The sequence below is a fragment of the Vreelandella populi genome (assembly GCF_003989825.1).
In the GTDB taxonomy this organism is placed as follows: Bacteria; Pseudomonadota; Gammaproteobacteria; order Pseudomonadales; family Halomonadaceae; genus Vreelandella; species Vreelandella populi.
Genome location: NZ_RZHE01000003.1, coordinates 229,005 through 285,942, shown reverse-complemented (window position 1 = coordinate 285,942; position 56,938 = coordinate 229,005). Strand labels below are relative to the sequence as shown.

At 54.1% G+C, this 56,938-nt stretch carries 58 protein-coding genes (2 of these 58 only partly in view); 39 read left to right on the top strand and 19 right to left on the bottom strand.

Features of this window, described 5'->3' with window-relative positions:
* A protein-coding gene (gene flgM / locus ELY25_RS03080) for a flagellar biosynthesis anti-sigma factor FlgM (RefSeq protein ID WP_126949816.1) crosses the window boundary here: on the bottom strand, window positions 1-212 show its 5' portion. 55 nt of this gene lie to the left of the window's left edge; 212 of the gene's 267 nt are visible here — the first part of the coding sequence; the start codon lies at window positions 210-212; its stop codon lies off the left edge, out of view.
* Window positions 213-297: 85 nt separating this feature from the next.
* Window positions 298-1,149, bottom strand: coding sequence for a flagellar basal body P-ring formation chaperone FlgA (gene flgA, locus ELY25_RS03075; RefSeq protein ID WP_236995629.1), 852 nt, complete (start codon window positions 1,147-1,149; stop codon window positions 298-300).
* Between the two features lie 49 nt (window positions 1,150-1,198).
* Here flgA and flgB point away from each other — a divergent pair, with 49 nt between their 5' ends.
* From flgB to flgL, 11 genes are all read left to right on the top strand, one after another.
* Window positions 1,199-1,630, top strand: a complete 432-nt coding sequence (gene flgB / locus ELY25_RS03070) for a flagellar basal body rod protein FlgB (RefSeq protein WP_126949815.1) — start codon at window positions 1,199-1,201, stop codon at window positions 1,628-1,630.
* A gap of 27 nt (window positions 1,631-1,657) precedes the next feature.
* Complete coding sequence (gene flgC / locus ELY25_RS03065; protein WP_126949814.1) at window positions 1,658-2,068, top strand: flagellar basal body rod protein FlgC; 411 nt, start codon at window positions 1,658-1,660, stop codon at window positions 2,066-2,068.
* Window positions 2,069-2,070: 2 nt separating this feature from the next.
* A complete protein-coding gene (locus tag ELY25_RS03060) occupies window positions 2,071-2,760 on the top strand; it encodes a flagellar hook assembly protein FlgD (protein ID WP_221885410.1) in 690 nt (229 codons plus the stop codon).
* 36 nt (window positions 2,761-2,796) lie between these two features.
* A complete protein-coding gene (gene flgE / locus ELY25_RS03055) occupies window positions 2,797-4,032 on the top strand; it encodes a flagellar hook protein FlgE (protein WP_126949812.1) in 1,236 nt (411 codons plus the stop codon).
* Window positions 4,033-4,063: 31 nt separating this feature from the next.
* The gene (locus tag ELY25_RS03050; RefSeq protein WP_126949811.1) at window positions 4,064-4,822 is read left to right on the top strand and encodes a flagellar basal body rod protein FlgF; all 759 of its coding nucleotides are present in this window, start codon (window positions 4,064-4,066) and stop codon (window positions 4,820-4,822) included.
* A 35-nt stretch (window positions 4,823-4,857) separates the two neighbouring features.
* Window positions 4,858-5,640, top strand: coding sequence for a flagellar basal-body rod protein FlgG (gene flgG / locus ELY25_RS03045; protein ID WP_126949810.1), 783 nt, complete (start codon window positions 4,858-4,860; stop codon window positions 5,638-5,640).
* Between the two features lie 23 nt (window positions 5,641-5,663).
* Complete coding sequence (locus ELY25_RS03040; RefSeq protein WP_126949809.1) at window positions 5,664-6,353, top strand: flagellar basal body L-ring protein FlgH; 690 nt, start codon at window positions 5,664-5,666, stop codon at window positions 6,351-6,353.
* A gap of 46 nt (window positions 6,354-6,399) precedes the next feature.
* On the top strand, window positions 6,400-7,530 hold the full coding sequence (locus tag ELY25_RS03035) for a flagellar basal body P-ring protein FlgI (protein ID WP_126949828.1): 1,131 nt from the start codon (window positions 6,400-6,402) through the stop codon (window positions 7,528-7,530).
* Window positions 7,530-8,555 carry a flagellar assembly peptidoglycan hydrolase FlgJ gene (gene flgJ, locus ELY25_RS03030; protein ID WP_126949808.1) on the top strand — a complete coding sequence of 342 codons (1,026 nt, stop codon included), beginning with the start codon at window positions 7,530-7,532 and terminating at the stop codon, window positions 8,553-8,555. Before ELY25_RS03035 ends, flgJ begins: the two co-directional genes overlap by 1 nt.
* Before the next feature lie 62 nt (window positions 8,556-8,617).
* Window positions 8,618-10,225 (top strand): flagellar hook-associated protein FlgK, encoded by a 1,608-nt coding sequence (flgK, locus tag ELY25_RS03025; protein ID WP_126949807.1) that lies wholly within the window; start codon window positions 8,618-8,620, stop codon window positions 10,223-10,225.
* A 17-nt stretch (window positions 10,226-10,242) separates the two neighbouring features.
* Window positions 10,243-11,508, top strand: coding sequence for a flagellar hook-associated protein FlgL (gene flgL / locus ELY25_RS03020; RefSeq protein WP_126949806.1), 1,266 nt, complete (start codon window positions 10,243-10,245; stop codon window positions 11,506-11,508).
* Between the two features lie 61 nt (window positions 11,509-11,569).
* On the opposite strand, the gene fliR is transcribed toward flgL, so the two are convergent.
* The 13 genes from fliR to fliF form a co-directional block, all read right to left on the bottom strand.
* Complete coding sequence (gene fliR / locus ELY25_RS03015) at window positions 11,570-12,361, bottom strand: flagellar biosynthetic protein FliR (protein WP_126949805.1); 792 nt, start codon at window positions 12,359-12,361, stop codon at window positions 11,570-11,572.
* A gap of 4 nt (window positions 12,362-12,365) precedes the next feature.
* Window positions 12,366-12,635 carry a flagellar biosynthesis protein FliQ gene (gene fliQ, locus ELY25_RS03010; RefSeq protein ID WP_126949804.1) on the bottom strand — a complete coding sequence of 90 codons (270 nt, stop codon included), beginning with the start codon at window positions 12,633-12,635 and terminating at the stop codon, window positions 12,366-12,368.
* A 12-nt stretch (window positions 12,636-12,647) separates the two neighbouring features.
* Complete coding sequence (gene fliP, locus ELY25_RS03005) at window positions 12,648-13,415, bottom strand: flagellar type III secretion system pore protein FliP (protein ID WP_126949803.1); 768 nt, start codon at window positions 13,413-13,415, stop codon at window positions 12,648-12,650.
* Between the two features lie 8 nt (window positions 13,416-13,423).
* Window positions 13,424-13,867, bottom strand: a complete 444-nt coding sequence (gene fliO / locus ELY25_RS03000) for a flagellar biosynthetic protein FliO (protein ID WP_126949802.1) — start codon at window positions 13,865-13,867, stop codon at window positions 13,424-13,426.
* Complete coding sequence (gene fliN, locus ELY25_RS02995; protein WP_126949801.1) at window positions 13,864-14,379, bottom strand: flagellar motor switch protein FliN; 516 nt, start codon at window positions 14,377-14,379, stop codon at window positions 13,864-13,866. Before fliN ends, fliO begins: the two co-directional genes overlap by 4 nt.
* On the bottom strand, window positions 14,376-15,431 hold the full coding sequence (fliM, locus tag ELY25_RS02990) for a flagellar motor switch protein FliM (RefSeq protein WP_126949800.1): 1,056 nt from the start codon (window positions 15,429-15,431) through the stop codon (window positions 14,376-14,378). The genes fliN and fliM overlap by 4 nt, the downstream gene beginning before the upstream one ends.
* Before the next feature lie 20 nt (window positions 15,432-15,451).
* The gene (fliL, locus tag ELY25_RS02985) at window positions 15,452-15,931 is read right to left on the bottom strand and encodes a flagellar basal body-associated protein FliL (RefSeq protein WP_126949799.1); all 480 of its coding nucleotides are present in this window, start codon (window positions 15,929-15,931) and stop codon (window positions 15,452-15,454) included.
* A 163-nt stretch (window positions 15,932-16,094) separates the two neighbouring features.
* On the bottom strand, window positions 16,095-17,426 hold the full coding sequence (locus ELY25_RS02980; RefSeq protein ID WP_185856277.1) for a flagellar hook-length control protein FliK: 1,332 nt from the start codon (window positions 17,424-17,426) through the stop codon (window positions 16,095-16,097).
* A gap of 19 nt (window positions 17,427-17,445) precedes the next feature.
* Complete coding sequence (fliJ, locus tag ELY25_RS02975) at window positions 17,446-17,898, bottom strand: flagellar export protein FliJ (protein WP_126949797.1); 453 nt, start codon at window positions 17,896-17,898, stop codon at window positions 17,446-17,448.
* A complete protein-coding gene (gene fliI / locus ELY25_RS02970; RefSeq protein ID WP_126949796.1) occupies window positions 17,895-19,289 on the bottom strand; it encodes a flagellar protein export ATPase FliI in 1,395 nt (464 codons plus the stop codon). The genes fliJ and fliI overlap by 4 nt, the downstream gene beginning before the upstream one ends.
* A gap of 11 nt (window positions 19,290-19,300) precedes the next feature.
* Window positions 19,301-20,062 carry a flagellar assembly protein FliH gene (locus ELY25_RS02965; RefSeq protein WP_126949795.1) on the bottom strand — a complete coding sequence of 254 codons (762 nt, stop codon included), beginning with the start codon at window positions 20,060-20,062 and terminating at the stop codon, window positions 19,301-19,303.
* On the bottom strand, window positions 20,055-21,062 hold the full coding sequence (gene fliG, locus ELY25_RS02960) for a flagellar motor switch protein FliG (protein ID WP_126949794.1): 1,008 nt from the start codon (window positions 21,060-21,062) through the stop codon (window positions 20,055-20,057). Before fliG ends, ELY25_RS02965 begins: the two co-directional genes overlap by 8 nt.
* Window positions 21,055-22,812, bottom strand: a complete 1,758-nt coding sequence (fliF, locus tag ELY25_RS02955; RefSeq protein ID WP_126949793.1) for a flagellar basal-body MS-ring/collar protein FliF — start codon at window positions 22,810-22,812, stop codon at window positions 21,055-21,057. The genes fliG and fliF overlap by 8 nt, the downstream gene beginning before the upstream one ends.
* Before the next feature lie 255 nt (window positions 22,813-23,067).
* On the opposite strand from fliF, the gene fliE reads away from it, so the two are divergent.
* The gene (gene fliE, locus ELY25_RS02950; RefSeq protein ID WP_126949792.1) at window positions 23,068-23,400 is read left to right on the top strand and encodes a flagellar hook-basal body complex protein FliE; all 333 of its coding nucleotides are present in this window, start codon (window positions 23,068-23,070) and stop codon (window positions 23,398-23,400) included.
* Window positions 23,401-23,485: 85 nt separating this feature from the next.
* Here fliE and ELY25_RS02945 read toward each other — a convergent pair whose 3' ends face one another.
* The gene (locus tag ELY25_RS02945; protein ID WP_126949791.1) at window positions 23,486-23,854 is read right to left on the bottom strand and encodes a flagellar protein FlaG; all 369 of its coding nucleotides are present in this window, start codon (window positions 23,852-23,854) and stop codon (window positions 23,486-23,488) included.
* A gap of 337 nt (window positions 23,855-24,191) precedes the next feature.
* On the opposite strand from ELY25_RS02945, the gene ELY25_RS02940 reads away from it, so the two are divergent.
* From ELY25_RS02940 to ELY25_RS02815, 26 genes are all read left to right on the top strand, one after another.
* Window positions 24,192-25,880, top strand: a complete 1,689-nt coding sequence (locus tag ELY25_RS02940; protein WP_126949790.1) for an HD domain-containing phosphohydrolase — start codon at window positions 24,192-24,194, stop codon at window positions 25,878-25,880.
* A gap of 173 nt (window positions 25,881-26,053) precedes the next feature.
* A complete protein-coding gene (fliS, locus tag ELY25_RS02935; protein WP_126949789.1) occupies window positions 26,054-26,470 on the top strand; it encodes a flagellar export chaperone FliS in 417 nt (138 codons plus the stop codon).
* 7 nt (window positions 26,471-26,477) lie between these two features.
* The gene (gene fliT / locus ELY25_RS02930) at window positions 26,478-26,870 is read left to right on the top strand and encodes a flagellar protein FliT (RefSeq protein WP_126949788.1); all 393 of its coding nucleotides are present in this window, start codon (window positions 26,478-26,480) and stop codon (window positions 26,868-26,870) included.
* Window positions 26,867-28,099 (top strand): flagellar hook-length control protein FliK, encoded by a 1,233-nt coding sequence (gene fliK / locus ELY25_RS02925; RefSeq protein ID WP_126949787.1) that lies wholly within the window; start codon window positions 26,867-26,869, stop codon window positions 28,097-28,099. Before fliT ends, fliK begins: the two co-directional genes overlap by 4 nt.
* Complete coding sequence (locus tag ELY25_RS02920; RefSeq protein WP_126949786.1) at window positions 28,083-28,376, top strand: EscU/YscU/HrcU family type III secretion system export apparatus switch protein; 294 nt, start codon at window positions 28,083-28,085, stop codon at window positions 28,374-28,376. Before fliK ends, ELY25_RS02920 begins: the two co-directional genes overlap by 17 nt.
* Window positions 28,377-28,481: 105 nt before the next feature.
* Window positions 28,482-28,814: a flagellar transcriptional regulator FlhD gene (flhD, locus tag ELY25_RS02915; RefSeq protein ID WP_126949785.1), complete on the top strand. Its 333-nt coding sequence runs from the start codon at window positions 28,482-28,484 to the stop codon at window positions 28,812-28,814.
* Window positions 28,811-29,368, top strand: a complete 558-nt coding sequence (gene flhC / locus ELY25_RS02910) for a flagellar transcriptional regulator FlhC (protein WP_126949784.1) — start codon at window positions 28,811-28,813, stop codon at window positions 29,366-29,368. Before flhD ends, flhC begins: the two co-directional genes overlap by 4 nt.
* Window positions 29,369-29,563: 195 nt before the next feature.
* Window positions 29,564-30,433 (top strand): flagellar motor stator protein MotA, encoded by an 870-nt coding sequence (gene motA, locus ELY25_RS02905; protein WP_126949783.1) that lies wholly within the window; start codon window positions 29,564-29,566, stop codon window positions 30,431-30,433.
* Window positions 30,430-31,353 (top strand): flagellar motor protein MotB, encoded by a 924-nt coding sequence (gene motB / locus ELY25_RS02900; protein ID WP_126949782.1) that lies wholly within the window; start codon window positions 30,430-30,432, stop codon window positions 31,351-31,353. The genes motA and motB overlap by 4 nt, the downstream gene beginning before the upstream one ends.
* A 43-nt stretch (window positions 31,354-31,396) precedes the next feature.
* On the top strand, window positions 31,397-33,460 hold the full coding sequence (gene cheA / locus ELY25_RS02895) for a chemotaxis protein CheA (protein WP_126949781.1): 2,064 nt from the start codon (window positions 31,397-31,399) through the stop codon (window positions 33,458-33,460).
* Window positions 33,457-33,954, top strand: coding sequence for a chemotaxis protein CheW (gene cheW / locus ELY25_RS02890; protein WP_126949780.1), 498 nt, complete (start codon window positions 33,457-33,459; stop codon window positions 33,952-33,954). Before cheA ends, cheW begins: the two co-directional genes overlap by 4 nt.
* A 125-nt stretch (window positions 33,955-34,079) precedes the next feature.
* Window positions 34,080-35,360, top strand: a complete 1,281-nt coding sequence (locus tag ELY25_RS02885; protein ID WP_126949827.1) for a methyl-accepting chemotaxis protein — start codon at window positions 34,080-34,082, stop codon at window positions 35,358-35,360.
* A 55-nt stretch (window positions 35,361-35,415) separates the two neighbouring features.
* Window positions 35,416-37,584 (top strand): methyl-accepting chemotaxis protein, encoded by a 2,169-nt coding sequence (locus ELY25_RS02880; RefSeq protein ID WP_126949779.1) that lies wholly within the window; start codon window positions 35,416-35,418, stop codon window positions 37,582-37,584.
* Window positions 37,581-38,447, top strand: a complete 867-nt coding sequence (locus tag ELY25_RS02875; protein ID WP_126949778.1) for a CheR family methyltransferase — start codon at window positions 37,581-37,583, stop codon at window positions 38,445-38,447. Before ELY25_RS02880 ends, ELY25_RS02875 begins: the two co-directional genes overlap by 4 nt.
* Before the next feature lie 95 nt (window positions 38,448-38,542).
* The gene (locus ELY25_RS02870) at window positions 38,543-39,604 is read left to right on the top strand and encodes a protein-glutamate methylesterase/protein-glutamine glutaminase (protein WP_126949777.1); all 1,062 of its coding nucleotides are present in this window, start codon (window positions 38,543-38,545) and stop codon (window positions 39,602-39,604) included.
* Between the two features lie 41 nt (window positions 39,605-39,645).
* Window positions 39,646-41,343: a methyl-accepting chemotaxis protein gene (locus ELY25_RS02865; RefSeq protein ID WP_126949776.1), complete on the top strand. Its 1,698-nt coding sequence runs from the start codon at window positions 39,646-39,648 to the stop codon at window positions 41,341-41,343.
* A 53-nt stretch (window positions 41,344-41,396) separates the two neighbouring features.
* Window positions 41,397-41,786 carry a chemotaxis response regulator CheY gene (cheY, locus tag ELY25_RS02860; protein WP_126949775.1) on the top strand — a complete coding sequence of 130 codons (390 nt, stop codon included), beginning with the start codon at window positions 41,397-41,399 and terminating at the stop codon, window positions 41,784-41,786.
* 42 nt (window positions 41,787-41,828) lie between these two features.
* The gene (gene cheZ / locus ELY25_RS02855) at window positions 41,829-42,524 is read left to right on the top strand and encodes a protein phosphatase CheZ (protein WP_126949774.1); all 696 of its coding nucleotides are present in this window, start codon (window positions 41,829-41,831) and stop codon (window positions 42,522-42,524) included.
* A gap of 117 nt (window positions 42,525-42,641) precedes the next feature.
* Window positions 42,642-43,811: a flagellar biosynthesis protein FlhB gene (gene flhB / locus ELY25_RS02850; protein ID WP_126949773.1), complete on the top strand. Its 1,170-nt coding sequence runs from the start codon at window positions 42,642-42,644 to the stop codon at window positions 43,809-43,811.
* A complete protein-coding gene (gene flhA / locus ELY25_RS02845) occupies window positions 43,808-45,895 on the top strand; it encodes a flagellar biosynthesis protein FlhA (protein ID WP_126949772.1) in 2,088 nt (695 codons plus the stop codon). The genes flhB and flhA overlap by 4 nt, the downstream gene beginning before the upstream one ends.
* A gap of 51 nt (window positions 45,896-45,946) precedes the next feature.
* Window positions 45,947-48,112 (top strand): flagellar biosynthesis GTPase FlhF, encoded by a 2,166-nt coding sequence (flhF, locus tag ELY25_RS02840; RefSeq protein WP_126949771.1) that lies wholly within the window; start codon window positions 45,947-45,949, stop codon window positions 48,110-48,112.
* Complete coding sequence (locus ELY25_RS02835; RefSeq protein ID WP_126949770.1) at window positions 48,109-48,669, top strand: hypothetical protein; 561 nt, start codon at window positions 48,109-48,111, stop codon at window positions 48,667-48,669. The genes flhF and ELY25_RS02835 overlap by 4 nt, the downstream gene beginning before the upstream one ends.
* A 69-nt stretch (window positions 48,670-48,738) precedes the next feature.
* Window positions 48,739-49,143, top strand: coding sequence for a flagellar protein FlhE (locus ELY25_RS02830; RefSeq protein WP_126949769.1), 405 nt, complete (start codon window positions 48,739-48,741; stop codon window positions 49,141-49,143).
* 26 nt (window positions 49,144-49,169) lie between these two features.
* The gene (locus ELY25_RS02825; RefSeq protein WP_126949768.1) at window positions 49,170-49,871 is read left to right on the top strand and encodes an RNA polymerase sigma factor FliA; all 702 of its coding nucleotides are present in this window, start codon (window positions 49,170-49,172) and stop codon (window positions 49,869-49,871) included.
* A gap of 40 nt (window positions 49,872-49,911) precedes the next feature.
* The gene (locus tag ELY25_RS02820; RefSeq protein WP_126949767.1) at window positions 49,912-50,730 is read left to right on the top strand and encodes a motility protein A; all 819 of its coding nucleotides are present in this window, start codon (window positions 49,912-49,914) and stop codon (window positions 50,728-50,730) included.
* A gap of 4 nt (window positions 50,731-50,734) precedes the next feature.
* Window positions 50,735-51,403, top strand: coding sequence for an OmpA/MotB family protein (locus ELY25_RS02815; protein ID WP_126949766.1), 669 nt, complete (start codon window positions 50,735-50,737; stop codon window positions 51,401-51,403).
* A 187-nt stretch (window positions 51,404-51,590) separates the two neighbouring features.
* Here ELY25_RS02815 and ELY25_RS02810 read toward each other — a convergent pair whose 3' ends face one another.
* From ELY25_RS02810 to uvrA, 3 genes are all read right to left on the bottom strand, one after another.
* Window positions 51,591-52,133, bottom strand: coding sequence for a hypothetical protein (locus tag ELY25_RS02810; protein WP_126949765.1), 543 nt, complete (start codon window positions 52,131-52,133; stop codon window positions 51,591-51,593).
* A 79-nt stretch (window positions 52,134-52,212) separates the two neighbouring features.
* Window positions 52,213-52,956, bottom strand: coding sequence for a Crp/Fnr family transcriptional regulator (locus ELY25_RS02805; protein WP_126949764.1), 744 nt, complete (start codon window positions 52,954-52,956; stop codon window positions 52,213-52,215).
* Window positions 52,957-53,129: 173 nt separating this feature from the next.
* Window positions 53,130-55,973, bottom strand: coding sequence for an excinuclease ABC subunit UvrA (gene uvrA / locus ELY25_RS02800; protein WP_126949763.1), 2,844 nt, complete (start codon window positions 55,971-55,973; stop codon window positions 53,130-53,132).
* A 170-nt stretch (window positions 55,974-56,143) separates the two neighbouring features.
* Between uvrA and ELY25_RS02795 the strand changes: the two genes are divergently transcribed.
* Window positions 56,144-56,938 carry the 5' portion of an MFS transporter gene (locus ELY25_RS02795; RefSeq protein ID WP_126949762.1) on the top strand. Its footprint extends 582 nt past the window's final position, so the window shows 795 of its 1,377 coding nt (coding positions 1-795); it begins with the start codon at window positions 56,144-56,146; its stop codon lies off the right edge, out of view.

Below are 56,938 nucleotides of genomic sequence, written 5' to 3'. Positions count from 1 at the left end.
TCCAGACGGCCTTCGCGGATAGCATCGCGTATTTCCTGAACTCTCGCCATATCAATATCGTGCGTTTCATCAAAGCGCGACTGGCTAAGTTGAGTGGATTCGCGCGAGGAGCTGCCCGATTCCACAGGTTTAATACCGCTCGCTTTTTGAGTTTCATCGCGCTGATGTGCTTGGCTCGCACGTAACAGCGAATTTACATTATCAATTTTCACGTTGGGTGCCTCACATGGTCAACGTCTGTGTATTCGGCGCAGTATTACAACTATCGGCCTGGGTGGCTAAAACTTTAGACCAGAATTAAAAATCCACCACTAAAATACCCTGCTCACTAACACGCGCCGTAACAATTTCACGTGTATCAAAGCGCACACGGATACGATCGTTCTGCCCCCCATTCTCGAGCGCTTCACCTTCTCTAGATACTCGAAACGAGCTGCCCTGGGCAATTACCGTAACACGTTGACCACGCTCCACAAGCGCAGGGGCTTGTAGCGAGTGGGTTTGAAACGTACTTCCGCTACGAATTGGGCGTTGAGCGACTTTGCCCACTATGTCCGCTTCATCAATTAACGCCTGTGAGGGTAGCGCACTTAAACTGCCACTTTGCTTCGTTAGCATATCGGGCGTAATGAGAGTACCCCGCTCAATATCTTGCTGAGCTACCCAGTAGCTGCCGATGACATCGATCTGCGCCTGGAGATAGCGCACCTGCTGGTGTGTTTCGCCACAGCGAACGCCAACTGAAACGCGGCCAAGCGGTGACTGGCCCGCATTAGGCAAAAAAGGCTCTGGTTGAACACAGGGTGGCAGGTGTGGCGAGGGCGGACGCAGGTCAATGATTACCTCTTCTCCCAGCGCCTGCGTCTGCTGATATAAAAACTGATGTACCTGCTGGAGCAGAGCGTCGTCGGCTTGTGCATTAGGAGAACAAAACAAACAAACGCCTAGTAGAAAGTAACGCTTGAGCACTGTCAGACAGTAGCGTGCGACGTGCAGCGGATATGGCATGGTGGAGGGCTCAAAAGGGGAAATAACGAAATCAGGCTGATAAGTGTAGCGAAAAAGACTTAAGGGAAACAGGCGAAATACTGGTGTAAATACTAGCTGTTCCATGCTTTGGCTGACAGCCGGACGCGTATTCTCCACCATCAATAAATTCCATTTTGTTTTTTTGCCTCTCAGCGAGTGAGTGTTCGGCATGATTGATCAACTAGAGTCTGCCTTTAACTTCCATCAGCGGGCGCTCGGCTTGCGACAAGCACGCCATGAAGTGTTGGCTGCCAATATTGCCAACGCTGATACGCCCAACTACAAGGCACGCGATATTGACTTCGCCAGTGAGCTGAAGAAAGCAGTTGAAGGTGGTGGTGCTCAGCAGGGTAGCCATGGCGGTTTAACGCTATCGCGCACTTCTGAACAGCATATGGCAGGCGCAGGACCAGCCTGGCGGGGCGTTGGAAATACGGATCTGCTATACCGGATTCCTGATCAGCCGAGCCTGGATGGCAATACTGTCGATATGGATCGTGAGCGCACTCAGTTTGCTGATAATGCCGTTCGTTACCAAGCGGCGCTGACGATCATGAATCGCCGTATCCAGGGTCTGAAAAACGCAATGCAGCCTGAATAAACTGGCTAACTGCGTAGGAGATAAATTATGTCGATGTTTTCAGCGTTTGATGTTGCCGGTTCTGCCATGAGCGCCCAATCGCAGCGTATGAACGTTACCGCCAGCAATATGGCCAACGCCGATAGTATTGCCGGGCCCGATGGCGAAACCTATCGCGCGAAACAAGTAATGTTTGAATCGCAGGCACAAAACACCCGCTATGGCGTGGGTGGCGTGAGAGTCTCGGAGATCGTAGAAGACGACTCGCCGCTACGTCTTGAATATATGCCGAATCACCCTGCCGCTGATGAAGACGGCTATGTGGCCAAGCCCAATGTAGAGCCTGTTCATGAAATGGTGAATATGATTTCTGCGTCTCGCTCCTATCAAGCGAACGTCGAGGTTTTCAATACTACCAAGCAAATGATGATACAGACGTTGTCGCTGGGTGAGGGGTAATTATGAACGTCGATACAAGTGTCCTGAATAGTGTCAACAGCGGTGGTTCAAATGGCCTATCGGCGCGGCAGTCAGACGAGTTGCGCGGCAGCTTTATGACCTTGCTGATTACCCAGCTACAGAATCAGGATCCGCTCAATCCCATGGAAAATGCGGAAATGACCTCTCAGCTGGCACAAATCAATACCGTGAGCGGGATTGAAGAGCTCAATACCACACTCAGTGGTATTACCCAGCAGATGGATGCGGCGAAAGCTCTGCAGGCAGCTGGTTTGATCGATAAAGCAGTATTGGTGCCTGGCAATAACGTGATGGTAAGCGTTAATGAGGAAAACGGCTCTTACGCAACGCCTTTTGGTATTGAGCTGGATTCAGCCGCTGAAAAAGTTGAAGTCACGGTTACCAGCAAGGCGGGTGAAGTGCTTTATACCAAGGATCTGGGCCCGGTGGCTGCAGGCGTTGAGTCCTTTAGCTGGGGCGGATTGACGAACGATGGTGCGGCAGTACCTGCAGGTGCCTATAACGTTAACTTTAAGGCCACGAATGCTGAAGGTGAACTGATGGAGTCCCGAGCGCTTAACTACGCGTTAGTGCAGGGAGTATCGCCTGGAACGGGTGGCAATGATGTTCGTCTGGATCTGGGGGCTATCTACGGTCAGGTAGCGCTCAACCAAATTAAACAAATTCTTTGATTATTCGCTAAATAACACCTTTTTCAGGGGAACATCATGAGCTTTTCACAAGCACTCAGTGGTCTGAACGCTCAGCGTGAGAAATTAGGCGCTATCGGTAACAATATTGCCAACTCGCAAACGGTTGGTTTTAAAAGCTCCAGTGTGCAGTTTGCCGACGTATATGCCCAATCGCGTATCGGCCTAGGGGTTCGTACTTCTGCCGTATTGCAGGATTTCAGTCAGGGTAACGTCGAGTCCTCATCGCGCAACATGGACCTTGCAATTGCGGGCGAAGGTTTCTTCCGCTTTCAGCAGCCAAATGGTGAAGTGGGCTACTCACGTAATGGACAGCTCACCATGACGTCAACCGGTAATCTGGTTAACGCCCAGGGCGCACAGATCATGGGCTATCCGGCTGATGCAGATGGAAACGTACAAGCGGGGGGGAATGTACAGCCCATGCAAGTACCCGCAGGCGACCTTCAGGCTAATGCAACCACTGAACTAGATATATCGTTAAACCTGGACTCTGGACAGCCTGTTATCGATCTTGCAGCTACACCGTTTGATGCAAACAACGCTAATACTTATAACTATTCTACCAATGCTACCGTGTTCGACTCTCAAGGGAATGCGCGTAACCTTTCGCTGTATTTCACTAAAACTGGTGATAATCAGTGGGCTGTTAATGGACGGATGGCAGGTGGGCCTGCGGGTGGTGGTACTTATGATATCGGTTTGGGCAACTTAGCCTTTAATCAAAACGGAACACTGAATGGTACTACGAATATTAACAATGCGGCTTTCACTGGTCCGGGTTCGGAATTTGGTGCCGGGAACCCGTTTGAAGCATTAGATATTGCAATAAGTTTTGATGGTTCAACGCAGTTTGCGAATGCTTCCACGGTTAATAACACTGTACAGAACGGCTATACATCTGGCTCATTGGTAGGCGTTACCATCCAAGACGATGGCACCATCATGCGCAATTATTCCAACGAGCAGTCTCGCGCTGCAGGCCAAATTGCCTTGGTGAGTTTCCGTAATCCAGAAGGATTGAACCCAGTAGGTGATAATCTTTGGACAGCTACGGCATCCTCCGGTCAAGAGTTGGTTAACGCACCGGGGACCGGACTGGTTGGCCTAATTCAGGCGGGGGCCACTGAAACCTCCAACGTGGATTTAGCCCAAGAGCTGGTCAGTATGATTATTGCCCAGCGCTCTTACCAAGCTAACTCACAAACGATCAGCACTCAGGATGAACTCCTGCAAACCATTATTAACCTTTAATAGTGGGTCATTTTTGTAAGGAGTAAGCTGAGTGGATCGAATGCTATATACCGCCATGAGCGGTGCTAAAAGCGCCATGGACCAACAGTCAGTGGTGACCAATAACCTGTCAAATGTGACCACTACCGGCTTTCGCGCCCAGCTGCAGGCCGCTCGTTCGGTGCCTGTTCAGGGCGATGCATTGCTGGCAACACGTACTTCAGTGGTTACCACGACGCCTGGCAGCGATTTTTCCCAGGGGCCGGTCGAGTTTACCGGCCGTGCGCTGGATGTAGCGATGCAAGGCAACGCCTGGATGGCGGTATTGGCAGACGATGGCTCCGAAACCTACACCAAGCGCGGTGATCTGCAGCTCGACAGCGATGGCGTGCTGCTTAACGTCGGACGCCCTGTCATGGGCGATGGTGGCCCGATCGCGGTGCCTCAGGGCGCTCAGGTATCCATTGGCGCTGATGGCACGATTAGTGCCATTCCCGAAGGTGAAGGCCCCGAAGCGCTGGTTGAAGTTGGCCGTATCAAGCTGGTAACGCCTGATGAGCTCGCGCTAACGCGCGGCGATGATGGCCTGTTTCGTGGCCCGCTTAATGAAGAAGGTGAGCCTGGCGCTTTGCCGGGCGACGAGAACGCTCGCCTGGTAAGTGGTGCGCTTGAAGGCAGCAACGTCAGTGCCGTGGATGCCATGGTCTCCATGATTGATGTTGCCCGACGCTACGACATGCAAATGAAAATGCTCAGCACCGCTGATGAAAACGCTCAGCGAGCCAACAGTATTCTCTCTATTCAGGGCTAAACCCTAGCCGCTTACCCAAGGGAACACGAATTCTCATGATTACTTCTTTGTGGACCGCCAAAACGGGGCTGGAAGCTCAGCAGACCAAGCTGGACGTTATCTCTAACAATCTGGCCAACGTTAGCACCAATGGATTTAAGCGCTCGCGCCCGGTATTTGAAGATCTGCTGTATCAGAACATGCGCCAGCCCGGCGCCCAGAACAATATCCAGGATCGTCTGCCTTCCGGCATGCAGGTAGGTACCGGTGTTCGTGCCGTTGCTACAGAGCGTCTGCATACTCAGGGTGGATTGGAGCAGACGGAAAACTCGCGCGACCTGGCTATCAACGGTGAGGGCTTCTTTCAGGTACTGCTGCCAGATGGCACTACAGGCTATACCCGGGATGGTAGCTTTCAGCTCAATGAAAATGGCCAGATGGTAACCGCTAACGGCTACCCGCTGGAGCCAGCCATTTTCGTACCCGAGAATGCTCTGGCCGTGACGATCGCCGAAGATGGCACAGTGAGCGTACGCCAGCCAGGCATCGCGCTGGACAATAACGTGGGTCAAATTACGCTGACCTCGTTCATCAATCCAGCTGGCTTGGAAAGCGTCGGTGGCAACCTTTATCTGGAGACGGGTGCTTCAGGTGCGCCAAATGAAAACATACCCGGTAACAATGGCGCTGGGCGCCTGTTTCAGGGCTATGTGGAAACGTCGAACGTGAACGTTGTGGAAGAGATGGTCAGCATGATCCAGACACAGCGGGCCTATGAAATTAATAGCCGGGCAGTGTCGACCAGTGACGAAATGCTGGCGCGACTGAGCCAGCTCTAAGCGCTTTTGAGGGCTATCGAGCCATGCGGGAATTGAACTATCTTGGCCGTCGGCTAGGCGTTATTGCTGTGCTGTTTTTTATACTGCTGGCCGCTGGCTGCGCGCAGATACCCCGTGCTTCCGTCGTGGGCGAGCAGGAGCAGATTGATATTGTGGACCGCCCGCCGCCCGTTCCCAATGGTTCGATCTACCAGGCGCGGCGTGGCTATCAGCCGCTGTTTGAAGACCGTCGACCCAGAGCGATGGGCGATATCTTGACCATTGTGCTGGATGAGCAGGTGAGCGCGAGTAAGAATGCGCGCTCTAATGCCAACCGTACCGGTAGCTCATCACTTGAGCTTGCGCAGCTACCCGACGTGCTCGATACACTGGCTGAGTATGGCTTCGATGTTTCCGGTGCGAGCGATTTTGCCGGTGGCGGGGGAGCACAGGCGAATAACTCCTTTACCGGCACGATTACCGTCTCGGTTCTAGAGGTCATGAATAACGGCAACTTGCGGGTAAGAGGGGAAAAGCAGATAGCCATCAACCAGGGAACGGAGTTTATTCGTTTTTCAGGTGTGGTGAACCCCCGGACGATAACGACACAGAATACGGTGCCGTCGACTCAAGTGGCAGATGCCCGTATTGAGTATGTCGGGGATGGTTACATCAATGAAGCGCAGCATATGGGTTGGCTACAGCGCTTTTTCTTAAATGTCTCGCCTTTCTAATGTTACCCAGAATGGCCAAACAGCACAGTGACCTAGAGTGATGGCAATGCGGCAAAACGGTTTTCGATCAATTAAAGTGCGGCTAACTCAACTAGGTACTGTGCTATTAATGTGCCTGCTCGCCTTGCCCGTTCATGCCGAGCGGATTCGCGAGTTGGCCAACTTTGCAGGCGTGCGGGATAACCAGCTGGTGGGTTACGGACTGGTAGTGGGCCTGGACAGCACAGGTGACCAGACGACTCAGGCACCCTTTACCGGCCAGAGTTTGACGAACATGCTGTCGCAACTGGGCGTGACCATTCCACCGGGTACCAATATGCAGCTACGTAACGTAGCGGCCGTCATGGTAACCGCTGATCTACCGCCTTTTTCCCGCCCCGGCCAGCGTTTGGATATTGTCGTCTCATCGATTGCCAACGCGCGCAGTTTACGCGGCGGTACACTCTTGATGACGCCCTTGAAAGGCGCCGATGGCGACACCTATGCGATCGCCCAGGGCAATATGCTAGTAGGCGGTGCGGGCGCTCAAGCTGGTGGTAGTAGCGTACAGATTAACCAGCAGGCCTCAGGGCGTATCCCCGGCGGGGCGCTGGTCGAGCGTGAAGTAGCGCTGAACCTGGGCGGCAATGGCGGCATGCTGGAACTGCAGCTCAATGATGCTGACTTCGGTACCGTACAGCGCATGGTTGCCGCTATTAACAATGAGTTTGGTCAGTCGGTTGCCTATGCCCGCGATGGGCGTGTTATTGCATTAGATGGCCCTCTTGATCCCAACGCACGCGTCAACTTTATGGCGCGGGTCGAGAATGTTCAGGTGACACCCACCGAGGCCCCCGCACGCGTGGTGCTCAATTCACGCACGGGCTCCGTCGTCATGAACAGCGCCGTGACGCTACGCCAAGCTGCAGTCGCCCATGGCAGCCTGTCGATCATGATTGATACGCGCTTTGGTGTAAGCCAGCCAGCACCCTTGGGGCAGGGGCAAACCGTGGTGGTGCCGGATGCCGATATCAATATCGAGCAACAGGAGGCCTATCTTCAGATTGTAGAAGGTGCGCAGCTTAATGAAGTGGTTAATGCGTTGAATGCGCTGGGCGCCACACCCCAAGATCTGATGTCGATTCTGGAAGCTCTAAAAGCGTCCGGCTCGCTACGCGCTGAGCTGGAGGTCATCTGATGAGTATTTCCAATGACATGACCAGCCAGTTTGCACTCGACGTGCAGGGCTTTCAGCGTTTGCAGCACACCGCTCGAATGGACCCTGAAGCCGGTGTGCATTCAGCCGCTCAACAGTTTGAAGCGCTCTTTGTCCAGATGATGATGAAGAGTATGCGGGATGCGATTCCCACTTCTGGCCTGATGAGCAGTACGACAACCGATACCTATCAGCAAATGCTGGATCAGCAGTGGTCCCAGGTGATTGCCTCTAAAGGAATCGGGTTAGCCGATGTACTGGTGGAGCAGCTACAGCGTCAGGGCGCGATTAGTGGGGCTTCCAATGCGGATCAAGAGTTACAAGCCCTAATTGCCGGCATTCCGCGTGGGACGCCACGCGTGCTGGATGGCGCATTGCAGCCTCAAAGTGAGCGCACCGTAGGAGCTCAGGCGGACGGTCGGTTCTTGAGCGAGCTCGAAGCCATACGCCAAAAGACTGCTGCCACTGAAACAAGCGAGCCAGCCATGGCCCGCGCATTGGCCCCGATGAATGCCTCTGACCATGTGCAGCGGTTTATGGACAAGCTCGCAACGCCCGCCCAAGCAGCCAGCAGGGCCAGTGGTGTTCCCGCAGAGCTTATTCTAGCCCAAGCAGCCTTGGAAACGGGTTGGGGGAGGCATGAGATACCTACCCGCCAGGGCGGCAATAGCCACAACCTCTTTGGTATCAAGGCAGGGAGCCATTGGCGTGGTGAAACCACCGATATCGTGACGCACGAGTATATTAACGGCCGGCGCACCCAAGTCGTGGATACCTTCCGGGTTTACGATTCGTTTGAGCATGCGCTTACCGACTACGCCAATCTGATAGGTAAAAATCCGCGCTATAGCGAAGTGGTGCAAGCAGCCAATGCTGAGCAGGCAGCGCATGCGCTACAGCGAGGCGGCTACGCCACAGACCCTCGCTACGCCCAAAAGCTTGTCGCCGTAATGAATACGATGGGACCGCTAACCACAGAGAGCACCTTCCTGGCCGATTCGCGCTAACGGGTTCTCAAGTTTTTCAGGAAGCTGCCGATAAAATAGCTATCGGTCTGAGGATATAAATTATGAGTATGTTTTCTGTTGGTTTAAGCGGCCTTAATGCCGCCCAGAACGCCCTCAACACCACCAGTAACAATATTAGTAATGTGTTTACACCCGGCTATAACCGCGAACTCGCCCAACTGGGCGAGGGGCGTGTTGGCGGCGGCGTTCGCGTTGACAGTATCGAGCGACAGTTCAATACCTATGTGGCCAATCAGCTAAACAATGCCAAAACCCAATCGAGCGCGCTGAATACCTACAACAATCAGATTTCACAGATTGATAATCTGTTGGCTGATCGTGAAGCGGGTCTATCACCGCTGATGCAGAATTTTTTCTCTTCTCTAGATGCGGTAGCAAGTGCGCCTTCTGATCCGGCGGCTCGCCAGGGCGTGTTGGGAACTGCCAATACTTTGAGTTCCCAGTTCCGTTCTTTTGATGGCTACCTGCAGGATATGCAGAGCAACATCAATAATCAGATCAAGGATGAAGTTACTCAGGTTAATAATACGGTCGAGCAGATTGCCGGGCTGAATAAAGAGATATCCCTTGCCCGGGCACGCTCGGGTGAAGCGCCCAACAGCCTGCTGAACCAGCGTGACCAGCTGGTATCTGATCTCAATGAGCGTATGGATCTACGTCTGAACGTTCAGGATGGCAAGACCTACAATATCAGCCTTCCCAACGGTCAGCCGCTGGTTACTGGTACCAACTCATTCAAGCTTACTACCATGCAGGCTGGCTATGACCCTCAGCGCACCGTGGTGGGCTATCGGGATGGCGGCGGCAATGTTATTCAGCTAGATGAGTCGGCCATTAAAGGCGGCGCGCTTGGCGGGCTAATGGCCTTCCGCTCTGAAACGCTGGACAAGACTCAGAACCAGATCGGTCAGCTAGCCGTTTCGCTGTCGGTGGCCTTCAACGAACAGCACAAGCAGGGTATTGATCTCAACGGGAACGAAGGCGAAGACTTATTCCGCGTGCGTACTCCCCAGGCGTACAGCCACATGGGTAATAGTACCGATATAGCTTCGATTGAATTCGATGCCGCTAATATAAATCAACTGCGTGCTACCGATTATACCGTCAGCTATAGCGATGATGCTTTTACCGTGAAGCGTAACGACAGCGGTGCCAGCGTCGATTTTGAATGGGAAAACGATACGCTTTCATTTGGTGGTATCAATATTTCTTTTGCAAGCATGCCTGTTAATGGCGATACGTTTGAAGTCCAGCCTGTACGACGCGCCGGCAGTGGTATGGATGTCAATATCACGGATCTTGACAAGATCGCCGCCGGCTCGGAAGCTTCTTCCGGCGACAATCGAAACGCCTTGGCGCTTCAAGAGCTTCAAAGTAAAAATATTGTGGGTGGTAGCGCATCGGTAAGCGGTGCTTATGGCGCCCTGGTGAGTGATGTAGGTAACCGCGCTAATATTACTCAGGTAAACCTAGAGGCCCGCCAGGGGCTGACAGATCAATTGCGCGCTGTTCAGCAGTCAGAATCCGGGGTCAATCTGGATGAAGAGGCCGCCAACCTGATTCGTTACCAACAGTACTATATGGCTAATGCGCGGGTTATTGATACTGCAGGCTCCATTATGGATACCATCCTGAACCTGCGTAGCTAATTTTAGGAGTTCCTATTATGCGTATTAGCAGCGTCACCATGTTCGAGCAGAGCACGGCATCTATGAATCGCCAGCAGAGCGATTTCTTGAAGGTTAATCAACAGCTTGCCAGCGGGCGAAAAGTGGTTAACCCGTCCGACAACCCACAGGCCGCTTCGCGGGCTGTGGGAGTCGATCAGTCGATGTCTATGAATGAGCAGTACAAGAACGCACGTGTTTCGGCGCGCAACTCTATTCAACAGAGTGAAAGCGTCCTCCATAGCATGACTGACGCTATCAGCAGTGCAAAATCGCTTCTGATCCAGGCATCCAGCGATGCTTTAACCGACTCTAACCGCGCTTCTATTGCTAGTGAGTTAAAAGGGGTCTATGAGACCTTGATTGGTCAAGCGAATGCCGCCGATGGTAATGGCAGCTACCTCTTTGGAGGCTATAAAGATAATGCCCCTCCATTTACCAGAACAACGGAAGGAAATATAAGTTATATCGGTGGCGATATTAATCGCGAGCAGCAGGTTGATGCATCACGCCGTATACCGGTGGGTGACAATGGCAAGGCCATCTTCCAGAGCGTTCCAAGTGGAGCAGGCTATGTTGCTACCGCCATCAAGGAAGACAATTCTTTTAATGCTGGCAGCGTGACTTTTATAGGTCCCCAGATAACCAATGTTAACGATGAGGGTTACGGGAGTGACTATCGTCTTTCATTCGGTGGAACTGAAGAAGCGCCTACTTACACCGTAGAGCGCTTTGACAAGGCAGCAGGCACGTGGGGCGGCATCCCGGGCCAGGTTGAGCAGCCGTATGCCCAGGATGGCTCGGGCAAACAGCAGATCTCATTTGGTGGAATGAATATTTCGCTTGAAGGGAAAGCGCAAAGCGGCGATCAGATTTTGGTGGCCAAAGCGAATAGTGAGCAGCGCGGCCCCGACCTATTTAGAACGCTTGAGTCAGCCATTCGTGTACTGGAAAACCCAGCCGAGAACGATGTCGATAAAGCGCAGCGGCGTAACACGCTTAACTCCTCCATTCGTGAGCTCGACAATGCGTTCGATAATATTTCATCTGTTCGAGCGTCTGCGGGTGCTCGGCTTAACGAATTGGATGTTATCGACGCCGTGGGCGTAAACCGAATGATGAACTACACGCAGACGCTGTCTGATCTGGTGGATCTGGATTACGCGGAAGCAATTTCCGAATACAGCTTACGGCAGGTAGGCTTACAGGCCTCTCAGAAAACGTTTGTGGATATGAAAAGCATGTCGCTGTTCAATTACATGTAGATCAGGGCGTAAGCTCCTACTATCAACTAATCCCTCTTGAGGCTAGCAACTTCAAGGGGGTTTAGTTTAAAGGGGCCATGGTTTCTATTAGCGTTTGCATCATTCCAAGACCCTGGCTAAAGAGTCTCTGCAAAAAGCGACCTATATCCGTCATAAGCACCATCATTAGCGTTAGGCCCACGATTAACGACGTGGGAAAACCGATATTAAATACCGTAAGCTGAGGGGCAGAGCGGTTAAGAATACCTAGAGAAAAATTGATAATCAGTAAAGGCGCCACTAGCGGCAGTGCCAGTAACATTCCAGAAGCAAAAATAGTGCCTGCATATCGGGCCAACAGCTCAAAGCCATTCGGGTTAAGACCTTGCATACCGATAGGCAGTGTTTCAAAGCTCATGACCAGCGTTTCAAGCACCATCAAATGGCCATTAAAGGCTAGAAACATCAGCAACGTAATCATGTAGAGAATGCGTGATAGCACCATGATGTTGGTGCCGCTTGAAGCGTCAAAAAAACTGGCGAATCCCAGCCCCATTTGCAAACCGATATACTCGCCCGCTGCCTGAACAACGGCAAATATGATGTGCATGACCAGTCCCATGGCCAGGCCGATAATGATCTGCTCTATCATGATACCTACACCAGCCCAAGACATGATCGCAACACTGGGCATGGCAGGCAGGATAGGTGCAACAACAATGACCACCAGGGCCGCAAGACCCACTTTGGCCTGGTTAGGGATGCTGGAATGCCCCCATAGGGGGGCCACGGCCATAAAAGCGGTAATACGCGCAAACGGCCATAGAAATGCGATTAACCAGCCCTGCAGCTGGGCAAAGGTGACCTCTACCACAAGGCTACATCACCATGTTGGGAATATTGGTAAACAGTCGATAGGTAAAATCAGTGATCAGGCCAATCAACCAGGGACCTGCCAGCACTAAAACAGCAAACACCGCCAATATCTTAGGAATAAACGTCAGCGTCATTTCATTGATCTGAGTAGCCGCTTGAAAGAGGCTGATAATCAGACCCGTGAAGAGTGCCGCCAGCAATACAGGACCTGCAAGAAACAGCGTTACACGCATGCCCTGATACGCCATGCTCATTACCATTTCTGGGGTCATCTCATTGCTCCTTTAAAGCACGTAAAAGCTTTCGGCCAGTGAGCCAATGATCAATTGCCAGCCGTCGACCAGTATAAAAAGCATCAATTTAAACGGTAGTGAAATGGTTACCGGCGGCACCATCATCATGCCTAGTGCCATCAGGGTACTCGCTACGACCAAATCAATAATCAAAAAAGGAATAAAAACAGTAAAGCCAATTTGAAAAGCCGTTTTAAGCTCGCTGGTTACAAAGGCGGGTAGAAGCACTCGAATGGGCAGCTCCTCAGGGCCTTGTAAAGGGCCTACATCGGCCAGACGTACGAACAGCGCAAGGTCGGGCTCCCGGGTCTGGGCAAGCATAAACTCACGAAACGGCAGCTGCGCGCGAACCAAAAACTCCTCAAAATTGATCGTCTCATTGGATAATGGCTGCCAGGCAGTGTCGTACACCTGAGCCAGTACCGGCGACATAATAAAAAAGGTTAAAAACAGTGCGATACCCAGCAATACCTGATTGGGAGGTGTGGACTGAGTACCCATCGCTGTGCGTAAAAGGCTCAACACGATAATAATGCGCGTGAAGCTGGTCATCATTAGCAGCATGGCAGGCAGAAACGCCAGCGAGCTTAAAAATAGTAGCGTCTGAAGGGACAATGACCATTGTTGCCCGCCATCTTCCATCGGTTGCGAAATAATGCCGGGCAACTGCTGAGCGCTGGCTGAGCCTGCCAACGTACAAAGCGCGATAGCAATACCAAATAGCAGCCAACGCTGCCAATAGGGCCAGGGAGAGCGCATCCTATGCCTCATGGTGTTTGATGTGGGTCGTCGTCAGCGCGATTACGCCGATGTTTGGCAAGCGCCTGGGAGAGCCGTTGTGCAAAGCGTACGGTATGATGGGGAGGAGCAGCATCGTCAACTGGGCGTTCATCTGGCGCCGGACGCTCATGGAGCTTGGTGATACGCCCGCCGCTGACGCCAAGCACCAGCCAGGTATCTTCTATTTCCACCACGACAACCCGCTCGCGGCTGCCCACGGCGGTGCTGGTGATGACACGAAGATGGGCGCCCTGATGAATGCGCGTGTTCTGCCAACGCTTTAATAACGCCGTGCAAAGTAGAATAAGCGCAATAACAAATGCCAGGGCGGCGGCCGTCTTACCCAACATTGCCAGGCCCACGAACGCGTCGCTACCATTGCCCAGCGCATCTAATGCATCATTTTGTAGCGGCGCTGTTTCGACACTCATCGGTTAAGCTTGTGGATACGCTCAGAAGGAGTAATGATCTCCGTAATACGAATACCATACTTGTCTTCGATGACCACCACCTCGCCTTGGGCAATTAAGTAACCGTTAATCAGAATGTCCATGGGTTCGCCTGCCAGCCCTTCCAGCTCAATAACTGAGCCCTGAGCAAGTTCAAGCAGCTGTTTAATGGTCAACTTGGTGCGGCCAAGCTCGACAGTCAGTTTGACCGGAATGTCCATGATCATTTCAAGATCCCGGGACTGCTCATTGCCAACCGCTGGGCTCAGGGGTCTGAAAATCTCATCGCTTGCAGCTTTGGCAGCTGAGGTATCAGGAGCTGGGTCGCTGGGAGCCTGCTCTTCCTCGGCGGCTTCCTGCTCTGCCATCGCGGCTGCCCACGGATCTTCCTCATCGGCGATATCTGCGGTATTTGACGTCTCTTCTTGTTCAGACATGGCGTCCGCCCAATCGTCGTCGGAGACATTTTGATCGGGTTTATTAGGATCAGTCATGCTTTGGGTTCCTTGGCTTTCTGTCGCGTCGAACCTTTAATAAAGTCCTTTGACGATACGTTATTCATGGCGGCATGGTCGATCATACGGAGTACGCGCAGCGCACGCTGTTGGCGTTGACTACCATATTCGCACTCCATCACAGGGACACCGTCAACACGAGCGGTAATCGTATTGGGAATGTCCAGTGGCAGTACGTCGCCTTGCTTCAGCCCCATTACGTGAGCAATGCGGCTGGGTATTTGAGCAAACTCGGCTACCAGTTCAACTTCTGATTGGCGTAACTCACTGGCCATACGCCGTGACCAGGTGCCGTCATGATCGTGATTGCTGTCATTGATGGGGTTGGCAAGCAAGTCGCGCAACGGCTCAATCATGGCGTAGGGCATGCAAATCTGGAAGTTGCTTGAAAGGTTGCCCACCTCAATATTGAACTTGGTATTTACCACAATCTCGTTAGGAGAGTTGGTAATATTGGCAAACTTGGACTGCACCTCAGAACGCATAAAGTTAACGTCAAGCGGATACACGACCTTCCAGGCTTCCTGATAGGCATCAATGGCCAGATTCAGCAGGCGGTGAATAATACGCTGCTCCGTATTGGTAAACTCACGGCCGTCTGACTTGGTAACAAAGCGCCCATCTCCGCCAAACAGGTTGTCCACCACCATAAACACCAGGTTAGGGGGGAACACTACCAGCGCTGAGCCACGTAAGGGCTTCATCGACACCAGGTTAAGGTTGGTCGGCACCGGCACATTACGTGAGAATTCGCTAAAGCTCTGGTAGCGTACGGACTCAACCGTGATGTCGGCACTACGCCGAAGCAAATTGAACAGACCGTTACGGAAGTAACGGGCAAAACGTTCATTAATAAAATCGAGCGCATGTAGGCGCTCACGAATGACCCGGTGTTGTGTCGAAGGATCATAAGGGCGAATTCGCGCCTCTTCTTTCGACTGTGACGATGATGCCGATGGCTCATCATCACCACTGACGCCTTTCAGTAAGGCGTCAATCTCTTCCTGGGACAGTAGATCGTCCTGCGACATGAACGGCTCCAGTTCCCGGGTTATTGCACAATAAATTCGGTAAACAGCACTTCACGCAAATCAAGCGGCGGCTGGTTTTCCGTTAAAGGGACGCCAAGACGACTAATAATAGACTGCGCCAACTGCTCCTTGCCTTCAGTGGAGGTGAGTTCGCTTGCCTGCTTGCCTGATAGCAAGATCAGCAATCGGCTACGTACCTGAGGCATATGCTCTTCAATAATAGCCTTACTCTCTTCATTACCCACGCGCAGCGTAATGCCTGTATACAGTAAGCGCGAGCCGTATCGATCATCGGCGAGGTTAACTGTAAAGGGATCAATACGCGTAAAGACCGGTGTTTCACGCTTCGACGGCTTTTGGGGCTCGCCCTCAACATCGTGAGTATCACGCTGGTCCAGCACCATATAAATGGCTGCCGCTGCGCCTGCCGAGGAGAGTAGCACCAGAACAATCATTATCCAGAGCAGTTTTTTGGACCCGCCGCTTTTCTTTTCAGCCATTTGACTTTCCGTTTCCATAATCACTACACATGCTACATGGCAAGCATTATGCCTAATGTGGCTGTGGGCGATGAAATGAACAGGCTCGCTTGGCAAGCCTATCTTTTGGTTTAGCTGTTTTGCACCAGTGCCGCTTGTGCGCTTTTACTCATCGTGCTGATGATCAGGCGTAGAGATCGACCCGGCCATCAGCCATCAATGCTGTGTTTTCACTGACTGGCAGGACCACGGCGCTATCACTGCCAGTAACGCTACCCTTGCCAGCTGAACCGCTCCCTTTACCCTGCTGGGCAAAGGCTTGTTCCTGGGGGTTCTGCTGTTCGCCAACCGAGGTTTCGCCTAGTGATATGCCCTGTTCCGCAAGCGTTTCGCGAAGCTGAGGAATAGCCTGTTCGACTATCTGACGAACCTGCGCATGCGCGGATAAAAAGTGCGCTTGTGTACCCTGCTCGGTGACTTTCAACGTAATGGCTAGCGGCCCAAGCTCTGCCGGGTGCAGCTGCATCTGTACCTGCTGTTCACCGCCGCGCTGGGTAAACTGAACCAGCTGTTGGCCAAGTTGCGAAGGCCAGGCGGGGCTAGTAACAGAAGTGCTGATAAAAGGGCTCAGCATTGTACTGGCTTGGCTTGCTGGAGCCGATGGCTGAAAGCTGGCAGCCAGCTGGTTGGGACGCAAAGGCGCTAAGTCCTCAAATGCAGGGGCAATCTCGCGGTTGCCAAGCGGCGCGAGAAAAGCCTGCGTTGCCAGTGCTTCTTGTGCATTGGACAGCGGGGCCGGTTGATGGCCGCTAACCGGCGCCGATGTATTCAAGGGCTTTGAAAGCGTGGTGTCCCAGTCGCTCACCCTACCAAGAACCGATTGTGCGGTGGATGCCAGTGAGGAAGACGCATAGCGAAACGATTCTGCCGGCGCATTAGCTACCTGTTTATTATCGCCCTGTAACGGGGCGAGCAGGGTGCTTAATGCACTGCTGACTGAGGCGAACTCACTTTCTGTAGGGTCAATCAACTGGTCCAGAGCACTAATAAGATCGGCTGCTTTTTCTTCGCTAATAGCTAACTGCTGCGCAATGCTTTCAAGTGTCGGCACTGCAACGAGCGAATCCTGTGCTGCTGGCATTTCGGAGAACACGGCCACCAGCTTTAGGCGTTCAGCAATTTCTTCAAGAGGCGTTAATGCTTCATTAGTTGGCGTATCTAGCGCCAGCTGAGAATCCATCGCCTCATCACCTGCCAGTGAAAGTTGGCCCAGCAGTGAGGCAAGGTCGTCTTCGCCAATTTCAACGCCAAGGTCTTGCAGCTGTTGTGCCAAGGCCGTGGCTGGCTCGGCATTGGAGGTGTGTACATCGGTTGAGCGTAACGGCGCATTAGCTGCTTGAGAAAGCGCCTGACGAAAAATACCTTGGGAAGAGTCCAGGGTGTTGGATAGTGGTTGCTTGGCTGTCGAGGACGAACCTTGGTTTTGTGCCCCTGAAAGCAATAGCTGTATATTCATGTCGTGTTCTCCGGGGCCGCTAGTGCGGTGTCTCATTGCGTTGGCGAGCCAAGCGGCCCGTTACCAGCTCATCGTTGGTTTTTTGCTCAGAGCGTTCGAGACGGCGATGCTCTTCCGATAGCCTGCGTGAGGTCAACGTGTCGTAGGAGGAGAGTTTGCGCTGCTCCTGCTGCCAATGCTGTTGGCTTTGTTGAACCCGCTGCTGCTGAGCGATTAAGGCCTGGCGGGCACGGCTTAACGCCGCGTCAAGTGACGCTAGAAATTGCTGGTAATTGTACATGGTGGCCGGATCTATGCCTTCACGCATTGCCTTTTGCAAGCGCTCGGCATATTCCGCTCGGTACTGATTAAGCGATTGCAGTTGGGCGGCCGTTTGCTGTTCGGTCTGGCGCTCATGGGCGAGCAATTTGCCAGCCTGGTCGCGGGCATCTTTAGCCATGCCTGTTAGCATCTCAAGCTGTGAATGACTCATGTTCGGCCTCCCACCACGGCGTGCAGTGCTTGGTGTGACTCTTCAAGCGCTGATCGCTCATCAATGTTCTGTTGAAGAAAACGCTCCAGTGCGGGGAAAAGGTTCACCGCTTCATCAAGCCTGGGGTCGTGTCCCGGGCTGTAAGCCCCAACGCTGATCAGATCGCGATTACGCTGGTAGCGAGAAAACATCTGTTTGAAAAGCCGCGCCTCTTGCAACTGTTCGGGTGTCGCAATCGCTGTCATGGCACGACTGATAGAGGCTTCAATATCAATCGCTGGATAATGACCGGCTTCGGCCAGGTTGCGCGATAGCACAATATGACCATCTAAAATCGCCCGGGCTGAATCAGCAATAGGATCTTGCTGATCATCGCCTTCCGTCAGTACGGTATAAAACGCGGTAATGGACCCACCACCGCGCTCGGCATTGCCGGCACGCTCAACCAGACCGGGCAATTTGGCAAATACCGAAGGTGGATACCCCTTGGTCGCTGGGGGCTCACCAATGGCTAGGGCGATCTCCCGCTGGGCCATGGCATAGCGCGTAAGTGAGTCCATGATCAGTAGAACGTTACGGCCTGCATCACGAAACCCCTCGGCAAGGCGCGTGGCATAGGCTGCTCCTTGAAGACGTTGCAGCGGAGATGTATCGGCAGGGGCTGCCACTACCACTGAGCGGCGTCTGCCCTCAGGGCCTAGAATATGATCAATAAAATCCTGCACCTCTCGGCCACGTTCACCAATCAGGCCTACCACGATGACATCGGCCTGGGTGTAGCGGGCCATCATGCCAAGCAGTACCGACTTGCCCACCCCCGAGCCTGCAAATAGCCCCATCCGCTGGCCTCGACCAACGCTTAAAAGCGCATTGATCGCGCGAATGCCCACGTCGATCTGATCTTCAATCGGCGCACGCGAGAGCGGGTTAAGTGGCGCTGAGCTGAGCGTGGCATGAGGTACGTCTTCAACGCTTTCACGATCATCCAGCGGCTTGCCATTACCGTCTAGAACGCGACCCAAAAGCTCATCACCAATAGGGAAACGGCGGGCGCTATGACCGCTGCCATCGCCAATTGGAGAAACGCGGGCGCCGGGCATCAGGCCAGAAATTTCCTCCAACGGCATAAGGAAAAGTTTGTCACCAGCAAATCCCACAACTTCCGCTTCGGCATGCCTGTCACTATCAGCCAAGCGGCCATCTGGCCCTGGCAGTTCTATACGACAGGCGCTGCCCACGGCTACACGTAGACCGATCACTTCAATCACCATACCGGTCGCGCGTGTTACTCGCCCACTGCTGCGATGGCGCGGCAGATGGCTCACCCGCTGCGTGGTGCGGCGTAACGCTTTATGCCAACGATGCTGGTGAGGACAAGTAGAATCAGGCATGGGTGATCCGCCTATGAAGACATGGCATTGGATGAATGACGCTTACGGGCCTGAGCCTGTATCGCTTGCCAACGGCTTTCAAAGGTCGCATCCAATTCACCTTGAGCGCTAGTGACCCGACAGCCGCCCCGAGCCAGCTGATCATCAGGCTGTAACTTCCAGTTTGCAGCACTGAGTTCGTTGCCCAGGTGAGCTTCCACCACGGTATGGTCATCGGGGTTTAACCATAAGCGCTGCTGACCTACCAGGGGTGGCTCGGTATGTAAAAGCTCACGAACAATATTTAAAACCTGCCCAGGTGTTTCCTGCAGGGCTTCACCGGCAAGCTGTTTGCCTGTAGCCATAGCAAGTTCGACCAGATCATGAGCGACTACCTCATCAATGCGTTCCAAGGCATCGGAAAACTGTTTGGCCAATGCCTGCAGCGGAGCTATCGTTTGACGAGTCTGCTCCTTTAGCTCATCACGAGCCTGGGCGCGACCCTCTTCCAGCCCTTTTGCCATTCCCTCGGCATGACCTTTTTCAAGGCCTGCCTGGTAGCCTGCCTCTTCTGCCTCTTGGCGAAGGCGCTCATAAAGTGCCTGGCGCTCTTGCTGTTCACGCTGGTGCGCTTGCTCCGCTGCCTTTTGAGCGGCCAGCACCTTGCGCTGATGCGCGCTAGGCCCAACGTTAGACGCTTGATGGCCCATATCGCTTGATGAGCCAAGTTCATCCATTTGCCAGCGTCGCCAGTTGCCATGGCGATCAAACTCAGGGGGGGACGAGTTAGACATACTCGTCATCTCCACCAGCCAGGACAATTTCACCGGAGTCTGCTAAGCGGCGAACCACCTGCAAGATAGCCTTCTGTTCGGTTTCCACCTGCGAGACGCGTATGGGGCCGCGCGCTTCCATATCTTCGCGAACCAGGTCGGCGGCGCGCTGGGACATATTGCGCAGGAATTTGTCGACCAGCGCGTCTTGAGCACCCTTGAGCGCCACCACCAGCGAGTTGGTTTCGACTTCCTGAAGCACCATTTGAATGGCACGGTTGTCCAGGTCGAGCAGATTCTCGAAAAGGAACATTTCGTCGATGATCTTTTGGGCAAGATCCTCGCTGTGTGCCCGGACAGTTTCGATCGCCGTTTCTTCCTGAGATGAATTCATCAGGTTGAGTATCTCGGCTGCCGTTCTTACGCCGCCCATCTTGCTGCGCTTGAGGTTCTGGCCATCCAGCATGCTGGTCAGCACTTCAGTCAACTCCTGAAGTGCTGCTGGCTGTACGCCACTAAAGGTCGCGATGCGAAGCACGACATCGTTACGCAGTTTCTCTCCAAAATACTCAAGAATATTCGCTGCCTGATGGCGATCGAGGTGTACCAGAATAGTGGCGATAATCTGTGGATGCTCATCTCTGATAAGCTCCGCTACCATGGTAGCTTCCATCAGATTAAGGGTGTCAATGCCTGAATTCCCGCCGGTCGTTTCGAGAATATCCTCAATCAGGCTTGTGGCGCGCTCGCTGCCCAAGGCCTTGGTAAGTACAGAGCGGATATGCTCACTGGAATTAAGGTTGAGCGCCACAAACTCTTCGGTTTCGCGATGGAACGCTTCTAAAACCGCTTTCATATCTTCATGGGACACCTGGTTCAGGCGCGCCATTTCCATACTGATCTCTTGTACTTCACTAGCACTTAGGTACTTGAAGACCTCAGCCGCGCTGTCTTCGTCCAGGGCTAGGAGCAGAATGGCGCTCTTACGAGCCCCAGTCATATCGGCCGTTGCGCTACTCATTAGCATTCATCCAGCTGCGAATGATCATGGCGACCATGCGAGGGTCTTCTTGAGCCATTTCGCGTAGGTCGTTAAGGTTATGCTCATACAGTGATGTCTTACGTCGACGCTTGGGCTTGTTGCCGTAGGTATCATCTTCTTCATCGGCAATTTCGTCTTCGCTGTCATCTTCCCCGCCTCCCACGCTAGTAGTGAGCGTACGCCCTGGTTCTGCTGCTGGCGCGACTACCGGGGTCTGGGTGTAACGTTTGATCAAAGGCCGCAAAATAAGCAGATAAAGCAGCAGTGCGGCAAGCGCCACCATTAGATAACGGCCCAAAGTGCTGGCAATGGCCAAGATGTCCGAGTCTTTCCACCAGACGGTTTCAGCTAGCTCCTCGCGCGTGTCGGCGAAAGGTGAGTTCACCACTTCAATCTGGTCACCGCGTATTTGGGAGAAACCTATGGCCTGCTGAACCAGACGCTCAATTTGCTCAATTTCAACGTCTGTTAAAGCAACGCGCTCAACCTCTCCATCCGCATTGACGATATTACGGTAGTTGACCACGACCGCGGCTGACAGTCTTTGTACCTGCCCCAACCGATGCTGAACGTGCTCAACACTGCGATCGACTTCGTAATTGACCACGTCTTCCTGCCGCAGGCTCCGCAGTGCGTCGGGCGGTGTATCTTCCTCATCTCCCTCTTCGCCATCAGGCTGGTTGATGGGCGAGAGCGCTGTGCCGGGCGGCGTATTGCTCAAGGCGCCGGGAATACCGCTAGCCATAGGGTCTTCACCATCAAGCGACAGGCTAAGCTGACGGCTACGTACGGCCGCTTCGTTAGGTGGCTGGTTCGGGCCATAGCGCTCAGAAGTTTGTTCGCGTCGAGAAAAATCAATCTGTGCGGCGACCTGAGCGCGTACGTTGGTACTGCCCAATAGCGGGGTAAGAATATGCTCAATACGCCGCTGGTAGGAGCGTTCGACCTCGGCGATATACTCAAGTTGAGTGCCATCTAGGTCATTGCCTTTTGTCGTATCGGCAGACAGCAGCCGTCCATTTTGATCGACGACCGTGACATTCTCTGCCGCAAGCTCCGGCACACTGCTGGAAACCATATGAACAATGGCACTTACTTGCCCATCGCCCAGCACTCGGCCGGGGAGTAGGGTAAGTACTACGGATGCCTTGGCTGGCTCGCGGTCACGAATAAAGACCGAAGGCTTTGCCAGTGAAAGATGAACGCGAACCCGCTCAACGGGGCCAAGGGATTCAATGGAGCGTGCAAGTTCCCCTTCCAGTCCTCGCTGAAAATTCACCTGTTCCGCAAATTGGCTGATCCCGAAGGCCTGGGTATCCATTAACTCAAGCCCGAGATTGCCGCCACGGGGCAGGCCCTGTTCGGCAAGCTGTAACCTTAGCGTGTGGATCTGGTCGCTAGGCACGAGCAGCGCCTGGCCACCCTCACTAAACTGATAGGGCACGCCGCGACTATCAAGCTCGGCAATAATCCGTCCCCCGTCAGCTTCGTTTAGGTTGCTGTAGAGGACGCGATAGTCAGGGCTACTTGCCCACATGAAAAGTGCCGCAACCACAGCAATAGAAGCAGCGCCTGCAATAAGCAGCATTACCAACGGGTTGCCGCGCAGCTGTTCTAGCATGCGGTCGAGCGCTGGTTTGCTGTTTGCGTCGCTGCCTGTCGAGTTGCTGCGGGGGGCGTTTTGTGTCGTGCTGTTTTGACGGCCTGCTGATGCACCAGTTTCGCTCATGCGTCCCTCCAGAGGGGTAGGCAAAACAGGTGTCGGCTCAGGCGCATCACCAAAAAAGGCATAGGCTATATCCGTCAATCGCGGTTATCCGCCAAACAAAAAGAGGCGGAATTGTGATGGGCGCCATTATCCCGACGTATGTCGAGCATAAATGAGCGAAAAGGTTGGCTTTTGGTACTCATTTGTTCGTATGAGGGGTGGAGGAGTAGTGTTAGGCTTCCTCATCTTTTCATTTTAAGCCGATGAGGCATATGTATGAGTACGCCGGCGATTCAGGCAGCGCTTCAGCAAATGCAGGGCCTGGCCACACAGGCGGCGGCAGCGCAGCCATTAAAAGGTGGGTATGTCACGACAGCAGTGGGGCAGGGCGGTTTTGGCAGTGAACTGCAGGCATCTATTCAGCGCATCAACCGTCTTCAGAAAGCGGCTGATACCAAGGCCATGGCTTTCCAGGCAGGTGAGCCGAACGTTGAGCTGAACGATGTCATGGTAGATATGCAAAAAGCGAGCGTTGCCTTTCAGATGGGGCTTCAGGTGCGCAACCGTTTGGTAACGGCTTACCGCGATGTGATGAACATGCAGGTGTAATCGCTGAAGTCTTTTGCTTGTCACGCTAAGAGCTAAGACAGGAAGAGCGCAGTCTGCTCATGCGCTCATTCTTTCAGCTTTCTTTTTATACTTCTAGCGAAATAAGGCGGCCTTGTACTTCTTCCAGGCGCTCAGCGATCAATATGACCTCCTCTGCAGGAATCTGTCGAATAACGTCGCCCGATTCGCGATCAATAACACGTGTAATGATGCGCGATGATTGTTCGCTCATCTCAAACTCCAGCCCGAGGGGGCGCATGGCGGTATTAATGCGCTGAAGTGGTTCAACTAATTCACCCTTGTGTATAGGCTCTTTATGGCCGGCCGTTTGGGCAGAGGTATTATCGGCAATAGAAAGTTCGGTTAACGTACTATCCAAGCGCTGCTGCGGCGTTAAGCGCGGTGATGAAGCAGCTAGTAGCGATGTTATCGTATCCGTTAGCGGTGATGTCATGACAACCGTTCCTTGTGAAGTTAAGCGCTAAATATTAACTACCCATTGATAAAGATTGAGTTTAGTGAAGCGAAATACCGGCATCTGTTATTGAGCTTCATCAATATCATCGGCTGATGCGACATAAACTTTATGGCCAGCATTGCGATGGCGTATTAGCAGGCCGTATGTATGAGCATCAATATGGAGTTGCTCGGCCTTTTAAGAGATAGATAAGTATCGCCTGACGTGGGCAATACCTGAGTTTAATGTAAAAAGCATCTGATATGCTTTGCCACTTTGCAGTCAATTTCGAACGGTAGTTTCCGATTAACGCGGTCGCTAAAACGAGACGAACATGCTAGCGCAGCAAGATGAATATAAGACGATTGCCAACCCGGCAGCAATTGAGTCGCTACTGAATGCCATGATTGAAAGCGGCGGCGTATCGCTGTGCATGGCCTCACCTGGTGCAAGTGCTGAGCCGATCGTCTTGATGGAACAGCATGCGGGTGAAGCACTTGTGATGGATCTGTCATCGGTCGACTATCTGTTAGCTCGCCTTCAGGAGGGCGAAGCATTTTATCTGTATGCACAGGCTCAAAATAAAATCGTCCGCACTCCTCTTCTTTCGCTCACTGAAACACGCCGCTCTGGGGGGCGTTTTTTATGCTGCAGCGACTACCCGGCGACCGTTGATGTTTTGCAGCGCCGCGAATCCTTTCGAGCTGAGCTGCGCCTGGGGATGGCCGTGACTGCGACCTTATTCGGTGTGCAAGGTAATACAGCCGTAGGTGAGTTACGGGATATTTCCCAGGAAGGCTGCCAACTGGAGCTGCCCCTTACCGCCAGCGGCGTATTGGCGGAAACGGATGGACCTTACAAGCTGGCACTAAGTTTTCCTGACGGAACCTATTTCGAGGGTCATTGCATTGTTCGCCATCAAAAAATTGACCCGGAAAGGCACTTGCTGCGCGTTGGGTTTGAGTTTTCAAGATTGACTGCCGAACAAGAACGTCAAGTGTGGTACTTCGTATGTGAAATAGAGCGTGAGACGGCCCGTTACAAACAGGAGAATACGGACGAACGGCAGCCCTCACCGCTATTTGAGCAATCCAATAAGCGGAGCAATCTGGAGCGTGTTGGGCGGCGGGATATAAAGCACTATGCAACCCCCATGGCGCGCCGGCTTGTGAAGGTGGCTGCTTATCTGGATGCCCAATTGCTGCTTTTGCAGCAGGGTAGCGATATCGATGCCCGGCGGTTATCACGCAACGCTGATCGCGTGTTGGCGCTTCATGAAGAGGATCGTGAGGCATTATTGTTCGCCTCTCGCTGCATGTCTCTCGAACCAATGCTGGTGCGTCATAATATTGCCGTTGCGGTGCATTTGCTGGACCTGGTGGGGGCTAATATGCCTCGCGAAATACGTAAAGCTATTGTGGCCAGCGGTTTGATCCACGATTTGGGCAAGGCGCTGGTGCCTCAGGTCATTTTTAGAGCGCCGAGCTTTGAGGCGACTCACCGCCAGGCCATGATCGAACATGTGACCCTTTTGCTCGATCGTCTCCAGCATTGCCAGTGGCTGTCGGTAAGCGTTGTCCAGGCGGTCATTGGCGGGATTAACGAGCGCCTGGATGGTAGTGGCTATCCAGGCGGCTTGAGTGGTGAAGATATCAACGAGCTTGCCAAGGCCAGTGCCGTGGTGGATGTGGTTGAAGCCATGCGACGCGACCGCCCTGATCGCCCGGCTAAAACTACTCAGCAGATCTATCGTCATCTTTTAAACCATCCTCATCAGTTCGATGTGCGCTGGGTAAAGCGCTATATCGAGCATTTCAAAGGGCTGCCGGTCGGTTCTCTGGTGCGCTTTACCAGTGAGCAACTGGCGTGGGTAACGCGTTTGGATGAGGCTGGTATGCCAAGCGAAGTATGGCTAACACAGCAGGTTGAGCCCCCCATGCGTGATACGCTTGGAAATCTGGTAAGGGGCGACGTGCGGGAAAGGCTTGGAAAACCGGCGCAGGAAATAGCCGTTTCAGCTTAAGGTGAGAGCTAGGCCGTTAGTCAACGCAAAAGTAGGGGTAAGCGCTAAAGTATGCCCCAAAAATGCCGATATAGTTTACAGCTGGGCATGATGTGCCCGTAATTGATGATGAAAAGCATGTGGCGATGATTGGCGTTTAGTCAACCGCCGCCATATATAAGGAGCTTTAGCTAATGACATACTCTCGCGGCAATGCTGCCTACGGACGCGGTGCTAATGCTTACGCACGCGTTGGCGTAGAAAGCGGCGTTATGTCAGCTGATCCGCACAAGCTTATTGTAATGCTGTTTGAGGGAGCGCAAACGGCCATTCGTGCCGCCCGTATCCATATGCAGGCCGGTAATACGAGCGAGAAGGGCAAAGCAGTTTCCAAGGCGCTGGATATTATCAATAACGGACTTGCGGCCGCACTTGATCAAGAAAAGGGCGGCGATATCGCTGAACGATTGGCATCGCTGTATGACTATATTGCACGCTTATTACTTACCGCTAATCTTCGCAATGATGAAGAGAGTTTAAATCAAGCAGAGCAGTTGCTCGAAAATATCGCCTCCGCATGGCGTGAAATCGGCCAGCAGCAAAGCGCATGAGGCGACCATGGCAGCTTCCGTAAATGCCCACAACGCCACACAAGACGCGCTTTTAGACGCGTATGAAGGGTTGCTGGTTCACGTATCTCAAATGCACAAACTGGCCAGTACTGAGCAGTGGGAAGAGCTGATCGAACAGCGCACACACTACGTCATGCTGGTAGAAAGATTACATGAACTTGATAGTGGAGTGATACTAGACGAATCGGGCAGGCAGCGTAAGGCGAGGCTACTTGAAGATATTTTAGAATATGACGTGGAAATTCGTCGCCGCTTGGTTGCCAGACGCGATGAATTGGGCAAGCTGATTGGCGTCTCCCAGCGCCAGCGTGATTTACATCGTGCCTATGCGCCTCAGCAGGGCGCCCAGATGCATAGCGATGATGGGGTAGATGCGTGAGTGGAATTACACCCCTGATCGATACACTGATGCACCAGGTATTGGGTCGGCAGGGTGAGGTGTCGCTCCAGCGCGCGTTAAGTGAGCCGGTCAAGGCTATTCCACCTGGCGAGGGGCCGCGTGCCCTGCCGGGGGATTCAAGCCTGGATGGCCGTGCCGTGTCAGGTACGTTAAATGATCTAAGACGCCTGCCGGAATTGCCTAATGGTGAGCGATTGCTGGCAAGGGGGGAGTCTTCAGGTGCACCACCTGGGTCAACGCAAACCCACTTTAGTCCAGCGGCGCGTACTATCGCGGATGTCTTATTGCGCTTCCCTGCACCTGCGCCTGTTATACGCCCCGCCGCGCCCTTGTTAACCGCACAAGAGCCGCCGGCAGTAGGGGTGGTCGCCGAGCGTCTGGAGGCGAGCGTGCGCGATAGTGGACTATTTTATGAGGCGCACTTAAAGCGTTGGTTTCAAGGCGATGTGCCTCGCCAGCAGCTGCTACGTGAGCCGCAAATGCAACCTGGACCACGGTCTGTAGTACCACCCACAATGTTGTTACCACCCAACGTGTCATCGCCATCTGGAATGCCATTGGTTGGCGCAACTGCGGAGTTACCTTCAAGCAGGCTGATATTACCGGGTAGTACGTTGCTATATATGTACAATGGGGCCGTCACAACCTCTTCTGGCATGCCTAATGCGGTTAGTGCCGCGCCTGCTCAGATGAACAACGTTTCGACTGTCCCTGAGGGCGGTGCAGGCCTTGCATCTCGCGATGCCCTTGCCTTTACGGACGAAGTCGATAACTTGAAAATACGCGGCCATCGCGAGATTGTTCATGAAAGCTTGCAGGGCTTGGTGCGCCAACAGCTGGATATGCTAGTGACGCCTACCCTTCGTTGGGAAGGTGACGTGTGGGCTGGAATTTTTATGGCATTGGTAATTCAGTTGCCGGCTCGTGATAAAACTCAGGAGGATCAACGAGAAAGCAGTGATTCAGATGATGGATGGCGTTCTGAAATGCGCCTGGAAGTACCTAACGTGGGAGCATTTAGCGTCTCTTTGTGGTTTTATCGAGCGGTGTTAAGTATTGACTTAACAGCGGCCGATAGCGCCACCCACCAATATCTTGAAAAAGGCATACCCGCGTTAGAGCAGCGTTTGACTGCTCTGGATTTGGAGAGGGTCCAAGTACGTGCGCGGTACATACCGCAGGAGCGTAACAATGACCTTGCCGGATGAGCGCCGCCGCCAAGCCGTGGCACTTGCCTATCAGGAAAATGAACGTGCGCCGCGCGTGGTGGCAAAAGGCTACGGGGAGCTTGCTGAACGTATTATGGCCGAGGCTCAACGTCAGGGAATTTATGTGCATGATGCGCCTGAAATCGTCGCGCTTTTGATGCAGTTAGATTTAGACACTGAAATACCACCCCAGCTTTATCAGGTGGTGGCTGAGCTACTGGTATGGGTGTTTGAGTTATCGGGAGAAGGGTTGGAACTACGAAACCCAACCAAGTAGCCAATGCAGATATAGTGTGCAACCATGATGTTGGGTAAGGAAAAAGTCATCAGGGCGCCCGTATAATGGTTACAAAACTGCGCCTGTGCCATTTGATGGAACACTATGAGTCACACTAATTTTCTCGATGAAATTCAAGAAATAAACTTAGCTTATTTGCTTCTCGCGCAGCGCCTGTTAAGTGAAGACCGCGAAGCAGCATTGTTTCGTTTAAAAATAGATGGCGATATGGCTGACTTGTTATCAACGCTTAGTGCACGCCAACTAACGAAGTTGGCACGCACTAACCAACTGATATGTCGGTTCAGTCAGACCAGTGCTCAACGGCTGCGACAGGTAACGCAGAATCCGCGGGATCAGGGGTTAGCCGGTCTGCATGCATCATTGCTGTTAGCGTGCGACACATTTGAATCATTACCGCTGGGAGATGAGGGGTGAGCCAGAAAAGCTTGGTCGATGAAATGCACCAAGTACAGCTGGCAATAGAGCTGATTGAGCTAGGTGCACGTCTTCAGGTGCTGGAAACGGAAACCGAGTTAAGCCGTACGCGCCTGATTAAACTCTATAAAGAAGTCTGTGGGGTGTCGCCGCCAAAGGGCATGCTGCCTTTTTCGGCAGACTGGTTCATTACTTGGCTGCCCAATGTCCACTCCTCGCTTTTTTACAATATCTACGCCAGTTTGCGTAAGGATACGTGCTGTGAGCGGATTGAAGCCTTTGTAAAAGCCTATCGGCTTTATGACGAGCAGATGATGCTAGAGGGTGCAGAGCCAGTGCTTGGCTTGACGCGCGCCTGGACGCTAGTGCGTTTTTTTGAAAGTGACCTGCTTCAAATGAATAAATGTACGCGCTGTGACGGGGATTTTGTTGCACATGCGCACAGCCCTGCGCGTGGCTACGTTTGCGGTATTTGCCAACCGCCTTCTCGAGCAGGCAAGACGCGTAAATCACAGCGTGCTCAGGAAGAAAAGAATAACGCTAACAATGCTTGATAAAGCATTTGCTAAGCAAGCCTTTAACGCATAGATAGCGGTAAAATGCGGCGGTACTTTTTAATTAAACTGCACATCATCACTAGTATGATGAGGCTAATTTGTGCTTGAGCCGGAACGACACCTGACCATCAGAACAGATGGCTAAATTTTAGTTCCCCTACTTAATATTGAAACACCGCAAGGACTCTGCTTGTGCTGATACTTCTAGGCTATGTAGTCGTTTTGTTATGTGTATTTGGTGGCTATGTGCTGGCAGGCGGCAGCCTAGGTCCTTTATACCAACCACTTGAACTACTCATTATTGGCGGGGCTGGCGTTGGTGCATTTATTGCTGCTAACAATATCAAAGCCATAAAAGCCACATTTAAGCTATTGCCCAGGCTCAGGGGAGCAAAAAAATATAACAAAGCATTCTACATGGAAGTGATGGCAATGCAGTACAAGCTATTGTCGAAAATTCGTCGTGAAGGAATGCTGGGTATAGAGCGAGATATCGATAACCCTCAAGAAAGCCCTCTTTTTCAAGAGCATCCTACTGTATTAGCTGATCCTCATGTCATGACTTTCCTGACGGATTACCTGCGCCTGATGGTGAGTGGCGGCATGGAGCCTATGGAAATTGATGAGCTGATGCTGCACGAAATCGAAGTGTTTGAACAAGAAGCCCACATCCCAATCGACGCTATTGCAAAAGTGGGCGACGCCATGCCCGCCTTCGGCATTGTGGCGGCAGTTATGGGGGTAATTAAGGCGCTGACCTATGCTGATGCAAGTCCCGATCAGATGGGTGAAATGATTGCCCACGCGTTGGTTGGAACTTTCCTGGGTATTTTAATGGGTTATGGCTTTATTAGCCCTATCGCCAGCTTCGCAGGTCGGCAAGCCCAGGAAGCAGAAAAAATGATGCAATGCATCCGGATAACATTATTGGCGAGTTTGCACGGCTACGCGCCACAGCTGGCCGTTGAGTTCGGCCGTAAAGCGCTATATACCGCTGAGCGCCCCACTTTTACCGAACTTGAAGATTATGTGAAAGATGCCAAGAAGGTCGGTGGTGCATGAGCAAGGGAAGCGATAAGCGCCCGATTGTTATCCGGCGTAAAAAAGTGGTGCATGCACACCACGGGGGCGCCTGGAAAATTGCGCTTGCGGACTTTATGACTGCCCTGATGGCACTCTTTCTCGTCATGTGGATTTTAAGTGTTTCCAGTGAGGAAACACGGCGCGGCGTGGCCGAGTATTTCAGCACCCCGCTGGTGACGGCGATTACCGGGGGGGACCAGTCCGGCAGTACTCGCGTTATCCCCGGCGGCGGCCCAGACCCCACTCATAGCGATGGCGAAAGAGCGCGGATTGATGTCATGCAGCACACCCGGCCCAGCATGCAGGAACGACGCTTTTTTTCTGATCTTCAGGAACGCATCGAACGAGCGATTGAGCAAGACCCAGAGCTTCGTCAGCTGCGCGACCAGATGCGCTTTGATCTAACTCGGGAAGGTTTGCGCATTCAGCTGCTGGATACGGAGCAGCGGCCCATGTTTGAGCTGGGTAGTAATAGAGTCGCGCCGTATATGCGAAATTTATTGCGCACGATGGCCCCCTTGTTAAATGAGCTGCCCAATGACCTGAGTATCGGGGGGTATACCGACAGCGTGCCTTATGCGGGCGGTTATCGTGGCTATAGCAACTGGGAGTTATCCAATGATCGTGCCAACGCATCGCGTCGGGAACTGGTCGCTGGTGGTCTCGACCCTGATCAACTGCTGCGTGTGTCAGGCTTTGCCGATCGTGTGCCGTTACCTGATACCGGGCCGACGGATCCGGTCAATCGCCGTATTGAGCTAATCGTCTTGCTGCCCGAAATCGCAGAGGCGATTCGTAATCCTGGCACCATGGGAACCGATATCCCGACGCCTACCTCTGCCAACGAGTTGGTAGAAGACGTGCCACAAGATACTTCACCGGACGATACGTCGGAATGATGTTGACCGGTGACAAAAATATGACGTTAGAGTGGAGTGGGGCATGGATATAGCGGACTTTTTTGACACTTTTTTTGAAGAGGCTGAAGAGCTGCTCGCTGATATGGAGCAGCATTTGCTGGAACTCGACATTGATAATCCAGATGGCGAGCAGCTAAACGCTATTTTCCGCGCTGCGCATTCAATCAAGGGAGGAGCAGGAACCTTTGGTTTTAGCGTGCTGCAGAAAACCACGCATATTTTCGAAAACCTGCTGGATCATGCGCGTAAGGGAGAGCTTACCTTGCGTGCCGACCTCGTTGATACCTTTCTAGAGACTAAAGACATCATGCACGAGCAACTCGATGCCTATCGCAACGAGGAAGCGCCGGATCAAGAGGCGTACGAGCGGATTTGCCAAACCCTACAGCAGATAGCCTTAGAAGAAATTGGCCAAACGCTAGAGGCTCCGGCCGCACCGCCTGCCCCCCTTTTCAAGACAGAAGAGCCCTCAGCCTCTTCGGCTAGTGAACATCAGTTGGTGGTGGCCCTGCTCAACGTGAGCGAAAAGGATCGCACGCTGCTGGTGGAAGAGCTTGAGCAGCTGGGTGAGATTCAGACGCAATCCGGTGATGACAAGCGCTATGAAGTCATTTTAAACGGCGATAGCAGTGCCGATGATATTGAAGCCGTCATGTGCTTTATTATCGAACCAGAACAGATCGAAATTAAAGTAACTGATCGCGCCCAGACAGCCGTCCCGGTGAGTGCTGCACCGACTGTATCGACACCGCCAGCAGCCCCGGTTGCTGCTGAACCCGCTGCGAAGCCTCAGCCGCCCGTTGAGAGTGAACGCAAGGAAGCCGCTGCCAAACCCAAGAAGGCCGCTGCCGAATCCTCGTCCATTCGCGTGTCGGTAGATAAGGTTGACCAGATCATTAACCTGGTGGGTGAACTTATCATCACCCAGTCAATGCTGGATCAGACGGTCAGCGATCTTGAAGATCAGTCGGTAGGTAACAGCTCGCTGCAAAACGGCATGAGCCTTTTACAGCGTAATGCCCGGGATCTCCAGGAAGCGGTCATGTCTATCCGCATGATTCCCATGGAGTTCGTGTTTAGCCGCTTCCCCCGCGTGGTACGTGATACGGCAGGCAAACTGGGTAAAGAGATTGAGCTAGTGACCGAAGGCAAGTCCACCGAGCTGGATAAAAGCCTAGTCGAGCGCATCACTGACCCGTTAACCCACCTGGTGCGTAATAGCCTTGATCACGGTATAGAAATGCCGGACAAGCGTGAGGCGCTGGGCAAGCCGCGAACCGGCAAACTAACCCTGTCTGCCCGTCATCAGGGCGGCAATATCCTGATCGAAGTGCGTGATGACGGCGCCGGTATGGATCGGGAGCGCCTGCTAGCCAAAGCGCGGGAAAATGGGCTTAACGTCTCTGACACCATGACCGACGAAGAAGTCTATCAGCTGATTTTTGCGCCAGGCTTTTCGACCGCCGAAGCCGTGACCGACGTCTCGGGTCGAGGCGTGGGCATGGATGTGGTCAAGCGTAATATTCAGGGAATGGGCGGCCGCGTTGAAATCCAGTCCAAATTAGGTGAAGGCACCAACACCCGAATTGTGCTGCCGCTGACGCTTGCGATACTGGATGGCATGTCAATCAAGGTCGGTGGGGAAACCTTTATTCTGCCGTTGTCTACCGTGCTTGAGTCCTTGCAGCCGACCAAAAACGACATGTATGCCATGGCGGGAGATGATGTTGTCTTAAAGGTGCGCGACGAGTACCTGCCCGTGATCGCAATTCATGAAGTGCTGGATGTAGAAAATGCGATTACTGACCCGACGCGAAGTATCGCCGTCATCGTTCAGGGCGAAGGGCGCCGTTACGCCATGCTGGTTGATGAATTGATTGGCCAGCAGCAGGTCGTTGTTAAAAACCTTGAAGATAACTATCGCAAGGTGCCGGGAATTTCAGCGGCTACCATTCTGGGTGATGGCAGCGTGGCATTAATTCTGGATATCACAGGATTGCATCGCTTGAGCAGGGTCAAGAAAGAAGCGGGCAAAATCATTAATAATCAACATTACTCTTTCTATAAGGAGGCTGAGCCGTCATGAGTCAGGCAACTAATGGGGCGGTACTAGCCGCCGAAGCTGAAAGTCGCGAATTTTTGGTGTTTTCGTTAGGTGAAGAAGAGTACGCCATCGATATCCTCAAGGTGCAGGAGATCCGGGGTTACGAAAATGTTACGCGCATTGCCAACGCGCCTGACTTTATCAAGGGAGTCACTAATCTTCGTGGCGTGATCGTTCCCATTGTTGACCTGCGCATCAAGTTCCATCTGGAAAGCGTCGAGTATGGCGGCCAAACCGTCGTTATCGTGGTTAACGTGGCTGATCGTGTCGTGGGCATCGTAGTTGACGGCGTTTCTGATGTCATGACGCTTACCCCAGATCAGATCAAGCCTGCTCCTGAATTTGGCGTCACCCTATCCTCCGATTTCCTGAGCGGGCTAGGCAGCCTGGATGATCGCATGCTGGTACTGGTGGATATCGATAAGCTACTGACCAGCGAAGAAATGGCCTTGGTAGATAGCACCAGCAACCGTTAATTCTCCATAAAAGACACAGGGAACGTGTCTGTCTAACCAAAAGACTTACCCATGCGTTAGGGAAAACGCCTGCGAGTGATGTTGTGTTAGGAGACACAAGGGTGACACAGCTAATGCGGCAGTTAATGGGCAATATGACCGTACGACTTAGTTGGGGGCTTGTACTTGCCTCTTTCTCATTGCTGGTGATCGTGGCATGTGGCATCGGTTTTTATGCCCTGCAGCATGGGGCAACCATCATGCAGGCGGTTAGTGACGGACAGGCACAGCAGGCCGTTTTTACCGAGTTCTCTGCACGTATTCGCTGGGCCCTGATCGCCATTGTGTTGATTACGGCCATCACCGTAATAGCGGTCATCTGGGGTGTTACTCGTAATGTTCTAAGGCCGCTGGATCGCCTGGTAGGTTATTTTGAACTGATGGCGCAGGGGGATTTAAGCCAGCGGATTACCGCACCGGGAAATAATGAAATTGGCCGCTTGTACATCGCCATGGCGCACATGCAGGCATCGTTATCGGAAACGGTCGGTGTGGTGCGCAGTAGTGGCGCTTCAATCTTTGAGCGCTCCCAGCAAATTGCTAGCGGCAATAATGATCTCTCCTCGCGTACCGAACAGCAGGCCTCTTCGCTTGAAGAGACCGCCTCCAGCATGGAGCAGCTTGCCTCAACGGTTGGCCATAACGCCGATAACGCACGCCAAGCCAGTCAACTGGCGCAAAACGCTACGCTGACTGCACGCCGAAGTGGCGAGGAAGTAGGTGGAATCGTTGAGACGATGCAGGACATCAGCGCCAGCTCCCATCAGGTAGCCGACATTATTACCGTAATCGATAATATCGCGTTCCAGACCAATATCTTGGCACTTAATGCATCAGTCGAAGCCGCTCGGGCAGGCGAACATGGCAAGGGCTTTGCCGTGGTAGCGCAAGAAGTGCGCAGCCTGGCTAGCCGTAGCGCTAACGCCGCCAAAGAGATCCGCACGCTTATTGATACTTCGCTTAGCCGAGTGGGTACCGGTACCCAGCGCGTTAATCAAGCGGGTGAAACCATGCAGGCGCTGGTCGATGCTGTCCAGCGGGTCAGCGATATTATGGATGAAATTGCCGCAGCATCAGAGGAACAAAGCAACGGCATTGGCCAGGTCAATCAAGCGGTGGCACAGATGGACCAAGTGGTTCAGCAAAATGCTCAGCTTGTTCAGCATGCCGCGCATAGCGCCAATGAACTTGAAAGCGAAGCCGCCCGACTGAGAAACGCCGTTGAACGCTTTCAACTGGCGCCTTCTGGTGCGACTTCCTCGGCCGGTTCATCCAGCACGCTATTAAGGCCTGCTTTACCCTCCCGGCCTTCGCCCGTTATCGCCACCGCAAATGCGTCCGATAGCGATGCCTGGGAAGCCTTTTAAATCGTCTTCGGCTAAATGATGCCACTCATAACGTATAAACAATAAGGCATTAAAAATGCGCAATAACCAGCCTATTTCTCAGCGCGAAGTTGAGTTAAAAGAAGACGATTTTTTAGTCTCTCGCACGGATTTGAAAGGCCGTATTACCTACACGAATCCCGCTTTTATTGAAATAAGCGGCTTTACGCACGATGAATTGATTGGGGCTCCTCATAACCTGATTCGCCACCCCGATATGCCATCAGCGGCCTTTGAAAACTTATGGCAAACCGTACAGGCTGGCGATACGTGGCGTGGGCTGGTGAAGAATCGCTGCAAAAGCGGCGACCACTACTGGGTCGATGCTAGCGTGACGCCAATTATTGAAAATGACGAAGTAGTGGGCTATGCCTCGGTGCGTGTTCAAGCGTCGCGTGAGTCTATCAAACGCGCCGAACAAGCCTATGCCGAAATACGCGAAGGCCGCAATAAACGCCTCTATCTGGATAAGGGGCGTCTGCGTCAGCGGGGCATTGGCCAACGTCTGAAAAACATCCAGTTTACTACCGTGCGCGCCAAGCTGGCCGGCATGATTATCGTCGCCGGTGCCTTACTGCTAATGAGTGGCGGTTTGGGTCTTTATGGTTTGAAGGCGTCCAGCGAGCGTCTGGAACAGCTCAATAGCGATGGCCTGCGCGATGTTATCAGACTCCAGCAAATCGATCAGACGATTGCCAATACGCGCCAGGGAATCATTGAGCCTGAGCGGATGCAACTGATCAATCAGCGCTTTGATATAGGCCAAACGATCGAGCAGCGCGTTGAAGAGGTCGCAAGCGTATGGCAGGCCTATTACTCACGCCCGGTGAATGCCACGCCGCTAGCCGATGTGTTTGATGACCAGCTACAGACATTTTTAAATGATGGAATGATTCAGGCTGCCAGCATTTTGCAAGCTGAAGAGATCTATGAGGCCTTTATCGGCCTAGACGCCGTGATTAGCGTCATGTCAGATGAAGGGCGGGCATTATCGGAAAGCGTGAATCAACTAATTGCTCAAAAACAGCAGGCCGCCGAAATAATGGCCGCCGACGCTCATCAGGGGCAGAACACTATTATTACCTTCCAGGCAGTAGTGCTGGGTATTGGCTTATTGCTGCTGGTTTTAATTGGCATGTTTACCCTGCAGGCCATTGTGCGGCCCTTGAAAAGCGCCTCTCAGTTTACGTTACAAATTGCCGGAGGCAACTTGGCGGCGGTAACTCCCAAGCGTCGCCATGATGAAGTGGGCCAGCTTATTGATGCGCTCAATGCCATGCGTAAAAGCCTGAGCAGCATCATCGGTGATGTCAAAGGCGGCATCAATATTGTTACCCCCGCCGCTCAGGATATTGCCAGCGGCAATGAGGAACTCTCCTCGCGTACCGATCAGCAGGCCGCTTCACTGCAGCAGACCGCCGCCAGTATGGAAGAAATGACCACAACGGTGCGTCAAAATAGCGAGAATGCTCAAGAAGCGCGCCGCCTTGCCGATAATAACACTACACGGGTTTCGCAAACGGGCGAGCTAATGACGCAGCTAGTCGACAACATGCAGCGCATAACACAAAGTTCGCAAAAAATGGCCGATATTATCAACGTTATCGACTCCATTGCGTTTCAAACCAATATCCTGGCGTTGAATGCCTCGGTCGAAGCCGCACGCGCGGGCGAGCATGGTCGTGGGTTTGCCGTCGTGGCAGAAGAAGTGCGAAATCTGGCTGGCCGTAGCGCAGGCGCCGCCCAGGAAATTCGCGGACTGATTGACGGGTCAAATCAGGAAGTCGCCGTAGGCGCCGGGCTGGTCGAAAAAGCCGAAGCTGCGATTAGCGATGTGGCTGAAGCAGCGCGCGGTGTCACGCAGATTATGTATGAAATTTCGGCCGCCTCTGAAGAGCAAAGCAGTGGTATTGCTGAGGTTAATCAGGCGGTGGCAGATATGGATCAGGCAACACAGCAAAATGCCGTTCGGGTTCAGGAAACAGCACGCGCCGCCGTCGCTTTGGAGCATCAGGCAAGCATGCTCGCGCTATCGGTCGAGGCATTTAGACTTAATCACCAAAGCTCTGGGCGCCCCTTAGCTTTAGCAACGACATCAACTGCTAAGCAAGCGCCCAAGCTCGCTGGTTCTACAGAGCGCACCTCAACACCCGTGCCATCTGAAAGACGCCAAGTGACACCAATAGAGGAATGGGAAGCATTTTGACCGAGCAACGCGAACGGGGTGTCGATGCCAGCCAATGGTCGTCTGGCAACCAGATAGAACGGGATTTGGTACTCACAGATGCTGATTTTGCACGTATTCGTGAATTGATCTATCAGCGTGCAGGCATCGTATTGGCAGAGCATAAACGTGAAATGGTGTATAGCCGGCTGGCCAAGCGGCTAAGGCACCACAACATGACGCGCTTTACCGATTACCTTGTACGCCTGGAGCGTCAGCCTGAGGCAAAGGAGTGGGAGGCATTCACTAATGCACTGACCACTAACCTGACCGCGTTTTTTCGGGAAGCACACCACTTTCCCCTTTTGGCAGAGCATATCCGCCAAAAGCCAGGCCCGGTAACCATTTGGTGTTCGGCAGCCTCAACCGGCGAAGAGCCTTACTCGCTGGCCATGACGCTTTTGGAAACGTTGGGCCCTAAAGCCGCACAGGCCAGAATTATCGCCACTGATATCGATACGGATGCGTTAAGCCGCGCGCGTGCGGGCATTTACCCGCAAGAGCAGGTACGCAAACTTGATGAAGCGCGTGTTAAGCGCTTTTTCCAGAAAGGCACCGGGCAGCACCAAGGGCTTGCCCGGGTACGCCCTGAGGTGTCTGAACTGGTTGAGTTTATGTCGCTTAACCTGCTGGCACCCCAGTGGTCCGTCAAAGGGCCGTTTGATGCCATTTTTTGTCGCAATATCATGATCTATTTCGACAAGGAAACGCAGGCAAAGATTCTTAAACGATTTGCGCCGCTGATGAAGCCCGATGGGTTGCTGTTTGCAGGGCATTCGGAAAACTTTTCGTACATCAGTGATGCATTCAAGCTGCGTGGGCAGACGGTATATACCCGGGCCTAATTCAAGCCATTGTCGTGCTGTTCATACGCTCAAGACGGGGTAGCCCGCGCACATGAAGCTGCACATCAAGCGTTAATTGCAAGAGGAGGCGTGCTTTGAGCGCTGCCAAAATCAAAGTGTTGTGTGTCGATGATTCGGCACTTATTCGTGACCTGCTGACCGAAATTATTAACTCGCAGCCCGATATGGAAGTGGTTGCTGTCGCGCCTGATCCTCTTGTTGCCCGGGATTTGATTAAACAACACAATCCCGACGTGCTGACGCTGGATGTTGAAATGCCGCGTATGGACGGCCTGGACTTTCTTGAGCGTTTGATGCGCTTACGTCCCATGCCGGTGTTGATGGTGTCATCGCTGACCCAGAGCGGCTCGGAAATTACCCTGCGTGCGCTTGAACTAGGGGCACTCGACTTTGTCGCCAAACCAAGCCTGGGTATTCGTCATGGGATGATGGAGTACGCCAACGAAATTGCTGAAAAATTGCGTGCGGCTGCGCGCTCTCGTCCGCGTCAGGCGCGGCACAAAAATGCTCCTCCCCCGGCTCAGTTAAAAGCCCCGCTGGTTTCCAGCGAGAAGCTGATCATTATCGGTGCATCCACCGGCGGTACCGAAGCGATCCGTGCCGTGCTTGAACCCTTGCCTGCCAACGCGCCGGCTATTTTGATCACCCAGCATATGCCGGGCGGCTTTACCCGCTCCTTTGCTGAGCGGCTGGATCGGCTGTGTCGCATAACGGTAAAGGAAGCGACCGACGGCGAACGCGTACTGCCCGGGCATGCCTACATCGCCCCGGGTGATCAGCACCTTAAGCTGGTGCGCAGTGGGGCGAACTACGTGGCCCGCCTGGATAGTGGCCCGCCTGTCAACCGGCACCGCCCGTCCGTCGATGTGTTGTTTCGTTCCGCCGCTGAACATGCCGGGCGTAATGCGATCGGTGTGATCTTGACCGGCATGGGTAAGGATGGCGCTGTCGGACTTCTGGAGATGCGCAAGGCTGGCGCGCCGACCATTGCACAGAATGAAGCCACTTGTGTGGTTTTCGGCATGCCGCGTGAGGCAATTGCGGTAGGCGGGGCAGTGGAAGTTGCGGCTCTTGATGATATTCCCGCACGTCTGATGGCCATGGTGGCGGCCTCTGGGCGAGCCCAGCGGGTATAACCCTTTTTACTATAACAATGCTTGGCTGAGGGAATGATCTAATGACGCGTTTACTGCGCAATCTGAGTATTCATGCAACTGTCATAGCGGCGCTGGCCTGCTTTGCAACGCTTATTGTGGTGACAGCGGGTATCGGTTTTGTATCGGATCGCAACGCACAAGAGAATCTGGCTATTTATAGCCGAATCAGTGGCGACCAGCTTAATGAGATTAACCGAGCGGACTCATTGCTTAATCAGGCCATGCTGGCCATGGAAGTCGCATCGAATTATATGATGGTCGGCCAGATGCGCCAGACCAACGAACAGTTAGCGATCGCGGAGAACCGAATCGGGCGGGCCGAAACGCGTTTTGAAAAATTTGCTTCAACGCCACGCACGTCTCAAGGCGAGGTCCTTGGCGCCGAGCTGATTGTCAATTTTCGTGAGGTGGTAGCGCTGGTAAGGCAGCAGCACGAAAGTTTTGAACAGATGGATATCAATACCTACAACGATTTGCGCGACGCTTTGGTCGAGCCGCTTGCAAACTTGGCTGAAAGCACCACCGCGTTCACTGATTATGCATTTGCGCGCACCGATACCATCCGTCTTGACGCGCAGGAACAGGGCCGGCTCTTCACACTGATCGGCGCTATTGCGGTGGGAGTAGCGCTACTTATTACGCTGCTGATTTATATAGGCCTGCGAAAAACGGTGACGGCACCGCTCAATGATGCGGTCAAGCGCTTGAATAAAATCGCCGAGGCCGATCTAACCCAGCCGCTGCCGGAGGCGGGCAATAATGAAGTTGGCCGCCTGTTTACCGCGATGGCCGTCATGCAGCAAAACTTGACTACTATAGTGACGCGGGTGCGTGAAGGCAGCTCGGAAATTCATTATGGCACCCGGGAAATTGCCAGCGGTAACGCGGACCTTTCGTCGCGCACCGAACAACAGGCAGCCTCTATTGAAGAGACCGCGGCCAGCATGGAAGAGATGACCGCCACGGTAAAACAGAATGCCGATAACGCCCGCCAGGCCAGTACGCTGGCGGCGGACGCCTCAACCACGGCTGAGCACGGCGGTCAGGTGGTGGATCAGGTGGTTCAAACGATGCACGGCATATCGAGCAGCTCGCAAAAAGTGGCCGATATCACTAGCGTGATCGACTCCATTGCATTTCAAACCAATATTCTTGCCTTGAACGCCTCCGTGGAGGCCGCGCGTGCTGGTGAGCAGGGGCGTGGGTTTGCCGTGGTCGCCGGTGAAGTGCGTAACCTGGCCAGTCGCAGTGCCGATGCTGCCAAAGAGATCAGAACGTTGATTGATGCCTCGGTCAACCAGATCAAGCAAGGCTCTACCCTGGTCGAGCAGGCGGGAACCACCATGGCGGACGTAGTCACAGCCGTGCGCCGGGTGACCGACATCATGGATGAGATTTCAGCAGCTTCCCAGGAGCAGAGCGATGGTATCGAGCAGGTGAGCCACGCTATTGGTCAGATGGACCAAGTAACACAGCAGAATGCTGCCCTGGTACAAGAAGCATCGGCCGCGGCCTCTTCGCTGGAAGAGCAGGCCAATCGTCTGGAAGAAGCGGTTGCCGTGTTCAAGCTACTGGGCACGCAAGGCTCTCAGCACGTTTCCTTACCCACGAAAGCGCCGGCGTCATTGCCTAAAACGGTTAAGAAAACCGTACCGGCTGCCCCGGCAACACGTTCAGCGCCAAGCCACAGCGACCACGAAGAGTGGGAAGCCTTTTAACCCTGACTGAGTAACTCGTCACCTGGTGACGTGCATTAAATAGAGGATGACCAATGGCCGATAAGAATATGAGTTTCCTGGTAGTCGATGACTTTCCTACCATGCGCCGGATTGTACGCAGTCTGTTGAAAGAGTTGGGTTTTACCAATGTCGATGAGGCGGAAGACGGCCAGGATGCGCTGAACAAGCTGCGGGCAGGCAACTTTGAGTTTGTTGTTTCCGACTGGAACATGCCCAATCTGGACGGTTTGGAAATGCTCAAGGAAATTCGCCAGGATGACGCCCTGAAGCATTTGCCCGTACTAATGGTGACTGCCGAAGCCAAGAAAGAGAACATTATTGCGGCCGCCCAGGCGGGCGCGAACGGCTATGTGGTTAAGCCGTTTACTGCCGCTACCCTGGAAGAGAAGCTGAATAAAATCTTCGAGAAAATGGGTAAATAAAGCGGCTGGGCCCAAGGGCCCGGTCAGCGAGGAGACACCGTAATGAGTCAGAATGAGCAGACCGACTCTGCCCAAATGTCCGAAGAAGCCGCTGAAGATCTAATTCATCGCATCGGTAAGCTTACCCGCATGCTGCGTGACAATATGCGCGAGTTGGGTTTGGACAAAGAGATCGAAAAAGCGGCGGAAGCTATTCCCGATGCCCGGGATCGGCTTCACTATGTAGCCACCATGACTGAGCAGGCGGCAGATCGGGCACTGAATGCCATTGATCGGGCACAGCCGCTTCAGGATCAGTTGGCCGAGCGTGCCGAAGGGCTTGATAAACAGTGGGCTGACTGGTTTGAAGCACCCAAGGATCTAGAAGATGCTAAGGTACTGGTTAAGGATACGCGTGCTTACCTGAGCGACGTGCCGACTATCACCGCCGCGACCAATAAGGAACTTTTAGAGATCATGATGGCCCAGGACTTTCAGGACCTGACTGGCCAGGTGATCAAAAAGATGATGGATGTGATCCGCGAGATCGAACATCAGCTTGTTCAAGTGCTGATCGACAACGTCCCGGGCGCTCAAGTGCGGGAAACCATGCAGCGCAAGGCGGAAGATCAGTGGAAAAACGACAACGCACGGCGTAATGAAGATCTCTTGAACGGCCCGCAAATTAAGGATAATGCACCCGATATCGTCACAGGTCAGGACCAGGTAGACGACTTATTGGATGAATTAGGCTTTTAATGCGGCGTTATTAAGACTTTGTAATTATCTGCCTCTGGCAAAATAAGCGCTTTGTTCAGCCGTCCCCTGGGGCGGCTGAATTTATGGTGCGCCGCGTAAAGCGGGCCGGGTGGCAGCATGGCAGATAACGATAGCGACCAGGAAAAGACTGAAGAGGCCACGCCCAGGCGTAGGGACAAAGCCCGCGAGGAAGGGCAGGTGCCGCGTTCTCGCGAGCTGACCACGTTTTTACTTCTGCTGGGTGGCGTCATTGGGTTGTGGAGCATGGGCATGATGCTCTATGACCAGTTAGGTATGGTCATGGAGCAGGCGTTTCTGTTCGAGCGCCGCCAGGCCATGGAAGAGATACCCATGTTGACCAATGCGCTGGATCTGGGACAGCGTACGCTTATCGCTATGACACCGCTGTTTTTACTGCTTACGGTGGTTGCCCTGGTTTCACCTGCGTTGCTGGGCGGCTGGATTGTGTCAGCCAAATCCATGCAGCCCAAGCTTTCCAAGCTGAACCCTGTTGCGGGGGTTAAGCGTATTTTTTCATCCCAGGCGCTGATTGAGCTTGCCAAGGCGATTGCCAAATCGGTCCTGATAGGCAGCGTGGCGTCGGCATTTTTGTACTTCAACGTTGGCAAGTTTTTGTCGTTGATGGACCAGCCCATTCAGCAAGCCTTGGCCAGTGCGCTTAACATGGCCGCACAGGCCGCCGGACTGATGGTGTTTTCGCTGATTGTGGTGATTCTGATGGATGTCCCCTTTCAGCTATGGAGCAACGCCAAAAAACTCCGCATGAGCAAGGAAGAGGTGAAGCGCGAGCATAAGGAGTCAGAGGGCGATCCTCATGTGAAAGGACGAATTCGTCAGCAGCAGCAGGCAATGGCACGGGGCAGAATGATGAGCAAGGTCCCTCAGGCGGACGTTATTATTACCAACCCCACCCATTACGCCGTGGCTTTGATGTATCAGGAGGGCAGCATGGGTGCGCCGCGGCTGGTCGCCAAGGGGGCCGATGCTGTCGCTGCCAAAATACGCGAGCTGGGGTTGGAAGCAGGGATTCCTCGTCTGGAAGCCGCGCCGCTGGCGCGAGCGCTGTATCATCACGTGGATCTTGAGGCTGAGGTGCCCGCTGAGCTTTATACTGCCGTGGCCGAGGTCATGGCCTGGGCTTACCGCTTGAAGCACGTTGCTCAACAAGGAGGCGAGGTGCCCCCAACCCCCGATAATCTGCCGGTTCCACCGGAATTGGAAACCCCCGGGCATGGCGCCGGTGGTAATGAGGCGCAACAACCATGAAAGGTTTTAGTCAGCTAATAGGTCAGCGTGACTGGGTGAGCGATGTGCGCATGAAACTGCTGGTCGGGCCGCTGCTCATCCTGATGATTTTGGGCATGATGATTGTGCCCTTGCCCCCTTTTGCGCTCGATTTACTCTTCACCTTTAACATTGCCTTGGCCATTATGGTGCTAATGGTCAGCATGTTTACGCAGAAGCCGCTGGACTTTGCGGCTTTCCCTGCAGTGTTGCTATTCACTACCCTGCTGCGCCTATCGCTTAACGTCGCCTCTACCCGTGTGGTGTTAATGGAAGGCCACCAAGGCGGTGCTTCCGCCGGTAAAGTTATTGAGGCGTTCGGGGCGTTCCTGGTCGGTGGTAATTTCGCTGTTGGCCTGGTGGTCTTCCTGATTTTGGTCATCATCAACTTTATGGTTATCACCAAAGGTGCTGGCCGTATTGCCGAGGTCGGTGCGCGCTTTACACTGGATGCAATGCCCGGTAAGCAGATGGCCATCGATGCCGACCTGAACGCTGGCTTAATTGGCGAAGAGGATGCCAAAAAGCGCCGCGCAGAAGTCGCTCAGGAAGCTGATTTCTTTGGTTCGATGGACGGTGCAAGTAAGTTTGTACGCGGTGATGCCATTGCCGGTTTGGTGATTATGGTGGTCAATATCATCGGTGGCTTGATGATTGGCATGCTGCAGCACGATATGAGCTTTGGCGCTGCTGGCCAGACCTACATGTTGCTGGCGATAGGCGATGGCCTGGTAGCGCAAATTCCGGCTTTAGTGATCTCGACCGCAGCGGGTGTCACGGTATCTCGGGTGAGTACCGACCAGGGCGAGGATATTGGTCAGCAGATGCTCAACCAATTGTTCGTTAACCCTCAGGTACTGATTTTGGCCGCCATGGTCATGGGGCTGTTAGGTATGGTGCCGGGTATGCCTAACCTGGTATTCCTGATTTTCACCGCGCTTTTAGGCGGTCTGGCTTGGTTCTTGATTCGTCACAAGCAGAAGACCCAGGTACAGGAAGAAATCTCTGCCGCCCCATCGGTGACCCAGGAAACCCCCGAGGCCAGTTGGGAAGACGTTCAACTGGTGGATACACTTGGGCTGGAAGTTGGCCACCGTTTGATTCCTCTGGTGGATTCGCGCCAGAAGGGGGAGCTTCTGGGGCGGATCAAAAGTGTGCGCAAAAAGTTTGCCCAGGAAGTCGGTTTTCTGCCGCCTGTTGTACATATTCGCGATAATCTGGAGCTGCCGCCCAACACCTATGTACTCTCCATGAAAGGTGCTGAAATCGGGCGAGCGGAAGCGCTTCCAGGCAAGTGGCTGGCCATTGACCCCGGCCAGGTATCTGGCGAGCTGCAGGGCACCGCCACCCAGGACCCTGCCTTTGGCCTGCCGGCCGTCTGGATTGATACCAATCAGCGTGAGCACGCCCAGGTGTATGGTTACACCGTGGTCGATGCCAGCACCGTGATTGCTACCCACCTCAACCACTTGCTGCACCGTCATTCGCCGGAGATGCTCGGCCGCCAGGAGGTTCAGAAGCTGCTCGATAAATTGGGTGAAGATCAGAAATCCCTGGTAGAAGAAGTGGTACCCAAGGCGATTTCTTTGACCATTCTCCAGCGTATCCTGCAAAACCTGCTGGAAGAAGATGTCTCCATCCGTGATATGCGCACTATTCTGGATACTCTGGCCGAATATGCTGGCCAGCAGAAAGATCCCAATGAGCTTACCGCCCTGGTGCGTATCGGGCTTGGCCGCGCCATTACCCAGCAGTGGTTTGCCGGTCAGGAAACCCTCAATGTCATGGGCCTTGATGCACAGCTTGAGCAGGTTCTGATGCAGGCCATGAACGGTAACGGGGCAATGGAGCCTGGTTTGGCGGACACCCTGATGACCCAGGCGCACCAGGCGCTGGAGCAGCATGAGGGTAGCGGTGAAGCACCGGTACTGGTGGTTCAACACTCCCTGCGGGGTGTATTGTCGCGCTTTTTGCGCCGCCGGTTACGGCATATGGTCGTGATGTCGCAAGCAGAGATTCCGGATGACCGCACCTTGCGCGTAACGACGTCGGTGGGAGGGCGCTAATGATCGCTGTACATAAACGCACCGGCAATGTTGACAGACAAAAGGTAAGCCATGAGCGTTAGGCGTTTTGTTGGAGCAAACAGTCGCGATGTCATGCGCCAGGTACGCGAAAACCTGGGAGATGACGCCCTGATTCTAGCCAATCGGCGCATTGACGAGGGCGTTGAGATTCTGGCCATGGCCGATGAGGCGCTCACGTCTGTTGAGGCCACTTCGGCGCCCGTTGTTCCTTTGCCTGAGCCGGCTAGAGAGCCTGACCCGCTGCAGGCCATGAGCGAGCGATTGCTGCGGGAAATGCAGGATATGCGGGCCCTGTTGACCCGTCAGCAGAGCGCGCATTCCGTAAGGCCAGCCCCGTCAGCAGCCGGGATTTATGAGCAGTTGCGCGAGCTGCTGAGCCGCGTTGGCTTCAGCGCTGAGCTTGGCGATGAAGTGCTCGCCGGGCTGCCTGAGTCGCTCAAGGCACTTGATGCAAAAAGCGATCTGCCGCTCGCCTGGCTGCGCCAACAGCTCACCGAGCGGCTCAGCGTACTGCATGACGAAGCCAGCTTTTTCGATCAAACCGGCATTGTGGCCCTCGTTGGCCCTACCGGCGTGGGCAAAACTACTACCACTGCCAAGTTGGCAGCCCGTTTTGTCATGCGCCACGGCACACGCCCTGTGGCGCTGGTCACCACTGATAGCTTTCGTATCGGCGCCCACGAGCAGTTAAGAATCTACGCCCGGCTGCTGGATACGCCCATGTACGCACTCGATGCCGAGCAGCCGGTGGATGATTTGCTGAACCGTCTGCAGGGCAAGCAGTGGGTCATGATTGATACGGTAGGCATGAGCCAGCGCGACCAGCGTGTGATTGAGCAGATTGCACACCTTCAGGGTGGCCATTCCTCCGTGCGCTTAGTGCTGTTGCTTAACGCTGCCAGCCAACCGGAAACCCTCGAAGAAGTAGTGCTTCGCTATCGCCAGGCCGCACGCGCCGCAGGCGCTGAGCTTAATGATTGCATCATCACCAAACAGGACGAAGCAGGCCGCCTGGCCCCCGTACTGGATATCGTTATCCGCCATGGTATGCGTGTGCTGTTCAGCTCTCATGGCCAGCAGGTGCCGGAAGACATGAGTGTCGCGGTGCCTGAAATGTTGATCAATCAGGCACTGGAAACCCAGGCGTCGGTAACCGGTCACGCAACGCTTGCCGCGCCGATCAGCATGCCACGCTGGTCACGAGACGTGCTGGGCCAAGGGCGGCGTCTATCATCGCTGCTCATACGGTTGCGCCGGCGGGTTGCCGGCTTTGCTGCCCTTGAAGCGGCATGGGATATCGGCGCGCTGCCCGGCGGATTGCAGGATGTTCAGCTGAGTGAGCTATTGGCCAAGCCTTTACCTGCCAAGAGTATCGCCTGGGCGGCGCGGCGCAATGAGCGGGGCTGTGATTGGGCCATGCCGGATATAGGCATCGACGGGCAGGGCGCCTGGCTGGCGCTGCCCGGTCTACAGCATCGTCAGCCTGCGGGTTGGCAGGCCCGCCTGGAAGCGCAGCATGAAAAGACCGGCGCCAGCACGCATCTACTTCCCGTATTGCCTGCATTGGACACCCTGCAATGGCTAACTGACCAGCAGTTGACCTGGGTCAGTCTGGTGGCACCGACGCAGCGGGTATCCTTCCACGGCGAGCGTTCCACGCTGCGCTGGCTGTTTAATGAAAGCACGCTTAACCATCACGTTAACGTGCGTTTTCGCGGTCAGGCCATGCAGTTATGGACTGCCTATGCCGAGGTGCATGGCGACGCCGGCGATAAGCTGATCGCCTGGTACGGTGAAGTCCGTGATCCTGAAAACGCCAAGGTGGTCACCCGGCGCTACTGGCTTACACCTGCCCAACAAGGGGTCGAAGCACTGCCACTGCTGGTAACACAGTTGCAAAGTGAAGGGCTTGCGGCGTTAACCAAGCGCGCCTGGCAGCAGCTCAAGGAGAGTGATAGCGGCGATCTTAGCGCTGAGGTGCGCCTACTCATGGCCAGCGGCGTTGCCGCTGTCGTGGGCCACCTGGATATCGCCGATGACGAGGCAGCCCTTGCCCTGCGCACGGATCTGCTAAGTCTTCTGGGTACGCGACGCAAGCGCCGTGATACGGCCATGCTAGATGCGCTGGTCTATGCTTTTATGGCTCGCGATGCGATTCGCCAGCTCGGTAGCATCAGCCGAGAGGTGGGCGTATGAGTCAGGATCAGGCCGCCGGGCTACGTCAGTGGGCCGATGCCCAACGGTTGAAACACGCATACACCGCTGATGACGCTTCCGGGCTATTGGACGCCGAGCCAGCCAGCGCTGCGCCCCTTCAACCTGAGTGGACGCCTGCGGCCCAGGTGCCAGCGCCAGCCCGGCAAGCGCTAAAAAAACCGTTATTTATTATCGGCGTCACGGGGCACGGCGTGCAGGCGGTTAGCCGGGTAAAAAGCCGGTTGGTGCAGTGGTCCGAGCTTGGCCGAACCTGGGCAGGCAGCCCCGATGATTGGGATATCCACCTGGTGAACGTGGCGGGTCCTGATCTTGCCCGGTTAAGCGCTCAACATACCCGCTGGGCGCTGTGGATTAACAGCGATGCACAGGCTTTTTCGCAAATGTACCGCGTATTGCGGGAGGCGCGTGAAAATGGCGGGCCGCAGCGTTTGCTGGCACTGCATGAGCCTCATTTGTCACGCCAGGGGTTATTGAATAATTTACGTGATGCGGCCGCCCACTATCTGGCGACTGACCTGTTGTTGCTGGCGCGTTAACGTGGCAGCTATAAGCCTGCTGGCGAGAACAACTTTGGTAGGACCCGTAACCTTGAGGATGTATCAAGCATGTTAAGCTGGTATGTAAAGGTGATAGGCAGCTGTTGGCTCGCCATGGGGCTTATCGGTGCCGCACACGCTGCAGGTAGCTGGAGTGCCCAGGTGCAGAGCGTCATGGTGGCCATGAGCGATCGGGACAGCCGCAGCCAGCCAATCGCACCGCCCAACGGTGTGCTGGCCCAGGAGGGGGTAATTGATCGTATCCACTGGCGCCTGGACGCACCGCCAGGCGGTGCCGTCAACGCCTGGCTTTGTCATCCTGAGCAGTGCGTTGCGCTGTCCGGAATGCGCGGTACCGTGACCCAATTGGCAGGCAGGCACGCGAATGAACCGCTGTATTTCCGTTTCAACTTAAGGCCCGGTCAGCGCCCAGTACGCGTACAGGGACTACAAGTCATTGTGAACTATCAGTGAAAGTTGCATAGCCGCGAGGCAAGAAGATGTACACAGCACAAGGCAGGATCCAACAACGTGAGCTTCTAACACAGTACATGCCGCTAGTGAGACGTCATGCCTTAACGCTGCAGGTCAGATTGCCAGCAAGCATTGAACTTGACGATCTTGTTCAGGCAGGCACGGTGGGGCTTTTAGAGGCGCTAGGCCGCTTTGATGCAACGCAAGGCGCAAGCTTTGCGACGTTTGCCAGCCAGCGCATTCGTGGTGCGATGCTCGATGAGCTGCGTACCCGGGACTGGTTGCCACGCAGCGTCAGGCGAGCAGCGCGGGCGGTGGACGATACCGTCAGGCGCCTGGAACAACAGCTCGGTCGCCCGCCGGAAGAAGGTGAAATTGCCCGTGAGCTTGAGATGCCGCTTAGCGAGTATCAACAGCTGCTCAACGACACCAATAGCGGTCAACTGCTCCCGTTTGAGGAGCTGGTGGCTGATGGCGGCGAACCGGTAAGCTTCGATGCCGGCAACTTGCCGTTTGACCAGTTGCTCGACGAACAGCAACGGCAAACCCTGATTGCGGCCATTGATGCCCTGCCCGAGCGTGAAAAGCTTCTGATGGCGCTCTATTACCAGGAAGAGCTGAACCTGAAGGAAGTCGGCGCTGTGCTGGGGGTAACGGAATCTCGCGTATCCCAACTGCATAGTCAGGCCATCAGCCGTCTGCGCGCTCGCCTTAATGATGCGGTCTGAGTCGCTATTTTAATCTACCTTAACCGGCGAGGAGCCGTTGATGAACCCATCTACGCTGATAGGTATATTCGCCAGTATTTTGTTACTGGTAAGCGTGCTGTTCTTTACTGCTGAGTCCCCTGAAAGCTTTATCAATCTACCCGGGTTGGCCATTGTCGTGACCGGGACCCTGGCCGCCACGTTTATCAGTTACCCACTTAAAGAAGTGCTGCGCGTTGTGCGTCTGGTCGGCCTGGTTTTCCGGCGCGAAAATACCTATGTACGTGATGATATCAACGAGCTGGTTGCCATGTCTCGGCTATGGTTTAAGGGCGATGTCCGGGCAGTGGAGAAAGAGCTTGAGCACACCCGTAACCCGTTTTTGCGTACCGGTATTCAACTGGTTATTGCCAACACCAAAGAAGATGAAATCTTCGATATGCTGCGCTGGCGGATTGCCCGTTTAAAGGCCCGTGAACACGCCGAAGCGCAGATTTTTCGTACCATGGCGACCTACGCGCCTGCATTTGGCATGATTGGCACGCTGGTGGGGCTGGTCAATATGCTCGAAGTGATGGATGCCGGTGACCTGGATGTGATCGGTCCGCGTATGGCGGTGGCACTACTCACCACATTTTACGGTATCTTGCTTGCCAATCTGGTGTTCAAGCCGATTGCCGTGAAGCTTGAACGACGTACTGAAGAGCGCCTTATCACCATGAACATGGTGCTGGAAGGTATCTCGCTGATTACCAAACGTCGCCTGCCATCGTTTATTGAAGAGACGCTGAACTCGTTTATTGCCAACTACAACGATGAAATTCGGGATGCCAGTGTCAAGCCCCGACCCGGCGCCGCTAGCGCCCCTGTAAAAGGCTAACGCGATGCTGGACCGTGACACGCGTCATGCGTTGGAACTGCCATCTGGGCAGGGCGAGAGCGATGAAAGCTGGCTGACTAGCTATCTGGATGTTCTGACGCTGCTAATTACCCTGTTTGTACTGTTATTGGCCCTGGCGCCCCCGGGCGGTAGCGAAGCACAGGGGAGTGCTGGCATGCCCGCCAGCCTGGATGATTTACTGCCCCTGGCAACGCTTGCCACCGGTATATACCCGCGCCATAGCGGGTTGCAGCCACATATGGCGGCGCTGGATATACCGGGTGTTAGCGTATCTCAAGGCCAGGAAGGCGTGACACTACGTATTGACGATAGCCTTTTATTCTCCAGCGGTGAGGCAGTGCTGACATCTCAGGGCCAAGATGTCGTAGAAAGCCTGATTGACGCGCTGGCGACCTTCGATGGGCAAATATCCGTTGAAGGGCATACTGACAATATTCCGATTGCCACGCCCCGGTTTCCCTCCAACTGGGAGCTTTCCGCCGGGCGCGCTATTGCGGTAATGCGTCATCTAGAGCGTCAAGGAGTGGCTATTTCTCGCATGCGGGCCGTTGGTTATGCCGACACCCAACCCATGGAAAGTAACGCAACGCCAGCAGGGCGGGCCGCTAATCGGCGTGTTGAGCTGTTGCTACGCCAACAGCCTGAGGGGTAAATCGATAACTAAAGGCTGGGTTTGTAGCTAAGCATTACCCTTTACTGCAATCATTTGGTGCCTGGTACTGGGCGCCGATATCCTGTGTATTCAGGCCGCCAGCACCAAGTGCAACGGTCGAAGCCGTGTTGAAGTGGTAGGTAGCGCGACCGCTTAAGCGGCGCACCTGATCACCGAAGCTTTGGGCTTAGCGCGAAGCCGTCTCGCACAGGCTCTGCATGCGCTCAATGGCGCGACCGGCACCCTCAAGTTGGAACGTCATGTACCAGGGCGGCTGTTCGCCTTGATCAAAGCCCAGGAATAGCTGCTCGCCTTGCCCCATCTGGTGGATTAATGCTGGCATATCGGCAAGATAAAAGTGTACGTAAAAGCCGTCATCGCCACGCTCGGTAATAAATTCGGCCATGGTATCCACCACGGGCTGTTCATCAATGCGCAGCCGAGTGGGTACCAGGTTAACGGTTTTGCTCTCACCCTGCTGTTGTTCAAGCGTAACGCGCATTTCAAGCCACGGCAGATCGCACACTCCTTGTGTAGCATTCAGACTAAGGGTGGCATCCGAGTAGCTTTGGGTCTCGACGGCACGAAAGTGGTGCTCATTACCTAGCGCAAGCGTCATTGATTGCCACTGACCATGTGTTTGCACGTCCTCCATATTAAAGCTCGCCGCCGGTGTTAAAGGTGCGGTAAGCAATAAGGCGCTAGCTAGGGCAGTTAAAAAAAGTTTCATGGTTAGTCGTCAATGTTAGATAAGAAAAGCGCACAGCCTATCGAGAGCCATTGCTGCGTGCTAGCCGCACGCAGCAGAATTAGGCAGAGAGATCAAAGAGTGGTCTAACGTCATCGTGAAGATAGCAGTCATCGAACTCGCCTGCCGCCGCCAGCGCTTTTAGATCGGGTATGGTGACGTTATGCCGGTCACGAAATACGAGACCTTCTTCGCTAAGTAAGCTAAACGTGCGGCTAACGTGTACAGGACTTAAACCCAGAATATCGGCAAGCTGCTCCTGGGAAAGAGGGAGTCGAAACTGCCTATCGATATCGCCATTAGTTTGGCGCAGCCTAAGGTACATCTCATAAAGAAAGTGCGCCGTTTTTTGCCGGGCGCTTCGCCGGGCAAGTGTCACCAACCGTTCGGTGACTAAGGCTTGGTGACGGCTGGCAATAGCAAACACCACGGAGGTTAGTGGTACTGACTGTCGAAATATCTCAAGTAGGCGCTTATGCGGAAAATGACACACAACACCATCCGTGATCATGCATACATTTTCTAATCGCTGGGAAAAGGCGAATTCGCGCAGCCCAATAATATCGCCAGGTAAGTAAATTTCCAGAATCTGTCGGTCTCCGCTCTCAAGGTGGCGATAAGAGTAGGCCCAGCCACTATGTAGCGTACAAAATTCTTTCGCAGGGTCGCCTACTTCCCATAGTAGGGAGCCTGCCTTGATATCGGTAGGATTCTCTTCCAATGAAACTAACAGCGCTTTTTCTTCCTTGGTCAACGAGCAGTAATGGCTAAAGTGATGAATGATGCAGCTTTGATCTTCGCTCACATCTTGAACTCCATGAGTATTGCCTAACAAATATCAAGTTATTCGGCTAATGACAATAAGCAATTTAATCGCATGCTGCGCGGCCTAGCTACATTGATACAGAAGTTGAACTAGACGAATTATGGCATAAAACCAAAAGCAGGGTGGACGAATGCCCACCCTGAAATGGCAGGTTACGAAGCGGCGCGGTTGCCGCGTTCAAGCAGCGGGGAGAGAAAACGTCCTGTATGTGAAACGCTCTGTTTGGCGATCTTCTCGGGGGTGCCTTCGGCGATAATTTTTCCACCGCCGGAGCCCCCTTCCGGGCCTAGATCGACAATCCAGTCCGCGGTCTTGATTACATCCAGGTTGTGCTCGATCACCACGATGGTATTGCCGTGATCGCGCAAGCGATGCAGTACGGTTAATAACTGTCGGATATCCTCAAAGTGAAGCCCGGTCGTGGGTTCATCAAGAATATATAGCGTCTTGCCGGTGTCGCGCTTGGCAAGCTCGCGGGCAAGCTTGACCCGTTGTGCTTCGCCACCGGAAAGCGTAGTGGCACTCTGGCCCAGGCGAATATAGGAAAGCCCTACATCCATCAGCGTTTGCAGGCGTCGTGCAATCGCCGGTACCGGGCTAAAGAACTCAAGCGCGTCCTCAACCGTCATCTCCAGCACTTCGTGGATCGTTTTGCCCTTGTAGTGAATATCCAGCGTCTCTCGGTTATAGCGCTTGCCCTTGCAGACATCACACGGCACATAGATATCGGGCAGAAAGTGCATCTCGACCTTGATCATGCCCTCGCCCTGACACGCCTCGCAGCGCCCGCCCTTGACGTTGAAGCTGAAGCGTCCCGGCTTGTAACCGCGCGAGCGCGCCTCCTGGGTGCCGGCAAACAGCTCACGGATAGGCGTGAAGATGCCGGTATAGGTGGCCGGGTTGGAGCGGGGCGTGCGGCCGATCGGGCTCTGGTCGATATCAATCACTTTATCGAGCAGGTCGAGCCCTTCGATCTTCTTGTAGGGCGCAGCCGTCAGCGTCGTCGCCCGGTTCAGCTCACGTGCGGCAATGGGCATCAGCGTGCCATTGATCAGGGTCGATTTGCCTGATCCTGATACGCCGGTAATCGCGATGAAAAGCCCCAGCGGCAGACTGAGCGTCACGTTCTGCAGGTTGTTGCCGGTCGCGCCACGTAATACCAGCTGTTTTTCCGGGTTACCGGGAATCCGATAAGGCGGCACGCTGATCTCACGAGTGCCGGTCAGATACTGGCCGGTCAGCGAGTTAGGGTTATCCATGACCTCTTGGGGCGTTCCCTGCGCGACAATTTCGCCGCCGTGAACGCCTGCGCCAGGGCCGATATCCAACACGTGATCGGCCGCGCGAATGGCATCCTCGTCATGCTCCACCACAATCACCGTATTGCCCAAATCGCGCAGGCGCTCCAAGGTTTTCAACAGTCGGTCATTATCGCGCTGATGCAGGCCGATTGAAGGCTCGTCAAGAATGTACATGACCCCGACGAGACCCGCGCCGATCTGGCTTGCCAGACGAATCCGCTGGGCTTCACCACCTGAAAGCGTATCGGCGCTGCGTTCAAGGTTCAGGTAATCCAGCCCGACATTGACCAGAAACTCGAGCCGGGCGTGGATCTCGTTGACGATCTTGTCGGCAATCTCACCTTTACGGCCCGGCAGTTTGAGCGCTGCAAAGTAGCGCTGCGCCTCGCCGATCGGGGTGCGCACCACGTCGGCAATGTTGCGATCATCCACAAACACATGGCGCGACTCCTTGCGAAGGCGCGTGCCGTGACACGTGGCGCAGGGCTGCATGGCGATATACTTGGCCAGATCATCGCGCACCATGTTGGACTCGGTTTCCCGATAGCGGCGCTGCATATTAGGCAGTACGCCCTCAAAAACGTGCTCGCGGGTGACCTTACGACCCCGATCGCCAACATAGGCAAACGGAATTGTTTCACTGCCGCTACCGTTGAGAATGATCTCCTGCTCATGGCGGGGGAGCTCTTTCCACGGTGTTTCGAGCTCAAAGCCGTAGTGCTTGGCAAGCGCCTGCAGCTGAGTAAAATAGTAAATATTGCGCCGATCCCAGCCCTTGATGACGCCTTCCGCCAGCGAGAGCTCAGGATGGCTGATCAGCTTCTCGGGGTCGAAATACTGCTGAATGCCCAGGCCATCACAGGTTGGACAAGCGCCCGCTGGGTTATTGAACGAAAACATGCGCGGCTCAAGTTCAGACAACGAGTAGCCGCAGACCGGGCAGGCGAAGCGTGACGAGAAGGCCATATCTTCCTGCTCGCCATCCATGAAGTGGATCATGGCGGTGCCGTCGGCCAGATTGAGCGCGGTCTCGAATGACTCTGCCAAACGCTGGGCGATGTCGTCGCGCACCTTGAAGCGGTCGACCACCACGCTGATATCGTGCTTCTTGCGCTTATCTAGCGGCGCAATATCATCAAGCTCCAGCACCTGACCATCAATGAGGGCACGCACGAACCCTTGAGCGCGTAGCTCAGCCAACAGCTGTAGGTGCTCGCCCTTGCGTCCTTTTACCACAGGGGCCAGAAGCATCAGTCTGGTGCCCTCGGCCAGGTTCATTACCTGATCGACCATCTGAGAGATGGTTTGGGCTTCCAGGTCCTCGCCGTGCTCCGGGCAGCGGGGTGTGCCGGCCCGGGCAAACAGCAGGCGCAGGTAGTCGTATATTTCGGTAATGGTGCCCACGGTCGAGCGTGGGTTGTGGGAGGTGGATTTCTGCTCAATGGAGATTGCAGGCGATAGCCCCTCGATGTGATCCACATCGGGCTTTTCCATCATCGACAGGAACTGACGCGCATAGGTAGAGAGCGACTCTACATAGCGACGCTGTCCTTCGGCATAAAGTGTGTCAAACGCCAGCGACGATTTACCTGAGCCCGATAGGCCGGTAATCACAATCAGCTTGTCGCGGGGCAGTTCTACATCAATCTGCTTGAGGTTGTGGGTGCGTGCACCCCTGACCAGAATGCTGTCCATCAACACCTCGACTCGCGCGGCAAAAGAGTAATTATACGTTTGCCACCCCCTCCCGGCAAAAACGCTTTGTTATAGCTTAACGCAGGACAGCGTTTCCAGCGTGGATGCAAACCGCTAGAATGGGGGGTTATCCAAGGGCTTTGGCTCTATCCACCATACTCAAGGGCATTATGCGCAAGGTTTCTGCACTGCTACTGGCCACTGAGCGTCGTGCAATCAGCGGCTTGGCCGGGCTTTATGCGTCTCGTATGCTGGGACTTTTCATGGTGTTGCCGGTGCTGGCGCTGTATGCCGACGCGCTTGAGGGGGCGACTCCGCTGCTGGTGGGCTTTGCACTAGGTGTCTACGGGCTTACCCAGGCCGTGCTGCAGATTCCATTTGGCCTGCTGTCAGACCGTATCGGGCGCAAACGGGTTATCGCATTTGGGCTGATCATTTTTGCCCTGGGAAGTATTGTAGCCGCCATGGCGGATTCCATCGGCGGGATTATTATCGGGCGTGCCTTGCAGGGCAGCGGGGCGGTAGCTGCGGCCATCATGGCGCTGCTTGCCGACCAAACGCGGGAACAGGTGCGCACGGCGGCGATGGCCACCATTGGTTTATCGATTGGCGTCTCGTTTGCCATCGCCATGGTCGTGGGACCCTGGCTTGCCTCCTGGGCGGGGCTTTCCGGCGTGTTCTGGTTTACTGCGCTGCTTACTCTTTTAGGTTTGGTGGTTCTGTGGCGCTGGGTACCACCCGCCCCCCGGCGGCTGCGCCACCGTGATGTGGGGCTGGATCGCCAGCAGTTTAAGAGCGTGATTATACGGCCCGATCTATGGCGTCTGGATATATCAATTTTTACACTGCATCTGGTGCTGATGGCCATTTTCGTCGCGGTGCCCTTTCGGTTGCAGGAGGCCGGCATTCCGCTGGCGCATCACGGGTTGGCGTACCTGTGTATTATGGGGCTTTCGTTTGTGGCC

Excerpts from the sequence above, each read along its gene's own strand:
- fliS (WP_126949789.1), top strand. The coding sequence starts at position 26,054 with ATGACATACTCTCGCGGCAATGCTGCCTACGGACGCGGTGCTAATGCT.
- flgJ (WP_126949808.1), top strand. The coding sequence starts at position 7,530 with ATGAGTATTTCCAATGACATGACCAGCCAGTTTGCACTCGACGTGCAG.
- ELY25_RS02865 (WP_126949776.1), top strand. The coding sequence starts at position 39,646 with ATGACGCGTTTACTGCGCAATCTGAGTATTCATGCAACTGTCATAGCG.
- fliG (WP_126949794.1), bottom strand. The coding sequence starts at position 21,062 with ATGAGTAGCGCAACGGCCGATATGACTGGGGCTCGTAAGAGCGCCATT.
- ELY25_RS03060 (WP_221885410.1), top strand. The coding sequence starts at position 2,071 with ATGAACGTCGATACAAGTGTCCTGAATAGTGTCAACAGCGGTGGTTCA.
- ELY25_RS03035 (WP_126949828.1), top strand. The coding sequence starts at position 6,400 with ATGCGGCAAAACGGTTTTCGATCAATTAAAGTGCGGCTAACTCAACTA.
- cheW (WP_126949780.1), top strand. The coding sequence starts at position 33,457 with ATGAGTCAGGCAACTAATGGGGCGGTACTAGCCGCCGAAGCTGAAAGT.
- cheY (WP_126949775.1), top strand. The coding sequence starts at position 41,397 with ATGGCCGATAAGAATATGAGTTTCCTGGTAGTCGATGACTTTCCTACC.
- ELY25_RS02885 (WP_126949827.1), top strand. The coding sequence starts at position 34,080 with ATGGGCAATATGACCGTACGACTTAGTTGGGGGCTTGTACTTGCCTCT.
- ELY25_RS02980 (WP_185856277.1), bottom strand. The coding sequence starts at position 17,426 with ATGAATATACAGCTATTGCTTTCAGGGGCACAAAACCAAGGTTCGTCC.
- fliN (WP_126949801.1), bottom strand. The coding sequence starts at position 14,379 with ATGACTGATCCTAATAAACCCGATCAAAATGTCTCCGACGACGATTGG.
- fliM (WP_126949800.1), bottom strand. The coding sequence starts at position 15,431 with ATGTCGCAGGACGATCTACTGTCCCAGGAAGAGATTGACGCCTTACTG.
- ELY25_RS02965 (WP_126949795.1), bottom strand. The coding sequence starts at position 20,062 with ATGTCTAACTCGTCCCCCCCTGAGTTTGATCGCCATGGCAACTGGCGA.
- ELY25_RS02880 (WP_126949779.1), top strand. The coding sequence starts at position 35,416 with ATGCGCAATAACCAGCCTATTTCTCAGCGCGAAGTTGAGTTAAAAGAA.
- flhD (WP_126949785.1), top strand. The coding sequence starts at position 28,482 with ATGAGTCACACTAATTTTCTCGATGAAATTCAAGAAATAAACTTAGCT.
- ELY25_RS02945 (WP_126949791.1), bottom strand. The coding sequence starts at position 23,854 with ATGACATCACCGCTAACGGATACGATAACATCGCTACTAGCTGCTTCA.
- fliP (WP_126949803.1), bottom strand. The coding sequence starts at position 13,415 with ATGCGCTCTCCCTGGCCCTATTGGCAGCGTTGGCTGCTATTTGGTATT.
- fliJ (WP_126949797.1), bottom strand. The coding sequence starts at position 17,898 with ATGAGTCATTCACAGCTTGAGATGCTAACAGGCATGGCTAAAGATGCC.
- fliL (WP_126949799.1), bottom strand. The coding sequence starts at position 15,931 with ATGGCTGAAAAGAAAAGCGGCGGGTCCAAAAAACTGCTCTGGATAATG.
- ELY25_RS02820 (WP_126949767.1), top strand. The coding sequence starts at position 49,912 with ATGAACCCATCTACGCTGATAGGTATATTCGCCAGTATTTTGTTACTG.
- flgL (WP_126949806.1), top strand. The coding sequence starts at position 10,243 with ATGCGTATTAGCAGCGTCACCATGTTCGAGCAGAGCACGGCATCTATG.
- ELY25_RS03040 (WP_126949809.1), top strand. The coding sequence starts at position 5,664 with ATGCGGGAATTGAACTATCTTGGCCGTCGGCTAGGCGTTATTGCTGTG.
- flgC (WP_126949814.1), top strand. The coding sequence starts at position 1,658 with ATGTCGATGTTTTCAGCGTTTGATGTTGCCGGTTCTGCCATGAGCGCC.
- cheZ (WP_126949774.1), top strand. The coding sequence starts at position 41,829 with ATGAGTCAGAATGAGCAGACCGACTCTGCCCAAATGTCCGAAGAAGCC.
- flhA (WP_126949772.1), top strand. The coding sequence starts at position 43,808 with ATGAAAGGTTTTAGTCAGCTAATAGGTCAGCGTGACTGGGTGAGCGAT.
- ELY25_RS02940 (WP_126949790.1), top strand. The coding sequence starts at position 24,192 with ATGCTAGCGCAGCAAGATGAATATAAGACGATTGCCAACCCGGCAGCA.
- ELY25_RS02830 (WP_126949769.1), top strand. The coding sequence starts at position 48,739 with ATGTTAAGCTGGTATGTAAAGGTGATAGGCAGCTGTTGGCTCGCCATG.
- fliI (WP_126949796.1), bottom strand. The coding sequence starts at position 19,289 with ATGCCTGATTCTACTTGTCCTCACCAGCATCGTTGGCATAAAGCGTTA.
- ELY25_RS02815 (WP_126949766.1), top strand. The coding sequence starts at position 50,735 with ATGCTGGACCGTGACACGCGTCATGCGTTGGAACTGCCATCTGGGCAG.
- flgK (WP_126949807.1), top strand. The coding sequence starts at position 8,618 with ATGAGTATGTTTTCTGTTGGTTTAAGCGGCCTTAATGCCGCCCAGAAC.
- ELY25_RS02835 (WP_126949770.1), top strand. The coding sequence starts at position 48,109 with ATGAGTCAGGATCAGGCCGCCGGGCTACGTCAGTGGGCCGATGCCCAA.
- ELY25_RS02825 (WP_126949768.1), top strand. The coding sequence starts at position 49,170 with ATGTACACAGCACAAGGCAGGATCCAACAACGTGAGCTTCTAACACAG.
- ELY25_RS02920 (WP_126949786.1), top strand. The coding sequence starts at position 28,083 with ATGACCTTGCCGGATGAGCGCCGCCGCCAAGCCGTGGCACTTGCCTAT.
- flhB (WP_126949773.1), top strand. The coding sequence starts at position 42,642 with ATGGCAGATAACGATAGCGACCAGGAAAAGACTGAAGAGGCCACGCCC.
- flgA (WP_236995629.1), bottom strand. The coding sequence starts at position 1,149 with ATGGTGGAGAATACGCGTCCGGCTGTCAGCCAAAGCATGGAACAGCTA.
- flgE (WP_126949812.1), top strand. The coding sequence starts at position 2,797 with ATGAGCTTTTCACAAGCACTCAGTGGTCTGAACGCTCAGCGTGAGAAA.
- fliE (WP_126949792.1), top strand. The coding sequence starts at position 23,068 with ATGAGTACGCCGGCGATTCAGGCAGCGCTTCAGCAAATGCAGGGCCTG.
- cheA (WP_126949781.1), top strand. The coding sequence starts at position 31,397 with ATGGATATAGCGGACTTTTTTGACACTTTTTTTGAAGAGGCTGAAGAG.
- flgB (WP_126949815.1), top strand. The coding sequence starts at position 1,199 with ATGATTGATCAACTAGAGTCTGCCTTTAACTTCCATCAGCGGGCGCTC.
- fliT (WP_126949788.1), top strand. The coding sequence starts at position 26,478 with ATGGCAGCTTCCGTAAATGCCCACAACGCCACACAAGACGCGCTTTTA.
- fliO (WP_126949802.1), bottom strand. The coding sequence starts at position 13,867 with ATGAGTGTCGAAACAGCGCCGCTACAAAATGATGCATTAGATGCGCTG.
- fliF (WP_126949793.1), bottom strand. The coding sequence starts at position 22,812 with ATGAGCGAAACTGGTGCATCAGCAGGCCGTCAAAACAGCACGACACAA.
- motB (WP_126949782.1), top strand. The coding sequence starts at position 30,430 with ATGAGCAAGGGAAGCGATAAGCGCCCGATTGTTATCCGGCGTAAAAAA.
- uvrA (WP_126949763.1), bottom strand. The coding sequence starts at position 55,973 with ATGGACAGCATTCTGGTCAGGGGTGCACGCACCCACAACCTCAAGCAG.
- fliQ (WP_126949804.1), bottom strand. The coding sequence starts at position 12,635 with ATGACCCCAGAAATGGTAATGAGCATGGCGTATCAGGGCATGCGTGTA.
- flhF (WP_126949771.1), top strand. The coding sequence starts at position 45,947 with ATGAGCGTTAGGCGTTTTGTTGGAGCAAACAGTCGCGATGTCATGCGC.
- ELY25_RS02810 (WP_126949765.1), bottom strand. The coding sequence starts at position 52,133 with ATGAAACTTTTTTTAACTGCCCTAGCTAGCGCCTTATTGCTTACCGCA.
- flgG (WP_126949810.1), top strand. The coding sequence starts at position 4,858 with ATGATTACTTCTTTGTGGACCGCCAAAACGGGGCTGGAAGCTCAGCAG.